Genomic DNA, 56,022 nt, shown 5'->3' on the forward strand with positions numbered 1-56,022 from the left:
CTGAAAGAACGAACGATAATCGGATACGCTCGATTACAAAGACTGAATCAATAAAGACGCAATACAGAATTTAAGTTCTCGATTGGCATCGATCTACAACTTTTTTGCTTGACGACAATAGCGTGTAGGAACCACCTGACTCCTTTCCGAACTCAGAAGTGAAACTGCTCAGCGCCGATGGTAGTGTGGGGTCTCCCCATGTGAGAGTAGGACATCGTCAAGCGCTTATTCTAAAAGCCCGTCTCTTCGAGACGGGCTTTTTTTATGCCTGGGATTTAGGTCGGCCTGATGTTAGGTCTGTTTAAGTAGGGCTATATGCCAAACCTTCAAATCCGTTATAGTGGTCATTTATGAATGGCTAGCTAGGAGATGTTGTGGATAATACAGCTTTGATTAACATGTTTTCTGATGGCGAGTGGCATAGTGGTGTTGATGCTGCTGCATTACTTGGCGTTAGCCGTGCGGCGGTTTGGAAACGACTGCAGAAGCTTGAAGGCATGGGGCTGCAGATCCAGAGAGAGCAAAGCAAAGGCTATCGCTTACCCTACAGTTTTAAGCCATTGACCGATGACGGCCTAGAAGATCTGCCTTTTGATATATCCATCCGCTCTATTACTGAGAGCACAAACACAGATGCACAGCTACGGGTTAAAGATAAGGCTCTTCCGTGGCCTGAAAGCTTTTCAGTTGTTCTTGCTGAGCAGCAGACCGCAGGCCGTGGACGCAGAGGGAAGCAGTGGATTAGTCCCTATGGCGCTAACCTATATCTTTCCTGTGCTGCATCCCTACCCGTTGGTGCCTCCTCTCTTGAAACATTGAGCCTGCATGTTGGTATTATTTTAGCGGCTGCCTTACAAGATGCAGGTTTACCTGATGTGAAAGTTAAGTGGCCAAATGATGTTTATGTCCAAGGTAAAAAAATAGCAGGCATTTTGATTGAGGTGGATGGCGACTTATCTAGCCATTGCAATGTTGTTATTGGGATAGGCGTGAATTTTACCCATGGAAGCCTAAGTGAAGACCAGGTGCAGCAGCCTTACAGTGCGGTTGATCTTTTTTGTGAGACGCGACGTGAATATATTGCGGCTGGTGTTATTTTGCAGATTCAGCAGCGTCTGGATCGAATCGTAAATGGTCTTATTGAAGCAGAGATAGCGGAATGGCCTGAGTATGATTTCTTACGTAATAAAAAAGTCACATTGCATTTAGGTGCGCAGCAAATAGAAGGTATTGCTCGGGGTATTGACGGGAGTGGTAACCTAAAGATAGAGCTGAGCGATGGTAGTGAACGGCTGTTTTCTGGTGGAGAAGTGAGTGTTAGAGCCCAATAAAATCCTATTGGTGGATGTCGGTAATACACGGGTTAAATATGCCATTGATGATGGACAGAGGCTTTCAACGATAATGGTGGTCTCGAGGCTGTCAGAGCTACCTCTGGGTGGCTTCTCGGAAATACGTGTAGCGACGGTTTCTCGTCACGATGAGATTGATCATTGGAAATCTGAGATTGCTGTAAACGTAAGGCAAGCTAAAGTCATTAAACAGCACCATAATTTGACCGTTGCTTATAATGAAGTAGAAAGGTTGGGTGTTGATCGTTGGTTGGCTATGCTTGCTGTTTGGTGTGAGAAAAAGACACCGACCTGTGTAGTTGATTTGGGAACGGCCATTACAGCAGATTATGTTTCTAGTGAGGGCGTACATTTAGGTGGTTACATTATTCCGGGATTTTCGCTTATGAAACAAAGTCTTGGGAATAATACTGCCTGTGTTGGCTTTGGCTCAAATGGCAAAGGTGTTGATCCTGGGAGTGTGACCGAGGCTTGTGTTGATCATGGTATTAATCGGCTTGTACGTGGTTTCTTGAAAGACTTGCTACAGGCTGAGCCAGCTTGTCATTCACTAGTGGTTACTGGTGGCGATAGTTCAAGGTTAGATTATCATGGATTTGAAGCTGATATATCTGTTGATGAAGCTCTTGTATTACGTGGTTTGCGATATGCCTTTGAGTAAAAAAACAAAGAAAGTTTAAAAAAAGATTTGCCAAGCAATATTCAGGTTGGTATAGTACGCCCCGTTGCCGCAAGAGGCACAAGCTAGCAACTTGTAGTGCTTATATTTTTATTAGCCAGTTAAGTTGATAAGCTCGGAGGGGTTCCCGAGTGGCCAAAGGGAGCAGACTGTAAATCTGCCGGTTCGCCTTCGAAGGTTCGAATCCTTCCCCCTCCACCATTTTTCTTGCGGGCATAGTTTAGTGGTAGAACCTCAGCCTTCCAAGCTGATGATGCGGGTTCGATTCCCGCTGCCCGCTCCAGGGCTCATGTAGCTCAGTCGGTAGAGCACTTCCTTGGTAAGGAAGAGGTCACCGGTTCAATTCCGGTCATGAGCTCCAGTATTTTAAAAGCAGACGGTTTATCCGTCTGTTTTTTTCTGTGTAGCTTTTAGCTTTTTTGGCTTGCAAGTCAATAAGCTCAAGAGTAGAATGCTCGGGCTGTTTTTTAGGCTCAGCGAGCAAGTGTTAGGCCAGTAGTTCAATTGGTAGAGCACCGGTTTCCAAAACCGGCTGTTGGGGGTTCGAGTCCCTCCTGGCCTGCCAGTATCTCCCCGTCTGGTATATCCTTCTCGGCAATCGCCGAAATCTAAGGAGTTCATAATGAAAAGCAATGCAGAAGAAGCCCAGCTATCAAATGATGCGGCTAAAGCCAAGTCATCAAATGATGCAGTTAAATGGGTTTTGGTTATTCTGCTTGTCTCTGCTGCTGTGGCGGGAAATCTCTACTATAACGAGTACTCGCCGTTATACCGTGCCCTTGCAATTATTGTTATGGCCGCTATAGCTGGATTTATTGCTCTGAAGACAGAGAAAGGCAGTCGCTTCTTAGTTAAGGCGGCTGAGTCGCGTGCAGAGATACGTAAAGTTGTTTGGCCATCAAGACAAGAGACGACACAAACGACCTTGATTGTTTTGGCTGCTGTTTTATTTATGGGATTGGTTCTCTGGGGTATTGATACTCTACTGGGTTGGCTGATTTCATTAATCGTGAATTAATCGAGGAATAGACATGTCGAAGCGTTGGTATGTTGTACATGCCTATTCGGGTTATGAGAAGCATGTGATGCGCTCGCTTCAAGAGCGTGTAAAGCTTCGTGGTGTTGAAGACCTGTTTGGCGAGATTCTTGTGCCAACAGAGGAAGTCGTTGAAATGCGTGACGGCAAAAAGCGCAAGAGCGAGCGTAAGTTTTATCCAGGGTACGTGTTAGTGCAGATGGAAATGAATGATTCTGCATGGCATTTAGTAAAAGAAACCCCTCGTGTACTTGGCTTTATCGGTGGCACAGCAGAAAAACCTGCTGCGATTACTGAACGTGAAGCAGATGCTATTTTACAGCGTGTGGCTGACCGTACCGACAAACCGCGTCCGAAGACATTATTTGAACCCGGTGAAGTGGTTCGTGTCACAGATGGTCCTTTTGCGGACTTTAACGGTGTTGTTGAAGAAGTGAATTATGAGAAGAGTAGGCTGCAGGTTTCTGTGCTTATCTTCGGTCGCTCTACCCCTGTTGAGCTAGAGTTTGGACAGGTAGAGAAAGACTAAGCTTTAAAGAATTTTTTCAGGTGCAAGGCACTTTAACGGGAAGCCGTAAGGCGTTATACCCAAATAGGAGAGAATCATGGCTAAGAAAGTACAAGCCTATATCAAGCTACAAGTAGCTGCTGGTAAAGCGAATCCAAGTCCACCAGTTGGTCCTGCTCTGGGTCAACACGGTGTGAATATCATGGAATTCTGTAAAGCATTCAATGCTGCAACACAAGATGTTGAAGCGGGTCTGCCGATTCCTGTTGTTATTACTGTTTATGCTGATCGTAGCTTTACTTTTGTAACTAAGACGCCTCCAGCGGCAGTTCTGCTTTTGAAAGCAGCTGGCCTGAAAAGCGGTAGCGCACGTCCGAACACTGTAAAAGTGGGTTCTGTGACGCGTGCACAGCTTGAAGAGATCGCAACCACTAAACAGCCTGATCTGACTGCATCTGATATGGATGCTGCAGTTCGTACAATCGCTGGTACTGCCCGTAGTATGGGTCTGAACGTGGAGGGTCTGTAAGATGGCTAAGCTAACTAAGCGCGCAAAACTGATTCGTGAAAAAGTAGAAGCTGAAAAAGCATACTCAGTAGCAGATGCTGTTGCACTACTATCTGAACTATCTACTGTTAAGTTCAAAGAGTCTGTAGAAGTTGCTGTTAACCTAGGTGTAGATCCTCGTAAATCTGACCAAGTTGTACGTAGCGCAACTGTTATGCCTAACGGTACTGGTAAAGATGTTCGTGTTGCTGTGTTTACACAGGGCGCAAATGTTGACGCCGCTAAAGAAGCTGGTGCAGACGTTGTGGGTATGGACGAGCTAGCGGCTCAAATGAAAGGCGGTGACCTGAACTATGACGTTGTTATCGCATCTCCTGATGCAATGCGCGTTGTTGGTCAATTAGGTCAGCTTTTAGGCCCCCGTGGTCTAATGCCTAACCCGAAAGTTGGTACTGTAACTCCTGATGTTGCTACTGCTGTTAAAAATGCAAAAGCTGGCCAGGTTCGCTACCGTACAGACAAGAACGGTATTATTCATGCTGGTATTGGTAAAGTAGATTTCTCTGCTGATGCTATCAAAGGTAACCTTGAAGCACTTGTTGCTGATCTGAAGAAGCTAAAACCATCTGCTTCTAAAGGTATTTACCTGAAGAAAATTACTCTGTCTTCAACAATGGGTCCAGGTCTATTAATCGACCTGTCTGATCTAGACGCTTAAGACAGAAAATAAACTTTGCGGGGCTCTTAGTGAACATTGCTGAGAGTTTCGTCAAAGACCGCAGGAGCTTAGGCTTAATCTCAGACTTTTGTTCTCGGTCCTGCGCAGATGGAATGGCCCGCCAGAATTTCTGGTGCCGAACCATCGTTACTTCCCTGAAAAGGGGTGGTGGTAAGAAGAAGGCGAAAGCCTTCATAGCTTAGGAGCAAATAAAGTGGCACTACGTCTCGAAGACAAAAAAGCAATTGTTGCTGAAGTCAACGAAGCTGCCAGTTCTGCTCTTTCTGTTGTAGTTGCCGACTCACGTGGCGTTACTGTAGGTGCAATGACTGCTCTACGTAAAAGTGCTCGTGAAGCCGGTGTTCAGCTACGTGTTGTTCGTAACACGTTAGCTCGCCTAGCTGTTGAAGGTACCTCTTTTGAGTGCCTGAAAGAAAGCTTCGTAGGCCCTACTCTGATTGCTTTCTCTATGGAGCATCCTGGTGCGGCAGCGCGTCTTCTTAAAGATTTTGCAAAAGAAGAAGAAGCGTTCGAAGTAAAAGCTCTGGCGTACGAAGGAGAGTTGATCGCAGCGGCAGATATTGACCGTTTGGCAAAACTGCCAACATACGACGAAGCTATTGCAAGCTTGATGATGACTATGAAAGAAGCATCTGCAGGCAAGCTGGCTCGCACTCTGGCAGCTATTCGCGATCAGAAGGAAGCAGAAGCCGCTTAATAGCGTTTCTCTTTCTATCGATAAAGAATTTTGGTTTTAACGAGCGACAATTGCTCTACAACGTTGGGAAGCTAAGATAATGGCTCTGACTAAAGAAGATATCATCAATGCAGTTGCAGAAATGTCCGTTATGGATGTTGTTGAACTGATTGAAGCAATGGAAGAAAAATTCGGTGTATCTGCTGCTGCTGTTGCAGTTGGTGCTGCTGCTGGTGGCGAAGCTGCTGCCGTTGAGCAAACTGAATTTGACGTTGTTCTTACCGCTGTTGGCGATAAGAAAGTAAACGTAATTAAAGCAGTTCGTGCAATCACTGGTCTTGGCTTGAAAGAAGCTAAAGCAATGGTTGACGGTGCTCCAGCTTCAGTTAAAGAAGGCGTTTCTAAGGATGACGCTGAAGCTGCAAAAGCACAGCTGGAAGAAGCTGGTGCAAGCGCAGAGCTTAAGTAATTAGCTTTGCGTTACAGCAGACGCTGCTGAAATTGCAGTGGGCTGGTGGCGATTCGCCACCGGCCTTTTTCTGTTCATAATATCCTTGACTGCTTTAAAACACGTAACTGCCTTTTCGGCGGTGTGAAGACTTATCGGCTGCAATCGTTAGATTAGATCGTGCCGAAGCCTGAGATCAGATGAACAAGCTGGGGAATACTGATGGCTTACTCATATACTGAGAAAAAACGTATCCGCAAGGATTTCGGTAAACTACCCCAAGTCATGGATGTGCCGTATTTGCTGGCCATCCAGCTGGACTCCTATCGATCCTTCCTGCAAGAAGATAAAACTATAGAACAGCGGGAGGATCTAGGCCTTCACGCTGCGTTTAAATCGGTATTCCCTATCGAGAGCTATTCCGGTAACGCATCTCTGGAATATGTTAGCTATCGTCTAGGCAGCCCGGTTTTTGATGTAAAAGAGTGCCAGTTGCGTGGTATTACCTACGCGGCTCCTCTGCGCGTAAAAGTTCGCCTTGTGATTTATGACCGTGAGTCATCAAATAAGGCAATCAAGGATATTAAAGAACAAGAAGTCTACATGGGCGAGATGCCTCTGATGACTGGGAACGGTACCTTTGTTATTAACGGTACTGAGCGTGTTATCGTATCCCAGCTTCACCGTTCTCCTGGTGTATTCTTTGATCATGATAAAGGTAAGACACACTCTTCAGGCAAGTTGCTGTATTCAGCACGTGTGATTCCTTATCGTGGTTCTTGGTTGGACTTTGAGTTCGACCCTAAAGATAGCGTTTTCGTCCGTATTGACCGTCGACGTAAGCTGCCTGCCTCTGTACTGCTTCGTGCACTGAACTACACATCTGAACAGATGCTGGGTATGTTCTTTGACACTAACAAGTTTTATTTTGAGCGTGATGGCTTGCGCATGGAACTAGTTCCTTCGCGTCTACGTGGTGAAACGGCATCTTTTGATATTTGCGATAACGATGGCAATGTCATCGTTGAAAAAGATCGCCGTATCACGCCGCGACATATCCGTCAGATTGAAAAGGCGGGTATTGATAAGCTTAAAGTTCCTCTTGATTATCTGTTTGGCCGTGTTCTTGCCAAAGATATGGTCAATGAGAAGACCGGTGAGCTGATCTGTGAGTGTAACTCAGAGATTAATGCTGAAATCCTTGAGAATTTAGCCGCTGCCGGTTGTAAAGTTATTGAAACGCTTTACACCAATGACTTAGATTGTGGCCCGTTTATTTCGGACACGCTTCGCATTGATAGTACGCGCAATCAACTGGAAGCATTGGTAGAAATCTACCGGATGATGCGTCCTGGTGAGCCGCCAACTAAAGAATCAGCAGAGTCTCTATTCGAGAACCTGTTCTTTAGTGAAGACCGTTACGATCTTTCTGCGGTTGGCCGCATGAAGTTCAACCGTCGTATTAATCGTGAAGGTGATACCGGATCCGGCGTTCTAAGCCACGAAGATATTATCGACGTACTGCGCGAGTTGATCAATATTCGTAACGGTAAAGGTGAAGTTGATGATATCGATCACCTTGGTAACCGTCGTATTCGTTCTGTTGGTGAAATGGCTGAAAACCAGTTCCGTGTAGGTCTGGTTCGTGTTGAGCGTGCTGTTAAAGAGCGTTTGTCTCTTGCAGAAAGCGAAGGTCTGATGCCTCAAGACCTGATCAATGCCAAGCCCGTTGCTGCTGCAATCAAAGAATTCTTTGGTTCTTCGCAGTTATCTCAGTTTATGGATCAGAATAACCCGCTATCTGAGGTGACTCACAAGCGTCGTGTTTCTGCGTTAGGCCCTGGTGGTTTAACCCGTGAACGTGCGGGCTTTGAAGTACGTGACGTACACCCAACGCATTACGGTCGTGTTTGCCCTATTGAGACACCTGAAGGGCCAAACATTGGTCTGATTAACTCATTGGCGACTTATGCGCGCACTAACGATTACGGTTTCCTTGAAACACCTTACCGTAAAGTTAATGACGGCCAAGTAACCGACGAGTTGGTTTATCTATCTGCGATTGAAGAAAGTCAGTACGTTATCGCTCAGGCTTCCGCAACGATTAAAGATGGCATGCTGGTTGATGAGCTGGTTCAGGTACGTAATAAGGGTGAAACAACCTTTATGACGCCTAGCCAAGTAACACTGATGGATGTATCTCCTCGTCAGGTTGTGTCCGTTGCCGCGGCTTTGATTCCGTTCCTAGAGCACGATGATGCTAACCGAGCCTTGATGGGTTCGAACATGCAACGTCAGGCTGTACCAACACTGCGTGCTGACAAGCCGCTAGTGGGTACGGGTATGGAGCGCTTCGTTGCTCGTGACTCTGGTGTTTGTGCGATAGCGACCCGTGGCGGTGTCATTGACTCTGTTGATGCAAGCCGTGTTGTTATTCGTGTTAATGACGAAGAAACAGAAGTGGGTGAAGCAGGTGTAGATATTTACAACCTGACTAAGTACACCCGTTCTAACCAGAACACCTGTATTAATCAGCGTGCCATTGTGCGCTCTGGTGATGTTGTTGCAAAAGGCGATATCCTAGCGGATGGCCCTTCTGTTGACTTAGGTGATCTGGCTCTTGGTCAGAACATGCGTATCGCCTTTATGCCTTGGAACGGTTACAACTTCGAGGATTCCATTTTGGTTTCCGAACGAGTTGTACAAGAAGATCGTTTCACCACGATCCATATTCAAGAGCTAACCTGTGTATCCCGTGATACCAAGTTAGGCCCTGAAGAGATTACCTCTGATATTCCGAATGTGGGTGAAAGCGCACTAGGCAAGCTGGACGAGTCCGGTATTGTTTACATCGGTGCAGAAGTAGGTGCTGGCGATATTCTAGTGGGTAAGGTGACACCTAAAGGTGAAACCCAGCTGACGCCTGAAGAGAAGCTACTGCGTGCGATCTTCGGTGAAAAAGCTTCTGATGTTAAAGATACCTCTCTGCGTGTTGCTACTGGTGTGAAAGGTACGGTTATTGACGTACAGGTCTTTACCCGTGACGGTGTTGAGAAAGATACTCGTGCCCGCGCTATTGAGCAGTCACAGTTAGATGAAGTTCGTAAAGATCTTCAAGAAGAATACCGTATCGCAGAAGAAGCAACGTTCGAACGTCTTGGTCGTCAGATTGAAGGTCAAGATGTACTGAGTGGTCCTAAGCTAGTGAAAGGCGATAGCCTGACGAGCGACTACTTGGCAGAGCTGCCACGTAAAGAATGGTTCAAAATCACTCTATCCGATGATGCTCTAAACGAAGTACTGCTACAGGCTGATGAACAGCTGCAGCAACGTCGTAAAGAGATGGATGAGAAGTTTGAAGACAAGAAGAAGAAACTGCAGCAAGGTGATGACCTGGCTCCGGGTGTTCTTAAGATTGTTAAGGTTTACGTTGCTATTAAACGCCGGATCCAGCCGGGTGATAAAATGGCGGGTCGTCACGGTAACAAAGGTGTAATCTCAGCGATTATGCCGATTGAAGATATGCCGTACGATGCGAAAGGCGAGCCGGTTGATATCGTTCTGAACCCTCTGGGCGTACCATCGCGTATGAACGTAGGTCAGATTCTGGAAACACACTTGGGCATGGCAGCAAAAGGTCTTGGCGACAAGATCAATGAAATGTTGCTAGAGCAGCGTGATAACCAAGTTCAAGAAATCCGTGATTTCTTGGATAAGGTTTATAACCAAGTGGGTAGTCATAAAGAAGATATTGATAGCCTTACTGACGAAGAAGTGATTTCACTGGCACAGAACCTGCGTAAAGGTGTTCCTATTGCAACGCCTGTATTCGATGGTGCTCCTGAGCCAGAGATTAAAGCGCTTCTACGCCTTGCTGATATCCCTGATAGTGGTCAGGTATGGTTGCGTGATGGCCGTACCGGTGAACAGTTTGACCGTCCTGTGACCGTTGGTTACATGTACATGCTGAAACTGAACCACTTGGTCGATGATAAGATGCATGCCCGTTCTACAGGTTCATACAGCCTTGTAACGCAGCAGCCATTGGGCGGTAAAGCTCAGTTTGGTGGTCAGCGTTTCGGTGAGATGGAAGTGTGGGCACTGGAAGCATACGGCGCGGCTTATACCCTTCAGGAGATGCTGACTGTTAAGTCGGATGATGTGAACGGTCGTACTAAGATGTATAAAAACATCGTAGATGGCGATCACCGCATGGAACCGGGTATGCCAGAATCCTTCAACGTACTGGTGAAGGAAATCCGTTCTCTGGGTATCGACATTGACCTTGAAAGCCAGTGAGCTCTATAGGTTTTAACAGATGAATTCCGTTGCGGGCTACGGCCCGCATCAGTAACTCCATTTGGAGCAGTGGCCGATGAAAGATCTAGTTAATGTGCTGAAAGCACAGGGACAAAGCGACGAATTCGATTCGATTAAGATCACGCTGGCATCGCCAGACATGATCCGCGCTTGGTCCTTTGGCGAAGTTAAAAAGCCAGAGACAATCAACTATCGTACCTTTAAGCCAGAACGTGATGGTCTGTTCTGTGCCAAAATCTTTGGTCCGGTAAAAGACTACGAGTGCCTGTGCGGTAAATATAAGCGCATGAAGCACCGTGGTATTATTTGTGAAAAATGTGGTGTAGAGGTTACTCAGGCTAAAGTACGCCGTGATCGTATGGGTCACATTGAACTGGCGTCACCTGTTGCACACATTTGGTTCCTGAAATCTCTGCCGTCACGTATCGGTCTGTTGCTTGACATGACTCTGCGCGATATCGAGCGTGTTCTATACTTTGAGTCTTTCGTAGTGATCGATCCGGGTATGACCACACTTGAGCGTGGCCAGCTGCTGAACGATGAGCAGTACTACGAAGCGCTGGAAGAGTTCGGTGACGACTTTGACGCCCGCATGGGTGCTGAAGCGATTCAGGGTCTGATGAAGGATATTGAACTCGAAGACGAGATCAATCATCTGCGTGAAGAGATTCCACAGACCAACAGTGAAACCAAGATCAAGAAGCTGTCTAAGCGTCTTAAATTGCTGGAAGCCTTCTTCAAGTCAGGCAACAAGCCTGAATGGATGATCATGGAGGTGCTGCCGGTACTGCCACCGGGTCTGCGTCCTCTGGTACCTCTGGATGGTGGTCGTTTCGCGACATCAGACCTGAACGATCTGTACCGCCGGGTGATCAACCGTAACAACCGTCTGAAGCGCCTGCTTGACCTGAACGCTCCGGACATCATCGTACGCAACGAAAAACGTATGCTGCAGGAGTCTGTTGACGCCCTGTTGGATAACGGTCGTCGTGGCCGTGCGATTACGGGCTCTAACAAGCGTCCTCTGAAATCTTTGGCTGACATGATCAAAGGTAAGCAGGGTCGTTTCCGTCAGAACCTTCTGGGTAAGCGGGTTGACTACTCGGGTCGTTCGGTAATTACCGTAGGTCCACAGTTGAAACTGCACCAGTGTGGTCTGCCGAAGAAAATGGCGCTTGAGCTATTTAAGCCGTTTATCTTTGCTCGTTTAGAAGCTAAAGGTATGGCGACAACCATCAAAGCGGCGAAGAAGATGGTTGAGCGCGAACTGCCAGAAGTATGGGATATCCTTGCTGAGGTTATTCGTGAGCACCCAGTAATGCTTAACCGTGCACCAACATTGCACCGTTTAGGTATTCAAGCATTTGAGCCTTTACTGATTGAAGGTAAAGCGATCCAGCTGCATCCGCTGGTTTGTGCGGCGTATAACGCCGACTTCGATGGTGATCAGATTGCTGTTCACTTGCCGCTGACCACCGAAGCACAGCTTGAAGCTCGCGCTTTGATGATGTCGACCAACAACGTACTGTCTCCAGCGAACGGTGAACCAATCATCGTACCGTCTCAAGATGTTGTGTTGGGTCTGTACTATATGACTCGTGACCGCATTAACGCGAAAGGTGAAGGCATGATCTTCAGCGGCGTTGATGAAGCGGAGCGTGCATTAGGTGCTGGCCACGTTAATCTTCAAGCCCGCGTAAAAATTCGTGTTATTGAAAATGTGCTAAGCGAAGATGGTGTGATGGAGCAACGTAGCTCTATCCAAGACACCACGGTTGGTCGCAGTATGTTATATCGCGTGTTGCCAAAAGGTCTTCCGTTTGAGCTGGTTAATCAGCCAATGACCAAAAAAGCAATTTCACGCTTGATCAACAACTCGTACCGTCGCGTAGGTCTGAAAGATACGGTTATCTTTGCAGATCAGCTGATGTACACGGGCTTCCGTCAAGCCACGCTTTCTGGCGCATCAATTGGTGTTAACGATTTCGTTATCCCTGATGCAAAAGCTGCGATCGTTGCAGCCTCAGAAGCAGAAGTAAAAGAAATTGAACAGCAGTTCTCTTCCGGTCTGGTAACCCAGGGTGAGAAGTACAACAAAGTTATCGATATCTGGTCTAAGGCAAACGATAAAGTTGCTAAGGCAATGATGGAAGGTATCTCAAAAGAAACAGTAATCAACCGTGATGGCGTAGAAGAAGAGCAAGACTCTTTTAACTCCGTCTTTATCATGGCTGATTCTGGTGCTCGGGGTAGTGCTGCTCAGATTCGTCAGTTGGCGGGTATGCGTGGTCTGATGGCTAAGCCGGATGGCTCGATCATCGAAACGCCAATTGTGGCGAACTTCCGTGAAGGTTTGAACGTACTTCAGTACTTCATCTCTACTCACGGTGCTCGTAAAGGTTTGGCGGATACTGCACTAAAAACAGCGAACTCGGGTTACCTAACCCGTCGTCTTGTTGATGTTGCGCAAGATTTGGTTGTTACTGAGCGTGACTGTGGCACTCAAAATGGTCTAACGATGACGCCTCTCATTGAGGGTGGTGACATTGTAGTACCTCTGGGCCATCGTGTACTGGGTCGTGTTGTTGCGCAAGATGTTGTTAAGCATGATACTGGCGAAATTCTAATTGCTGCCGGTACGCTGCTTGATGAAGCTTGGTGTGATTCACTGGATACCATGGGTATTGATGAGATCATTGTGCGCTCTGCGATCTCCTGCGATACGCGTTACGGTGTTTGCTCAAGCTGTTATGGTCGTGACCTTGCCCGTGGCCACATCGTTAACGTTGGCGAAGCGGTTGGTGTTATCGCGGCTCAGTCGATCGGTGAACCCGGTACTCAGCTGACGATGCGTACGTTCCACATTGGTGGTGCGGCATCTCGTGCATCGGCTATTGATAACGTACAAGTTAAACATGGCGGTAAAGTACGCTTCCACAATATCAAAGTAGTGGAACGTAAAGATGGTAAGTTAGTTGCTGTATCTCGCTCTGGTGCACTGGCCGTGGCTGATGAGACTGGTCGTGAGCGTGAGTACTACAAACTGCCATACGGTGCTGAGATCAGTGTCCGTGAAGGCGATATGGTTGAATCAGGTCAGATTCTTGCTAAATGGGATCCGCACACTCACCCAATCGTTGTTGAAATGGGCGGTCGTACTCGCTTTAACGGTATGGAAGACGGCATCAGCATCACCCGTACACAGGATGAGCTGACAGGCCTGTCTCACATCGAAGTGATGGATGCCTCGGCCCGACCTGCAGCAGGCAAGGACATGCGTCCTATGATCATGCTGTTGGATGAAGCTGGCAACGAACTGTCTATGCCTAACTCACAGACACCTGTACAGTACCTGCTTCCTGGTAATGCAGTTATTACCGTCGAAGATGGTAAAGAAGTCGGTGTTGGTGAGATTATCGCCCGTATTCCACAGGAATCTAGCGGTAACAAAGATATTACCGGTGGTTTGCCACGAGTGGCCGACCTATTCGAAGCTCGTCGCCCTAAAGAGCCAGCTTTGCTTGCTGAAATCTCTGGTGTCGTAACCTTCGGTAAAGAAACAAAAGGTAAGCGTCGTATTCAGATTACTCCTGAAAATGGTGATACCTATGAAGTACTGATCCCTAAATGGCGCGTGATGAACGTGTTTGAAGGTGAGAAGGTTGAGCGTGGTGAGGTGATCTCTGATGGTCCATCTAACCCGCACGATATTCTGCGTCTTCTGGGTGTTAGCCGATTGGCTGAATATATCACTAGCGAAGTGCAAGAAGTTTATCGTCTACAAGGTGTAGGCATTAACGATAAGCACATTGAGGTGATTGCTCGTCAGATGCTACGTAAAGCTGAAATTACTGAAACAGGTGATTCAAGCTTTATTCATGGTGATCAGGTAGAAGTTTCTCAGGTACTGGAAGAAAACGAAATCCTTAGCAAGGCTGATAAATTCCCTGCTAAATATGATCGTGTGCTACAGGGTATTACTAAAGCGTCTCTGGCAACTGAGTCCTTTATCTCTGCTGCATCTTTCCAGGAAACTACGCGAGTGCTGACTGAGGCTGCCGTAACAGGTAAGCGAGATCAGCTACGTGGCCTGAAAGAAAACGTGGTTGTGGGTCGTCTAATACCGGCTGGTACGGGTTTGACTTACCACAAAAACCGCAAGAAGAAACGTCAAGATGTTGAAGCAGCGCAAGCTGGCCCTACGGCTAGTGAAGTTGAAGCAGCATTGAGCGAAATGCTTAACAGCGAAGAATAAAACTCTTTTGTTGTAAAGTGAGTGAAGACCGGACGATGTCCGGTCTTGACTGTCTGCGGGAGGCAACATACAATGCGCCTCCTTAATTAGTATGGCGGTGGTTTAGCCACTGTCTTTTTTTGTGTACAACGTGGAGTCTGCTTGCATGGCAACCATCAATCAGTTGGTACGCAAACCTCGTAAGCGTAAAGTTGAGAAGAGCGACGTTCCTGCCCTTCAAAGCTGCCCGCAAAAGCGCGGTGTATGTACTCGTGTATACACAACTACCCCTAAGAAGCCTAACTCGGCTCTTCGTAAGGTATGTCGTGTACGTTTGACTAACGGTTTTGAAGTTTCCTCATACATCGGCGGTGAAGGTCACAACCTTCAGGAGCACTCTGTTGTTCTAATCCGTGGTGGTCGTGTGAAGGATTTGCCTGGTGTTCGTTATCACACAGTTCGTGGTAGCTTGGATACTTCTGGCGTACAAGATCGTAAACAGGGCCGTTCCAAATATGGAACAAAACGTCCTAAGTCATAATAATTTAATTTCTGTCTGATAAGAGTAAGGCCAGAGTAATTTCTGGATTTACCTGAAGACCTTAAAGAGGGCTTATCAATGCCTAGACGTCGCGTCGCCGCAAAGCGTGATATTATTCCGGATCCTAAGTTCGGTAATGAGCGCCTGGCTAAGTTTATGAACCATGTAATGGTTAGCGGTAAGAAGTCTGTTGCTGAAAAAATCGTTTACGGTGCTCTTGAGAAAGTTGAAGAGCGCAGCAAAGAGCAGCCGCTGGATATGTTTGAAAAAGCACTTGAGTCAATCCAGCCTTTGGTGGAAGTAAAATCCCGCCGTGTGGGTGGTGCTACATATCAAGTACCCGTTGAAGTGCGTCCTTCCCGTCGTATGGCTCTAGCTATGCGTTGGTTGGTTGATGCGGCACGTAGTCGTGGTGAAAAATCCATGAATCTACGTCTTGCTGGTGAAATTCTTGATGCAGCCGAAGGTAAAGGCGCTGCAGTTAAGAAACGTGAAGACGTTCACCGCATGGCTGAAGCGAACAAGGCGTTCTCGCACTACCGCTTCTAGTAAAACGGGAGATATGTCGTGGCACGTAAGACCCCAATTGACCGCTACCGTAACATCGGAATCTGCGCGCACGTTGATGCTGGTAAAACTACCACGACAGAACGTGTGCTTTTCTACACTGGTCTTTCTCATAAGATTGGTGAAGTGCATGATGGCGCGGCGACCATGGATTGGATGGAGCAAGAGCAGGAGCGTGGTATTACCATTACTTCTGCTGCTACCACCTGTTTCTGGTCAGGTATGGATCAACAGTTTGATCAGCATAGAATTAACATTATTGACACACCAGGGCACGTAGACTTCACCATTGAAGTTGAGCGCTCGCTGCGGGTGTTGGATGGTGCTGTGGTGGTTTTCTGTGGTTCCTCTGGTGTTGAGCCACAGTCTGAAACGGTATGGCGACAAGCGAACAAATATGAGGTTCCCCGAATCGTATTTGTAAACAAGATGGATCGAACAGGTGCAGATTTTCTGCGCGTTGTTGACCAGATTGAAAGCCGCTTGAGTGCAACAGCCGTTCCGATTCAGCTGAATATCGGCAAAGAAGAAGAGTTTGCAGGCGTTGTCGATTTGATGCGCATGAAAGCTGTCTACTGGAATGAAGCCGATAACGGTATGACTTATGAGCTGCAAGAGATTCCTGCTGAATTGCAGGCTCAAGCAGAAGAGTACCGTGAAAAAATGGTTGAGGCAGCTGCCGAAGCCAATGATCAGCTGATGGACAAATATCTCGAAGGCGAAGAGCTGACTCTCGAAGAGATTAAGTCAGGTCTTCGTGCCCGTGTATTGAATAACGAAATCGTACTGGCGCTTTGTGGTTCTGCATTTAAGAACAAAGGCGTTCAGGCGATGTTGGATGCGGTGGTGGAATACCTGCCGGCTCCAACTGAGGTTAAAGCAATTGAAGGTACGCTTGATGGCAGTGATGCTGTTGTTGCGCGTGAAGCAGATGATTCTGCGCCTTTTTCTGCTTTGGCTTTTAAAATTGCTACCGACCCCTTTGTGGGCGCATTGACCTTTGTTCGTGTGTATTCCGGTGTCTTGCAGACTGGTGACAGTGTTTATAACTCTGTTAAAGGCAAGAAAGAGCGTGTGGGCCGCATGGTTCAAATGCACGCCAACGACCGTGAAGAGATCAAAGAAGTTCGTGCGGGTGATATCGCAGCCTTAATCGGCATGAAAGATGTGACTACCGGTGACACCTTATGTGATGGGAAGGACAAAATCATACTTGAGCGTATGGAGTTCCCAGAGCCTGTTATTTCTGTTGCGGTTGAGCCAAGATCTCAAGCGGATCAAGAAAAAATGGGAATTGCTCTAGGTAAGCTTGCTCAAGAAGATCCGTCATTCCGAGTTAAAACTGACGAAGAAACCGGTCAAACCCTTATCTCAGGTATGGGTGAGCTACATCTTGATATTATCGTTGATCGTATGCGTCGCGAGTTCAAGGTAGAGGCTAATATCGGCAAGCCGCAGGTTGCGTATCGCGAAACCATTCGCTCATCCGTTGAGCAGGAAGGTAAGTTTATACGTCAGTCTGGTGGTCGCGGTCAGTTTGGTCACGTTTGGTTGCGTATAGAGCCCTTGACGGACAAGGGTGAAGACGAAGAAAAAATCTACGAATTCAAAAATGAAGTTGTAGGTGGAGTGGTGCCCAAGGAATACATTTCTGCTGTAGACAAGGGCTGCTCAGAGCAGCTGCAGAATGGCATTCTGGCCGGTTACCCAATGATCGACGTAAAGGTTACATTGTTTGATGGCTCGTACCATGATGTGGATTCCAATGAAATGGCGTTCAGAATCGCGGCATCGATGGCTGTCAGGCAAGGTTGTACTAAAGCAGATCCAGTACTGTTAGAGCCTCTAATGAAGGTCGAGGTGGTGACACCTGAAGAGTACATGGGTGATGTGATGGGCGACTTGAACCGTCGTCGTGGTTTGGTTCAAGGTATGGATGATACCGTTTCGGGGAAAGTCATCCGTGCCCTGGTACCGCTAGGTGAAATGTTCGGTTATGCAACCGACCTGCGCTCTGCAACTCAAGGCCGTGCCAGCTACAGCATGGAGTTTGATAAATATGCAGAAGCACCTTCAAACATTGTTGAAGCAGTTATTAATCATAAATAACCGCTAAATATGAAAAGAGGTTTTAGCTGTGTCTAAAGAAAAATTTGAACGTTCCAAACCGCACGTAAACGTTGGTACTATCGGCCACGTTGACCACGGTAAAACAACTCTTACTGCTGCTCTGACTCGTGTTTGTGCAGAAGTATTTGGTGGTACTGCTGTTGCATTTGACGGTATCGATAATGCTCCTGAAGAACGTGAGCGCGGTATTACTATCGCAACTTCTCACGTTGAGTATGATTCAACTATCCGTCACTACGCGCACGTAGACTGCCCTGGACACGCCGATTATGTTAAAAACATGATCACTGGTGCTGCTCAGATGGATGGTGCTATCCTAGTTTGTGGCGCGACTGATGGCCCTATGCCTCAGACTCGTGAGCACATCCTGCTGTCTCGTCAGGTTGGTGTACCTTACGTTGTAGTATTCCTGAACAAAGCTGATCTTCTTGCAGAAGATTGTGGCGGTGTTGGTACTGAAGAGTACGAAGAAATGCTAGAGCTAGTAGAAATGGAGATCCGTGATCTTCTATCTACTTACGACTTCCCTGGTGATGACACGCCAATCATTGCAGGTTCTGCATTGATGGCTCTTAACGGTGAAGACGCAGACGAGCTGGGTACTACTGCTGTTAAGAAATTGGTTGAAGCTCTGGATACTTATATCCCTGAGCCAGAGCGTGCTATTGACGGTGCGTTCCTGATGCCAATCGAAGACGTATTCTCTATCTCTGGCCGTGGTACTGTTGTAACGGGTCGTGTAGAGCGCGGTATCGTTAATACTGGTAGCGAAGTTGAAATCGTTGGTATTAAAGACACTGTTAAGACTACCTGTACTGGTGTTGAAATGTTCCGTAAGCTGCTTGACGAAGGTCGTGCAGGTGAGAACATTGGTGCGCTTCTACGTGGTACTAAGCGTGATGACGTTGAGCGTGGCCAAGTTCTTTGTGCGCCAGGTTCTATCTCTCCTCACACTGAATTTGAAGCAGAAGTGTACATCTTGTCTAAAGAAGAAGGCGGTCGTCATACTCCTTTCTTCAAAGGCTATCGTCCACAGTTCTACTTCCGTACTACTGACGTAACTGGTGCTTGTGAGCTTCCAGAAGGCGTTGAAATGGTTATGCCTGGTGATAACGTGCAACTGCGTGCTACGCTGATTGCTCCGATCGCTATGGAAGAAGGTCTGCGTTTCGCTATTCGTGAAGGCGGCCGTACTGTAGGTGCTGGTGTTGTTGCAAAAATCATTGCGTAATATTACGTATTGATTGAGCTGAGAAGGGATCCCGGTTATTTCGGCGATCCCTTTTCGTCTATGCTTGACATCTGATTTCCCTCCTCTTACAATGCGCTTCCTTTTTATCAAGGGTGAGCTCATTACGCTCGTTTCCAACTGGGGTTTTTGGAATGCAAAACCAGAAAATTCGTATTCGTCTGAAAGCATTCGATCATCGTCTGATCGATCAGTCCGCGCAGGAGATTGTTGATACTGCAAAGCGTACTGGTGCTCAGGTGCATGGTCCAATCCCGCTGCCGACCCGCAAAGAGCGTTTCACTGTGTTGATCTCTCCGCATGTGAACAAGGACGCGCGTGACCAGTACGAAATTCGTACGCACAAACGTGTTCTTGACATCGTAGAGCCAACTGAAAAAACAGTTGATGCGTTGATGAAGCTGGATCTGGCTGCTGGTGTTGATGTGCAGATCAGTCTTGGCTAATTGCCAAATCTAAATTAGGCGCTCGTCGCGAGACGACACACAATTTATAAGTGGAATGCAATGAAAAGTGCAGCCATAGCGGGTGACAGCCCCGTACACTAAGGAGTCGAAATATGACTATCGGTCTTGTCGGTAAGAAAAGCGGTATGACCCGCGTATTTACCGAAGATGGTGTATCCGTACCTGTAACTGTTATTGAGGTTTCTCCAAACCGTGTAACACAGGTTCGTACACTTGAAAAAGACGGCTATGCCGCTATCCAGGTAACTACTGGTGAGCGTAAGGCAAAGCATCTGACCAAAGCAGAGGCAGGTCACTTCGCGAAAGCGGGTGTTGCAGCTGGTAAAGGTCTTGTTGAGTTTCGTCTAGCGGAAGGTGATGAATCACCAGAAGTTGGCGGCGAACTGAACGTATCCCTCTTTGAAGCTGGTCAATTGATTGACGTGACTGGTTCTTCCAAGGGTAAAGGTTTCCAAGGTGCTGTTAAGCGTTGGAACTTCCGTACCCAAGATGCTACGCACGGTAACTCTCTTTCCCATCGTGCTCCAGGTTCCATTGGACAGTGTCAGACCCCAGGTCGCGTTTTCAAAGGTAAGAAAATGGCCGGACATATGGGTGCTGAGCGTAAAACTGTTCAGAGTCTGGAAGTTGTTCGTGTTGACGCAGAACGTAATTTGCTGCTGGTTAAAGGCGGTATTCCTGGTGCTCCAGGTAGTCAAGTTATCGTTCGTCCAGCAGTTAAAGCTCGCGGCTAAGGGGTAAGAGAATGAATCTGAATCTTGCAGGCGGAGCAGCGGGTACCGTAGAAGTATCTGAAGCAACTTTTGGTAAAGAGTATAATGAAGCTCTTGTTCACCAAGTTGTTACTGCGTATCTGGCAGCAGCCCGTCAAGGCACTCGTGCACAGAAGACCCGCTCAGAAGTGAGTGGTGGTGGCGCTAAACCATGGCGTCAGAAAGGTACTGGTCGCGCACGTGCGGGTACTATTCGTAGCCCTATCTGGCGTTCCGGTGGTACAACTTTCGCAGCGAAGCCTCAGAACTTTGAGCAGAAAGTAAACAAAAAGATGTATCGTGCAGCAATGCGCAGCATCCTATCTGAACTAGTACGTCAAGACCGTCTAGTTACAGTAGAAGCGTTTACTGTTGATGCGCCAAAGACTAAAATTCTGGTGAACAAACTGAAAGAGATGGAACTTGGTAAAGTTCTTATCGTAACTTCAGACGTTGATACTAACTTGTTCCTGGCAGCGCGTAACATCCCTAACGTAGAAGTTGTTGATGTTGCAGCAGCGAGCCCGGTAAGTTTAGTGGCTTATGAAAAAGTGCTGGTAACTGTACCTGCTCTGCGTCAGTTCGAGGAGAAGCTGGGATGAACCAAGAGCGCATTTTCAAGGTTCTACTAGGACCTCATGTTTCTGAGAAAGCGGCTATCGTTGCTGATGTAAATAATCAGTACGTATTTAAAGTAGCTGCCGACGCGACTAAACCAGAAATTAAAAAAGCAGTTGAGCAATTGTTTGAAGTTAGCGTTACCGGTGTTTGCACCGTAAACGTTAAAGGTAAAACTAAGCGCACTGCCCGTGGTATTGGTCGTCGTAAAGGTTTCCGCAAGGCGTATGTGTCTGTAGCGGAAGGTCAAGAAATCGACTTTGCTGGCGCTGAATAAGCGAGGAGTTGGGACAATGGCTATTGTTAAATCTAAACCCACATCAGCAGGTCGTCGCCACGTTGTTAAAGTAGTTAACAGTGATCTGCACAAAGGTGCTCCTTATGCACCGCTGCTGACTAAGAAACAAAAGACTGGCGGTCGTAACAATAACGGTCGTATTACCACTCGCCATATTGGTGGTGGTCATCGTCAACACTATCGTCTGGTTGATTTCCGTCGTAATAAAGATGGTATTCCAGCGACTGTTGAACGTATTGAATACGATCCGAACCGTACGGCGCATATTGCACTGCTGAAGTATGCTGACGGTGAACGTCGTTACATTATTGCACCTAAAGGTGTGAAAGCGGGCGATGCTGTACAGTCAGGTGCTGGTGCTCCGATTAAAGCGGGTAACACTCTACCACTGCGTAATATCCCAGTTGGTAGTGTTATTCACTGTATCGAACTGAAACCAGGCAAAGGTGCACAGATTGCACGTTCTGCTGGTGCTGGAGTTCAGCTAGTCGCTCGCGAAGGTACTTATGCTACACTTCGTCTGCGTTCTGGTGAAATGCGCAAAGTACTGGTTGAATGTCGTGCAACTCTGGGTGAAGTTGGTAACTCTGAGCACAGCTTGCGTCGCCTGGGTAAAGCAGGTGCTAAACGCTGGCGTGGTGTTCGTCCAACTGTTCGCGGTGTTGCAATGAACCCTGTTGATCACCCACACGGTGGTGGTGAGGGTCGTACCTCTGGTGGTCGTCATCCAGTAACCCCATGGGGTGTGCCGACTAAAGGTCATAAGACACGTAAGAACAAGCGTACTGATCGACTTATCGTCCGTCGTCGCGGTTCTAAGTAACAGTTATTAAGAGGATACAGCTGTGCCACGTTCACTGAAAAAAGGTCCATTTATAGACCTGCATCTGTTGAAGAAGGTTGAAGCTGCACTGGAAAAAAACGAGCGTCGTCCAATTAAGACTTGGTCTCGCCGTTCCATGATCCTACCTGAGATGGTAGGTCTGACCATTGCAGTTCATAACGGTCGCCAGCACGTGCCTGTACTTGTCTCTGAAGAGATGGTAGGTCACAAGCTGGGTGAATTCGCTGCTACTCGTACCTATCGCGGTCACGTAGCAGACAAGAAAGCCAAGCGTTAAGCCGAGGGGAATAAGAGATGGAAGTAGCCGCTAAATTACGGGGTGCTCGCTTATCCGCACAGAAGGCGCGTTTGGTAGCTGACCAGGTTCGCGGACTCCCAGTAGCAGAAGCACTGAATCTGCTAACCTTCAGCCCGAAAAAGGCTGCGGCACTGGTTAAGAAAGTTCTTGAATCAGCCATTGCCAATGCCGAGCACAATGAAGGTGCGGATATCGACGAGCTGCGCGTATCAACAGTTTTTGTTGATGAAGGTATGACCATGAAGCGCATCAGACCACGTGCCAAAGGCCGTGCTGATCGCATTCTTAAGCGCACTTGCCATATCACGGTTAAGGTAGCAGATAAGTAGGAGACGACCAGATGGGTCAGAAAGTACATCCAACTGGCATTCGACTGGGTATTGTTAAAGATCACAGTTCTACGTGGTTCGCAGAAGGTAGTGACTACGCAGATAATCTGAATAATGATCTTCAGGTACGTGCGTTCCTGCAGAAGCGTCTGAAACAGGCTTCCGTAAGCCGTATTCAGATTGAGCGCCCAGCTCAGAATGCTCGAATTACTATTCACACTGCCCGTCCAGGCATCGTGATTGGTAAAAAAGGCGAAGATGTTGAAAAACTACGCAACGAAGTCACTAAAATGATGGGCGTGCCAGTACATATCAACATTGAAGAAGTTCGTAAGCCTGAACTAGACGGCAAGCTTGTTGCAGAATCTGTATCAAGCCAGCTAGAGCGTCGTGTTATGTTCCGTCGTGCTATGAAGCGCGCAGTTCAAAATGCTATGCGTCTTGGTGCCAAGGGTATCAAGATCCAGGTTTCTGGACGTCTAGGTGGTGCTGAAATTGCACGCTCAGAATGGTATCGCGAAGGCCGTGTGCCTCTGCATACGCTGCGTGCTGACATTGACTACGCGGCTGCTGAAGCGCACACCACTTATGGTGTGATCGGTGTAAAAGTCTGGATCTTTAAAGGCGAGATCCTAGGCGGCATCGAAGAAGTTCGTGCGAAGCAGAACGCGCCTAAGAAAAAAGGCAAGTAGGAGATAGACAATGTTACAGCCAAAGCGTACCAAGTTCCGCAAGATGATGAAGGGCCGCAATCGCGGTCTGGCTCGCGGACATAATGTGAGCTTCGGTGAGTTCGGTCTGAAAGCAACAGGTCGCGGCCGTATTACCGCACGCCAAATTGAAGCGGCACGTCGTACAATGACGCGTCACATCAAGCGTGGTGGTAAAATTTGGATTCGTATTTTTCCAGATAAGCCGATCACTGGTAAGCCTCTAGAAGTGCGTCAAGGTAAAGGTAAGGGTAATGTTGAATACTGGGTTTGCCAGATTCAACCAGGCCGTGTCCTTTACGAGATGGAAGGGGTGACTGAACAGCTGGCTCGTGAAGCATTTGCACTGGCAGCTGCAAAGCTCCCTGTGTCAACCACCTTTGTTAAGCGGACGGTGATGTAATGAAAGCAGCAGAACTGCGTGAAAAGTCTGTTGAAGAGCTCAACGAGCAGCTGCAAAGCCTGCTTCGTGATCAATTCAACCTGCGTATGCAGAAAGGTACTGGTCAGTTGAACCAGACTCACTTGCTGCAACAGGTTCGTCGTGACATCGCTCGCGTTAAGACTTTGCTGAATGAAAAAGCAGGTAACTAAGATGGCTGAGACAGAAAATAATACCCGTACTGTTACCGGTAAAGTGGTAAGTAACAAGATGGATAAGTCCATCACTGTACTGGTTGAGCGTCGTGTAGCACACCCCATCTATGGTAAGTATGTCCGCCGTTCGACCAAATTACATGCACATGATGCAGATAACTCTGTAAACATGGGTGATGTAGTAACGATCCAGGAATGCCGTCCGATTTCTAAGACAAAGACCTGGACTTTGGTGAGCATCGATGAGCGTGCTGTAGAGCTTTAAGCTCCAGGCATAAATCGAAGTTTAGTTAGCGTATTTGGTTTGGAGAAGAACCGATGATTCAAACGCAAACCATGCTTGATGTGGCCGACAACAGCGGCGCTCGTCGTGTTATGTGTATTAAGGTGCTTGGTGGTTCTAAGCGTCGTTATGCACGAGTTGGTGACATCATCAAAGTTACCGTTAAGGAAGCAATTCCTCGCGGTAAGGTTAAAAAAGGTCAAGTCCTGAAGGCTGTGGTAGTTCGTACACGTCAGGGTATTCGTCGTCCAGACGGTTCAGTGATCCGTTTCGATGGTAATGCAGCAGTAATGCTGAATGCGAACGATGCCCCTATCGGGACCCGTATTTTCGGCCCGGTAACACGTGAACTGCGCGGCGAAAAGTTCATGAAGATTATTTCCTTGGCACCTGAAGTGCTATAGGGAGCGAGAGACCGGCTATGCGTAAGATTAAACGTGAAGACGAGGTAATCGTCATTGCGGGTAAGGATAAAGGCAAGCGTGGCACCATTAAGCGTGTTCTTAAAGATGGTCGCATTGTCATTTCTGGTGTGAATATGGTTAAACGTCACACCAAGCCAAACCCGATGTTAGGTACACAAGGTGGTATTGTTGAGCGCGAAGCGCCCATCCATTCCTCAAATGTTGCCATTTACAACAATGAAACCAATAAAGCTGATCGCGTTGGTTTCAAGGTCTTGGAAGATGGTTCCAAGGTTCGGATTTACAAGTCGACCCAGAAAGAGATCGACGCCTAAGCGAGTCAGGTAACATCATGGCGAGACTGAAAGAGTTATATAAGTCAGAAGTTGTAGCCAAGTTGCAAGAGCAGTTTGGCTACAAAAATGTGATGCAGGTTCCCCGCATCACTAAAGTGACTCTTAACATGGGTATCGGCGATGCAACTAGCGATAAAAAGCTAGTTGATAGTGCATTGGTAGACCTTGAGCAATTGAGCGGTCAAAAGCCGATCGTAACTTTGGCCCGCAAGTCTGTTGCTGGTTTTAAAGTACGTGAAGGTTGGCCGATCGGTTGTAAGGTGACTATGCGCGCTGATCGTATGTGGGAGTTTCTGGATCGTCTGGTAGACATTTCTATTCCGCGTGTTCGTGACTTTCGTGGTCTGAACCCGAAATCGTTCGACGGTCGTGGCAATTACAGTATGGGTGTTCGTGAACAGATCATCTTTCCTGAAATTGAATATGACAAAGTTGATCGTATCCGCGGTTTAGATATCACTATCACTACCACGGCCGGAACTAACGAGGAAGGTTTAGCGCTTTTAAGTGCTTTACAATTCCCGTTCAAGAAATAAGGGTAGGATCATGGCTAAAGTTAGTATGGTTCAGCGCGAAGCAAAGCGCGCTAAGCTGGTACAGAAGTACGCTGAAAAGCGTACTGAGTTAAAAGCTCTGATTGCTAACCCTGCGACTTCGGAAGAAGATCGCTGGGAAGCACAGCAACAGCTGCAGAAACTGCCACGTGACTCCAGCCCAGCACGTCAGCGTAATCGCTGTCGTGTGACTGGTCGTCCGCATGGCTTCTACAACAAGTTCGGCTTAAGCCGTATCAAGTTGCGTGAAGCTGCCATGCGTGGTGATGTTCCTGGCCTGCGTAAAGCAAGCTGGTAACCGCGTATATTTAGGAGCGCGAACCTAATGAGCATGCAAGACACACTGGCGGATATGTTTACTCGTATCCGTAACGCACAAATGGTAGCTAAAGAAACTGTTTCTATGCCTTCATCTAAAATGAAGGTTGAGCTAGCACGCGTGTTGAAGGAAGAAGGTTACATCACAGGTTATTCTGTTGATGGTGACGTGAAGCCTTCACTGAATGTTGAACTTAAGTACTTCGAAGGCAAGCCGGTTATTGAAAAAATCGTGCGTGTTAGTAAGCCAAGCTTACGTCAGTATAAAGGCGTTGGTGCTTTGCCGAAGATCGAAGGTGGTTTGGGTGTAGCGATTGTGTCCACCTCTAAAGGTGTTATGACTGATCGCGCAGCACGCCAAGCCGGTGTTGGTGGCGAAGTCATCTGCACCGTATTCTAGGAGATCGAAATGTCCAGGGTAGCAAAAAGTCCTGTTGAACTGCCGAGTGGTGTTGAGTTCGCTCTTAGCGGCCGTACTGTGTCTGTAAAGGGCAAGTTTGGTTTGCTAAGCATTGAACTGCATCAAGACGTAGCAGTTGAACAAAACGATAACGTGCTGACCTTTGCCCCGGCGTCTGATAAAGCATCATGGGCACAGGTGGGTACCGCTCGTGCCTTGATCAATAACATGGTTGTGGGTGCAAGTGAAGGTTTCACTAAGACACTGAACATCAATGGTGTTGGTTACCGTGCTCAGGCTAAGGGCAGTGAACTGAGTCTGTCTCTAGGTTTCTCTCACCCGGTAGATTATAAATTACCTGAAGGTGTGAGCGCTGAGACTCCAAGCAATACTGTAATCGTACTGAAAAGTGCTGATAAACAGTTACTTGGCCAGGTTGCTGCAGAGATTCGTGCTTACCGTCCACCTGAGCCATATAAAGGCAAAGGTATCCGCTATGCGGACGAGCAAGTACGTCGCAAAGAAGCTAAGAAGAAGTAAGGCAGGGTTATGAGCGCTAAAAAAGAGTCTCGTTTACGTCGCGCGCGTCGTGCACGTGCCAAAATGCGTGAGCTCGGCGTACACCGCCTGTGTGTGAACCGTACCCCGCGTCACATTTATGCTCAAATCATCAGCCCAGACGGCGGCCAGATTCTGGCTGCTGCATCTACTGTTGATGCATCTCTGCGTGATGGCGCAACGGGTAACGTTGAAGCGGCAGGCAAAGTAGGCAAGCTGATTGCTGAACGCGCAAAAGAAGCAGGTGTAACTAAGGTTGCATTTGATCGCTCCGGCTATAAGTATCACGGTCGTGTAAAAGCGCTGGCAGATGCTGCCCGTGAAGGCGGTCTGGAATTCTAAGGGTAAAAGCGATGGCGAATATTGAACAGAAAGGCGGTGAGCTACAGGAACGTTTAGTTCAGGTAAACCGTGTCGCCAAGGTAGTTAAGGGTGGTCGTATCTTCGGCTTCACAGCTCTAACTGTCGTAGGTGATGGCAATGGCCGTGTAGGCTTTGGCCGCGGTAAAGCTCGCGAAGTTCCTGTTGCTATTCAAAAAGCAATGGAACAAGCTCGCCGTAACATGGTGCAAGTTCAGCTAGATGGCAATACGTTGCAGTATCCTGTAAAAGCCCGTCACGGTGCTTCTAAGGTTTACATGCAGCCAGCATCTGAAGGTACCGGTGTAATTGCTGGTGGCGCGATGCGTGCTGTACTAGAGCTTGCTGGTGTACAAAACGTTCTAGCTAAGTGCTATGGCTCTACAAACCCAGTGAACGTTGTTCGTGCGACTGTTAAAGGTCTGGCGAACATGAACGCTCCTGAAGATGTAGCGGCTAAGCGTGGCAAGACTGTTGAGGAAATCCTGGGGTAGGAATCATGGCAAAAATTAAGGTAACTCTTACCCGTAGTCCGATCGGCATCCTGCCTAAGCACAAACTTTGTGTAAAAGGTCTAGGTCTGCGTCGTATCGGCCACACAGTTGAGCTGGAAGATACACCATCCGTTCGCGGCATGATCAACAAGGTTAATTACCTTGTACGCGTTGAGGGAGAGTAATCATGAATCTGAATACTCTAAGCCCAGCTCCGGGTTCCAAACCAGCAAAAAAACGTGTTGGTCGTGGTATCGGTAGCGGTCTAGGTAAGACTGGTGGCCGTGGTCACAAAGGTCAAAAATCCCGTTCCGGCGGTTCTGTAAAGCCTGGTTTTGAAGGCGGTCAAATGCCTTTGCAGCGTCGTCTGCCTAAATTTGGTTTTACTTCTCGTCAAGCTGCATTTAAAGCTGAAGTTCGTTTACACGAACTGGCTAAAGTTGATGCCGCTGTGATTGATATTGCTGCGCTTAAGCAAGCGGATATCATCAAAGATAATATCGAACGTGTTCGCGTTATCTTATCTGGCGAGATTGACAAGGCAGTTACTGTAAGTGGCCTAGAAGTAACTAAAGGCGCACGTGCAGCAATTGAAGCCGCAGGCGGAAAGGTCGAAGAGTAATGGCTAAATCAGGATCAGTACCAGCAGGAGCACAAAAAGGACTCGCGGAACTTTGGTCTCGCTTGCGATTCGTGTTTATCGCTATTGTGGTTTACCGCATAGGCGCTCATATCCCTGTTCCTGGTATCAATCCTGACAGACTGGCTGCTTTGTTTCAGCAGAGTGAAGGCACTATCCTGAGCTTGTTTAACATGTTCTCAGGTGGTGCTCTCGAACGTATGAGTATCTTGGCTCTAGGCATTATGCCTTATATCTCTGCCTCGATTATCATGCAGCTGCTTACGGTTGTTTCCCCTTCTCTTGAACAACTCAAGAAAGAAGGGGAGTCTGGCCGTCGTAAAATCAATCAATATACCCGTTATGGCACAGTCGTGTTGGCAACGGTGCAATCGATTGGTATGGCAGTTGGTCTTGCTAGCCAAGGCGTCGCATTTGCGGCGGATTTCAGCTTCTACTTCGTGGCAGTTGTAACCTTGGTCTCAGGTGCGATATTCCTGATGTGGCTCGGTGAGCAAGTAACAGAGCGCGGTATCGGTAATGGTATTTCCATTCTGATTTTCGCCGGTATTGTTGCAGGTTTGCCAGGTGCCATTGGCCAGTCATTCGAACAGGCGCGTCAGGATAATATCAATATCCTGGCTCTGCTAGCGATTGCTGTTTTGGCAGTGCTTACTGTAGCTTTTGTTGTATTTATGGAGCGTGGTCAACGCCGCATTACTGTAAATTATGCAAAGCGTCAGCAAGGCCGTAAGGTTTTTGCTGCACAGTCGAGTCATTTGCCGCTGAAAGTGAATATGGCTGGTGTTATCCCGCCTATCTTTGCTTCTAGCATCTTGTTGTTCCCTGCCTCGATCGGTCAGTGGTTCGGACAAAGTGAAAGTATGGCATGGCTTCAAGAGGCTTCTTTAGCTTTAGCGCCAGGTCAACCGTTGTATATCTTGCTTTTTGCGCTCAGTGTTGTATTCTTCTGCTACTTTTATACAGCGCTGGTATTCAACCCCAAAGATGTCGCTGACAACCTGAAAAAATCAGGTGCGTTTATTCCTGGCATTCGACCTGGGGAGCACTCAGCTCGCTATATTGATGGTGTGATGTCTCGCCTAACATTGTTTGGCGCGTTGTACATCACCGCTGTGTCTTTGATGCCACAGTTCTTGGTAGTTGCTTGGAGTGTACCGTTTTACTTTGGCGGCACGTCCCTGCTGATTGTTGTAGTCGTGGTCATGGACTTTATGGCGCAGGTGCAGTCGCATCTTATGAGCCATCAGTACGAGTCCTTGATGAAAAAATCGAACTTGAAAGGTTATGGTAGCGGCGGCATGCTGCGCTAAAACCTGAAACTGGAGTTGGTGATGAAAGTTCGCGCATCCGTAAAAAAGATCTGCCGTAACTGCAAGATCATTCGTCGCCGCGGCGCTGTACGTGTGATCTGTACAGAGCCTAAGCACAAACAACGTCAGGGTTAACCTGGCCTTGGGTTACGAAAGGCGATACTCCTTGATATTTCTGATATCAAGGAGTATTCTTTTGCGCCCTTCGTGGATAATAAACTGAAAGAGCGATTGCTCGTATATCGGAGATAGCTGAATGGCCCGTATTGCAGGTGTCAATATTCCCGACAATAAGCATGCGGTGATCTCGCTGACCTATATCTATGGTATTGGTGGAACCACTGCTAAAAGCATTCTTGCTGCAGTAGGTGTTGAGCCTACCATTAAGATTGCTGAACTGTCTGAAGATGTTTTGGATCTAGTTCGTAACGAGGTAGGCAAGTACACTGTTGAAGGTGACCTGCGCCGCGAAATTAGCATGAATATCAAGCGTCTTATGGACCTTGGTTGCTATCGTGGTTTGCGTCATCGTCGTAGCCTTCCCGTTCGCGGTCAGCGCACCAAGACTAACGCGCGTACTCGTAAAGGGCCGCGTAAACCGATTCGCAAGTAATCTTGTGAAGCTTTTTACAGGAAACATACATTATGGCTAACCCAGCACGTAACCGTAAAAAAGTTAAAAAGACTGTAGTGGACGGTGTTGCACACATCCACGCATCTTTTAACAATACGATTGTTACGATTACTGACCGCCAGGGCAATACCCTATCTTGGGCAACTGCCGGTGGTTCGGGTTTTCGTGGTTCTCGTAAGAGTACCCCGTTCGCAGCTCAAGTAGCTAGTGAACGTGCTGCAACGGCAGCAGCCGAATATGGTGTTAAAAACGTTGATGTTCTAGTTAAAGGCCCAGGACCAGGTCGTGAATCTGCTGTCCGTGCACTTAACGCTGCTGGCTTCAAAGTTGGCAACATTACTGACGTGACACCTATTCCGCACAACGGTTGTCGCCCACCCAAGAAACGTCGTGTGTAAGGAGGCGGATTAGATGGCTCGTTATATTGGCCCTAAGTGTAAGCTTTCACGTCGTGAGGGCGTAGACTTATTTTTGAAAAGCGGCGTAACTGCTTTTGATAATAAGTGTAAATCAGAAACGGCTCCTGGCCAGCATGGTCAGCGTCGTGGACGTTTGTCTGAGTACGGTCTGCAGCTTCGTGAAAAGCAGAAAGTTCGTCGTATGTATGGCGTTCTAGAAAAACAGTTCCGTAACTACTATAAAGAAGCTGCTCGCCTTAAAGGCGCTACAGGTGAAAACCTGCTTCAGCTTCTGGAAAGTCGTCTGGACAACGTTATTTATCGTATGGGCTTTGGCTCCACTCGCGCTGAAGCACGTCAGCTTGTTAGCCATAAGGCTATCCAGGTAAATGGCCGCACGGTGAACATCGCTTCTTACCAAGTTAAAGCAGGTGATGTTGTTGCAGTTCGTGAGAAAGCTAAGAACCAGTTGCGTATCCAGAACGCACTGCAACTTGCATCTCAGCGTACTGACGTACAGTGGGTTGATGTTGACAGCAAGAAGATGGAAGGCACGTTCAAGTCTAAACCTGAGCGTATTGAAATCTCCGCTGATATCAACGAGAGCCTGATTGTTGAACTGTACTCCAAGTAATCTCTGAGTATTCATCTGGCAGCTAAGTAAAGGTAGTTCTATGCAGCGTTCAGTGACAGAATTTCTACGTCCACGCGAAATCAAGGTCGAAGAAGTAAGCGCTACTCGTGCGAAAGTAATTCTCGAACCATTTGAGCGTGGCTATGGTCACACTCTAGGTAATGCGCTACGTCGTATTCTTTTATCTTCTATGCCGGGTTGTGCTGTAGTAGAAGTAGAGATCGAAGGCGTTCTGCATGAGTACAGTGCGGTTGAAGGTGTTCAAGAGGATGTCATTGAGATCCTTCTTAACCTTAAAGATGTTGCAATTCTTTTGCACGGCCGCGATGAAGCTGTACTGACGCTGAATAAGAAAGGTCCTGGTGCAGTGACGGCTGGAGATATCCAGCTGGATCATGATGTTGAAATCGTTAATCCTGAGCACGTAATCGCTCACTTGAATGACGCAGCTGAGATTAAAATGCAGCTTCGTATTCAACGTGGTCGTGGTTATGAGCCGGCAGATGCACGCCAATCTCCTGAAGATGAAAGCCGTTCTATTGGCCGTCTACAGCTGGATGCGACCTTCAGCCCGGTACGTCGTGTGTCTTACGTTGTAGAAAGCGCTCGCGTTGAGCAACGTACAGACCTTGATAAACTGATTATCGATCTTGAAACTGATGGCACTTTAGATCCTGAAGAAGCGATTCGTCGTTCTGCGACTATCCTTCAGGAGCAGTTGGCTGCCTTTGTTGATCTTGAGACTGACAAAGAGCAAGAACCTGAGGAAGAGGAAGATCAAATTGATCCAATTCTTCTGCGTCCGGTTGATGATCTAGAATTGACTGTTCGCTCAGCAAACTGTCTGAAAGCCGAGAACATTTACTACATTGGTGACCTGATCCAGCGCACTGAAGTAGAGCTACTGAAGACTCCGAACCTTGGTAAAAAGTCTCTGACTGAAATCAAAGATGTTCTAGCTTCACGTGGCCTGTCTCTAGGCATGCGGTTGGAAAACTGGCCGCCAGCAAGTTTGAAGGGTGACGATAAGGCTTCCGCCTAATTCGATCATCACGGTTTGGTAAGGAACTGAAAAATGCGTCATCGTAAGAGTGGTCGTAAATTTAATCGTAATAGTTCACACCGTAAAGCCATGTTCAAAAACATGGTTATATCGCTGGTTGAACATGAACTGATTAAAACTACACTGCCTAAAGCTAAAGAACTACGTGGCCATATTGAGCCGCTGATTACTTTGGCTAAGAACGACTCTGTAGCAAACCGCCGTTTGGCTTTTGCTCGTACTTGTTCTGATGCAGCTGTAGGTAAGCTGTTTACTGATCTTGGTCCTCGTTACCAGAATCGTCCTGGCGGTTATGTTCGCATTTTAAAATGTGGATTCCGTGCAGGTGACAACGCGCCAATGGCGTACGTTGAACTGGTAGATCGTCCAGTAGCAGCTGAAGAAGAGTAAACTATTACCTTCTTCCCAAAAACCGGCCTTATGGCCGGTTTTTTTTTGCTTTTATTTTTCTATTTTATTAATCATTTTCATTTTGATATGGCGAAAAAAAACCACACATTGAACTGTGTGGCTTTTATTCTTGAGCGAAGATCGGCAAATTTCTTGAGAGAATAGCGCCGTTAGCGCTTCTTCAGCAATGGTTCTAAGAATCGAGCGGTATGAGAGTGCTCTACCTTAGCCAGTTGCTCTGGCGTACCCTCTGCAATAATTTCTCCACCACCACTACCACCTTCTGGCCCTAGATCAATCAACCAGTCTGCGGTTTTGATCACATCAAGGTTATGTTCGATAACAACCAATGTGTTTCCATGATCTCTTAGCCGCTGTAGTACGGTTAGTAGCTGCTGAATATCGGCAAAATGAAGCCCTGTTGTTGGCTCATCCAGAATATAGATCGTTTTTCCGGTGTCTCGCTTAGATAATTCTTTAGCAAGCTTCACCCGTTGGGCTTCACCGCCTGAAAGTGTTGTCGCACTTTGCCCCAGTCGAATATAAGACAAGCCGACATCAATCAGGGTTTGTAGTTTTCGTGCTAGGGCGGGAACGGCACTAAAGAACTCTAAGGCATCTTCCATGGTCATATCGAGCACTTCATGGATGGTTTTACCCTTGTATCGGACTTCTAGAGTTTCTCGGTTGTAGCGTTTGCCTTTGCATACATCACAAGGAACATAGATATCCGGTAGGAAGTGCATCTCAACCTTAATAAGGCCATCCCCTTGGCAGGCTTCGCAGCGACCCCCTTTAACATTAAAACTAAAGCGCCCCGGCTTGTAGCCCCTAGAGCGAGCTTCCTGTGTGCCTGAAAACAGCTCCCGAATCGGTGTGAACAATCCGGTGTACGTGGCAGGGTTTGAGCGAGGCGTGCGGCCAATAGGGCTTTGGTCAATATCAATGACTTTATCGAAGAGATCTAAGCCTTCAATGGCATCATAGGCCGCAGGTGTTAGTGTGGTATTTCGGTTTAGCTCACGGGCGAGCAACGGATAAAGAGTGCCGTTGATTAATGTTGATTTTCCCGAGCCTGAAACGCCTGTGATACAGGTTAATAGCCCGGCTGAAATGGTCAGATCGACATTTTTTAAGTTGTTGCCGCTAGCCCCTTTCAGTTTAAGTTGTTGCTCTGGATGGGCTGGAATACGAAATTTAGGAATAGGGATCTCTTTGATGCCGCTGAGATATTGGCCAGTGATGGAATTAGGGTTTGCAATAACCTCTTCTGGCGTACCAGCGGCGATAATTTGACCGCCGTGTACTCCTGCGCCAGGGCCGATATCGAGCAAGTAATCCGCGCTTCGGATTGCATCTTCATCATGCTCAACAACAATAACCGTATTACCTAGATCCCTTAGGTGTGTCAGGGTTTGAATTAAGCGTTCGTTATCTCGCTGGTGTAAACCAATAGATGGTTCATCGAGAATATACATGACGCCAACAAGACCCGCGCCAATCTGGCTGGCTAGGCGAATACGCTGGGCCTCACCACCGGAGAGCGTTTCAGCGCTGCGCTCAAGGGTTAAATAATCCAGCCCTACGTTGACAAGAAATTGCAGTCGTTGGCGAATTTCTGACAATATTTTTTCAGCAATCTCACCTTTACGACCTTCAAGTTCTAGCTGACTGTAGTAGTTAAATGCATCGCCAATGGGCATACGGACAATATCTTGAATATGCTTATCGGCAATACTGACATGACGGGCTTCTTCTCGTAGGCGCGCGCCATGGCAACTCGGGCAGGGTTGTACGCTCAAATATTTTGACAGCTCTTCCCGTACCATCTGAGATTCAGTTTCCCGATAACGGCGCTCCATATTAGGGATAACACCCTCAAAAGAGTGAGAGCGTGTCACCTTGTCGCCTCGGTCGTTGATATAAACAAACTCAACGTTGGTACTGCCGCTACCCTGCAAAACTAATTGTTGATGCTCTGACGCCAGTTCCTGCCAAGGGGTTTCAAGTTTAAAACCGAACTGCTTAGCGACGGATGCCAGCATAGAGAAGTAATAAACACTACCTCGGTCCCAACCTCGAATAGCACCTTCGGCAAGGCTTAGGGTTGGGTTGGTGATTAGCTTGTCCTGATTAAAGAACTGGTGTGAGCCTAAGCCATCACAGGTTGGGCATGCACCGGCAGGGTTGTTGAACGAAAACAGGCGTGGCTCTAGATCCTGAATAGCGTAGCCGCATTCTGGGCAGGCAAATTTTGAGGAGAAGCTAATATCAGGCCGCTCTTCTTCCATAAAATGAACAATGGCTAAACCATCGGCGAGTTGCAGGGTCGTTTCAAAGGACTCGGCCAAACGCTGTTGCTGATCTTCTCTGACTTTGATGCGGTCGACGACGACATCTAAATTGTGTTTCTTGTTCTTATCTAAAGCGGGAACATCGTCTAGCTCATACACTTTGCCGTCGATACGGATGCGGACAAAACCTTGGCTACGTAGTTCGCCCAGTAGATTGAGGTGCTCGCCTTTACGCCCTCTAATCACGGGAGCCAACAGCATTAGCTTACTGCCCTCGGGCAGAGCTAAAACGTGATCAACCATTTGGCTGACCTCCTGCGCTTCCAAGGGAAGGCTGTGGGTTGGGCAATAAGGCGTTCCTGCCCGGGCAAAGAGCAACCGAAGATAATCGTAGATTTCGGTGATCGTGCCTACGGTCGAGCGTGGATTATGAGAGGTAGATTTCTGTTCTATAGAGATTGCCGGTGACAAACCTTCAATATGATCAACATCGGGCTTTTCCATCATCGATAGAAATTGACGGGCGTAGGTGGAAAGTGATTCTACATAACGTCGCTGCCCTTCTGCATAAAGGGTGTCGAACGCTAAGGAAGATTTGCCCGAACCGGACAAACCTGTAATTACCACTAACTTGTCACGAGGGATATCGATATCGATGTTTTTCAGGTTATGAGTACGTGCACCGCGAACCAGTATCTTATCCATGGACCTTCCGCTGTAACTTTAATCGTAAATGGCATTGATGAATGGAAGTGCACCAATGTTTGGGGCTAAGTATTATAGAGAGACACTGGATGCTATAACAGGGTTTGCTATCAGATCTCGTTGAAACAACGTCTTCTTATGCCTGGGGATATTGCATCTTAACCAAGGTGGTATTGTGTACCTTAACCGGAGTAAAATGTCCGGCTATTCTTGGCCGACCTATATACGCGGTGCATATAAGCAGCGCATAAGTGATGTCTTGGTCGTGTTTATTAGCTTCTGCGGGGTAAGAGGGCTGGATGAGTATTGAATCGATGACAAGCGGTGAGCGTCGAGCAGTATCCGGGCTGGCTGGGCTATATGTATTGCGCATGCTCGGCCTTTTTATGGTGCTGCCGGTATTATCTATTTATAGCGCTGATCTTGAGGGTGCAACACCGGCCCTAATCGGCATGGCCATTGGTGGTTACGGCTTAACTCAGGCTTTGTTACAAATCCCCTTTGGGTTTTTATCCGATAAAATAGGCCGAAAAACCGTTATCGTTTTTGGTTTGCTGCTTTTTATTGCGGGTAGTATTGTCGCGGCCATGTCGGAATCTATTTATGGCGTGATTATGGGACGCTGTTTGCAGGGAAGCGGTGCGATTGCCAGTAGCGTGATGGCACTGTTGTCAGATCTGACCCGTGAGCAGATGCGAATGCGGGCGATGGCCGTTGTGGGTATCAGTATCGGCTTGTCTTTCTCCGTTGCCTTAGTGCTTGGCCCGGTGATCTCTCAGCCCTATGGTTTGGAGGGATTATTCTGGTTCACTGCACTTTTAGCCAGTGTGGGCTTAGCCATTATCTGGAAGTGGGTACCCACGCCCCAGCGTTATGATAAGCACCGTGATACGGGCGTTCAGAAGGGGCAGTTAAAGAAAATACTACGACACCCTGAGTTGTTGCGCTTAGACTTCGGTATTTTTATTTTACATCTGATTATGACCGCAACCTTTGTGGTTATCCCATTGCGCATGATAGAGCTGGATCTGATGGTTCAGTATCATTGGATTGTCTATCTACCCGTTATGATTCTTTCTTTCCTTGCGATGATTCCTTTTATTATCGTGGCGGAGAAGAAACGCAAAATGAAGCCTATTTTCATTTTCGCTATCGCTTTGGTTGCCTTTGCCCAGCTTCTAATGGGCAGCTTAACGGCAGATAGCCGTATAGCGCTCTTTCTGCTGTTGTTCGTCTATTTTATGGCCTTTAATCTGTTGGAAGCGAGCTTACCCTCTCTGGTCAGCAAGCTATCTCCAGCCGGTCAGAAAGGTGCCGCGATGGGGGTTTATTCCAGTAGTCAGTTCTTTGGTGCCTTTGTGGGCGGTGCGGCTGGCGGCTGGCTTTATGGAGCTTGGGGTATTGATGCAGTTCTTACAACCTGTGGTGCTTTAGCCTTGCTTTGGGCCGTGGTGGTTCTACCGATGGCTCCTCCTAAACACTTAACGGGTAAAGCGGTGCCATTACCGGAGCATTGGCGACAGGATATTGATGGTTTTGTTACAAAGCTCTTAGCTTTACCGGGCGTTGAAGAGGTTGTTGTAATTGAAGAAGAACACGCAGCCTATATGAAAATTGATAAAGCATATTTTGATGATGAGGCCCTAGCGGGTGCTATTGCCTGATCCGACAGTGAATAAATACAGAATATTTGGAGTAAACTATGTCTCGCGGTATTAATAAAGTGATCTTGGTCGGCAATTTAGGCCAAGACCCAGAAGTTCGTTATCTGCCTAATGGCGGCGCAGTGGCTAATATTACGCTAGCGACGAGCGAAAGCTGGATGGACAAGAACAGTGGTCAGCGCCAAGAAAAAACAGAATGGCATCGGGTTGTCTTCTTCGGAAAGCTCGCGGACATCGTGAGCCAGTATGTTAAGAAAGGCTCTAAGCTGTATGTTGAAGGTAAGCTGCAAACCCGCAAATGGCAGGATCAAAGCGGTAATGATCGCTATACGACTGAAGTGGTTGTGGATAGCTTTAACGGTCAAATGCAGATGTTGGATGGTCGCGGTGGTGATAACGCTAACATGGGTGGCGGTTCGAACATGGGTGGCGGTAATCAAGGAGGCTACGGTAATAATCCAGTAGCGCAGCCGAATAATTTCCAACAGCAAGCCCCTCAGCAAGCGGCAAACCCGTATCAGCAGCCTGATTACGCTCAATCTGCGCCGCAGGCATCTCAGCAGCCGGCCCCTCAACAACAGGCCCCTCAACAACAGATGCCTCAGCAATCAGCTCCTCAGCAACAACCGCAGTATCAAGCCGCGCCACAGCAACCGTCTCAACAACAACCATCTCAGCAACAGACTCCACAACATCAAGCAGCGCCTCAACAGGCTGCGGCTCCTCAAGGCGGTACTGCCTTTGGTTCTCCTGCCAGTGCTCCAGCGCAAAGCTTTGATGACTTTGATGATGATATTCCGTTCTAGTCCATATTGCTGTTCTGGCCAAAACAACTGTTCTGGCCAACAGTACTGTACTGGTTAACAGTATCGCACTGGAATAGAGCAACGTGAAATGGTTCAGCGCCAGTCGGTTCTGCCGTGCTAGCGGTGTATTTTGATGGCGACCAGGGTATTACTGCTAGGGTGAATTATGCATATCTTTCTAACAGAAGATCGATCCAATTTAGCGAAGAGCCTGCTAGAGCATGCAGGGCAGATTCGAGGAATTCATTGTACGGCCTATCAAGGCGATGCCAGTGATTCGGTTGAATTGCAGCGTCAATTAACAGAGGCAACACCTGATTTTGTGGTTAATAGCCTAGAGTTTGATGACCTTGCACAAATTGACGCATCCCCAGATCGAGCTTGGCAGTTAAATGCTATTTTTCCTGACCATCTGGCTCATATCTGTCTGGATCAAAGTGTTGCTTTAATCCATATCTCTTCCGATGAAGTGATAGGCGAAGCCCGAAATAGCGCCTTTAATGAGAAAGATACGGTACACCCGATTAACACTTACGGTGAAACCAAATGGCAGGGTGAAGAAGCCGTTCGACAGCTGCTAAAGCGCCATGTCATCTTACGTTTAGGCCGTTTGTTTGATAGCTCTGAAGGTGGATGGCTAAGGCATTTGCTGGACCAAGCCAGCCAGCCGCAAGAGCTTCAAGAGGCTGCGGATATTACCTTGTCACCGACAGCGGTATCTGATGCGGGACGAGTGGTACTTGCCATGATCCAGCAACTTGATACTGGCGCTGAATGCTGGGGGACTTACCATTACGCCGGTGTAGAGCCTATTTCACGGGCTCAGTTTGCTGAACAGGTGATAGAGCTGGCCCAAGAGCGTGGCATTCTTGAGGGTATGGAAGAGGTTCGCGGTGTTTCTGCTGCGGTGCTCGGCTTGGCCGGTAAGCAGGCCTTGCACCGTGAGATGAATTGCCAAAGAATTATGGATCATTATGGCATTAAGCAACGTAGCTGGCGCCCTGCCTTAGTTGAGGCTATTGAGCGTATTGCCGATCAAAATGAAGCTCAAGAGCAAGCGGAAAAAGCTGCTCAAGTAGAAAAAGAGGAACCAACCGCATGATTACAGCCCTACGCAGTATTATTTTTTATCTGGGCTATCTCGTCGTTTTACTCTTAACGAGCTGTGTTTTTGTGCCAATTGGCTTTCTTTTGCCATACAAGGCACGAGCTTGGTTGATTACTCGCTTTAACTGGTTTGTTTTGATTTGGTTACGCTTAACCTGTGGTATTCGTACGGAAGTGGAGGGTATAGAAAACCTTCCTAAAAATCAGACAATGGTGATTTTAAGTAACCATCAGTCCGAATGGGAAACGATCTATCTACAGCTTGTAGCTCAACCGATGAGTACCGTACTTAAGCGTGAATTGCTGAAAATTCCGTTCTTCGGCTGGGGACTTGCAGCGTTAAAGCCGATTGCTGTTGATCGTGCAAAGCCCGCTGCGGCGATGAAGCAAGTATTAAGACAAGGTAAAGAGCGGTTAGAGGAAGGCTTATCTGTTCTGGTTTTTCCTGAGGGAACGCGCACCGAGCCAGGTTCTAGGGGCAGTCATAAAAAAGGCGGAGCGATGTTAGCGGCTAATGCTGGCGTGCCTATTTTACCTGTAGCCCATAATGGCGGTGAGCATTGGACTTCCCGTGCGCTGCAAAAGAAATCAGGGACGATCAAGGTTGTCTTTGGGCCTTTGATTCAGACCGAAGGTCGCCATGCTAATGAGATTCATGCGGAAGTAACCGCATGGCTAGAGTCTCAAGTTGACCGCATTTCTGAGTTACCTGCACCTACATCTCATGATGTTGATGCATCAACGACTAACGACTCAAAAGCGTCTTAAGAATAAGACGCTTTTGGAGGTAAGAGGCTATCGTTCTTTTTATAGCCCTAAATTCTTACAAATAGCACGGTTCGGTTCGGTCTGATTCATGCTGTAGAAGTGTAGGCTTGGTGCGCCACCGGCGATCAGCTGCTCGCACATTTGTAATCACCTCTTCACCAAACTTGCGAATGCTGGCGCTATCATCACCATAAGATTCAAGCTGCTTACGGATCCAGCGTGGAATTTCTGCACCGCAGGCATCACTAAAGCGAGCTAGGCTGCTGTAGTTTGTGATCGGCATAATACCCGGAATAATGGGGATCTCGATGCCCAGTTTTTGGCAACGTTCAACATAATAGAAGTAGCTGTCGGCGTTAAAGAAATACTGAGTAATAGCACTGTTAGCACCCGCATCTACTTTCTTTTTAAAGTTCAGCAAGTCAGCCTCAAAGTTAGCCGCCTGTGGATGGGTCTCAGGATACGCAGCAACTTCTAGATGGAAGTGATCGCCGGTCTCCTTACGAATAAACTCCACAAGTTCGTTGGCGTAGCGCAACTCGCCAGGAGAGCCCATACCTGAAGGTAAGTCACCACGCAGAGCAACGATACGGTCTATCCCATTCTCTATATAGAAATTCAGTAGATCACGCAGACTCTCGGTGCTGCTGCCAACACAGGACAGGTGCGGCGCGGTGTTGATACCAGCTTCGCGCATCTCCTGTACGGTTTTGATGGTACGTTCTTGAGTAGAACCTCCTGCCCCGTATGTGACGGAGAAAAATGCAGGGTTCATTGCCGCCAGTTCGTCCCGAACAACACGCAATTTCTCCTGACCTTGCGGGGTTTTAGGGGGGAAGAATTCAAAACTGATATCGATAGGCTGGCTCATGGCTATATTCCAAAAAAGTTTTACTGTGACGTTTCTTATTACTTTTTACAGGGTTTATAGCAGAGGGGCTAGTGAAAATTTTTTCTATCTTTATGAGTAAAACTCATAGAAAAGCAAGAATGCTCAAATTGGCTTGTTGTAAACCTGTTTGGCAGGCAAAAAAACAGCCCGACAAAACTGCCGAGCTGTGGGTGCTAATCAGGCTATGGCCGTGATTGGTATTTCAGACCGTGAGTGATTAGTACTTTTATTGCTTTTAGTACTTGTAGCTTTCTGGTTTGAACGGGCCTTCGACAGGTACGCCGATATAATCCGCTTGTTCTGTGGACAGTTGAGTAATCACACCGCAGAAGCCTTCAACCATATAACGAGCAACTTCTTCGTCCAGCTGCTTAGGCAGAACTTCAACGGTGATGTTTGCCGCTTTTTCTTCTGCAGGCAGACTAGCAAAACCGGCTTTGTAAAGGTGGATCTGAGCCAGTACTTGGTTAGCAAAAGAGCCATCCATAATGCGTGACGGGTGACCAGTGGCGTTACCTAGGTTAACCAGACGGCCTTCAGATAGCAGAATCAGATAATCATCGCTGTCTAAGTTGATGTCGCTACCTGGTTTTGCATCGCGGAAGACACGGTGTACTTGAGGTTTAACTTCATCCCAAGCCCAGTTTTCACGCATAAATGCGGTATCGATCTCGTTATCAAAGTGACCGATGTTACATACCACCGCGCCTTTTTTCAGGGCTTTTAGCATGTTGGCATTACAAACATTGTAGTTACCGGTGGTGGTAACGATCAAGTCTGTTTTCTGTAGCAGAGGTGCATTGATAGACGCATCTGTACCGTCGAACTGGCCGTTGATAAACGGAGAAACCACTTCGAAACCGTCCATGCAAGCCTGCATAGCGCAGATAGGATCAACTTCAGTCACGGATACGATCATGCCTTCCTGACGCAGAGACGCGGCAGAACCTTTACCAACATCGCCATAGCCAACAACCAAGGCTTTCTTGCCTGATAGTAGGTGATCGGTACCACGCTTGATAGCATCGTTCAAAGAGTGGCGACAGCCATACTTGTTGTCGTTTTTCGACTTAGTAACAGCATCGTTAACGTTGATTGCAGGTACTTTTAGGGTACCTTTGTTCATCATTTCGATCAGACGGTGTACACCTGTGGTGGTTTCTTCAGAAACACCGTGGATGTTATCCAGCATCGCTGGATATTTCTCATGGATCAGAGCGGTAAGATCACCACCATCATCCAGTAGGATGTTGGCATCCCAAGGGCTACCATCTTTGTTGATGGTTTGTTCCAGACACCAAACGTACTCGTCTTCAGTCTCACCTTTCCATGCGAATACAGGAATCTCTTGTGCGGCGATAGCAGAGGCCGCGTGATCCTGAGTTGAGAAGATGTTGCACGAAGACCAGCGAACTTCAGCACCCAGCGCGACCAGTGTTTCGATCAGAACCGCAGTCTGAATGGTCATGTGAATACAGCCGATAATTTTAGCGCCGGCAAGCGGTTGCTCTGCACGGTACTTTTCACGGATCGTCATTAGTGCAGGCATTTCAGATTCTGCAATACGGATCTCGTTACGGCCATAGTCAGCAAGAGTAATATCAGCGACTTTATAGTCAGTGAAGCTCATAGGTTTCTCCATTCGGATGAATGGGCGCCCTTGCAATTAAGTTGGCACGAGACTGAGCGTAGCGGAGGAAGCTCCGTTGCAGCGCCCCTCAGTGTCGTGTGAAATGCTCTAATGAGATAGAGCCATCTGTTTAAGCTGGTGGAATCCACTGACTCAAACAGACCAAAAATCAGATACAGCAAAGCAGGAGCAAGCTCCTGCTTTGGGGTGCGCCCAGTCTTAAAAGACTTGAGCACAAAGGCAAGCTGCTTTAAGCATCTGCCTTCAAGCGTCGGTCTTACAGGCCCGCAGCGGCTTTCAGGTCATCGGCTTTATCGGTTTTTTCCCACGGGAAGGCGGTAAAGGTGTCATTACCCACCGTCATCTCAAATGGGTTACGACCAAAGTGACCGTATGCGGCGGTTAGACGATACATAGGATGCAGTAGATCTAACATGCGAGTAATCGCAAAGGGGCGTAGGTCAAAGTGCTCACGAACCAGCTTAATAATCGCTTCGTCAGAAATCTCGCCCGTGCCAAAGGTGTTGATAGAAACCGATGTTGGCTCGGCAACACCAATTGCGTAAGACACCTGAATCTCACAACGATCCGCCAAACCCGCTGCCACGATATTTTTCGCCACATAACGGCCAGCATAAGCGGCAGAACGGTCAACTTTGGAAGGATCTTTACCTGAGAATGCCCCGCCACCGTGACGAGCCATACCACCGTAAGTATCGACAATAATCTTACGACCGGTTAGACCACAGTCACCCACAGGGCCGCCGATAACAAAGTTGCCGGTTGGGTTAATATGGAATTTAGTGTCTTTAGTCAGCAATTCAGCAGGAAGCTCCTGCTTGATGATCAGCTCCATAACCGCTTCACGCAGATCTTTCTGGCTTACTTCAGGGTTATGCTGAGTAGACAGAACAATCGCATCAATCGCAGATACTTTACCGTTTTCATAGCGACAAGTGACCTGAGATTTTGCATCAGGGCGCAACCAAGGCAGTTGACCGTTTTTACGGGCTTCGGCTTGGCGCTCAACTAAGCGGTGTGCAAAAGTGATTGGTGCAGGCATCAATACATCAGTTTCGTTTGATGCATAACCGAACATCAGACCCTGGTCGCCAGCGCCTTGGTCTTCAGCCTTTTGACGATCGACACCCTGTGCGATATCCACAGACTGCTTACCAATCAGATTAATGATGCCGCAAGTGCTGCCATCAAAGCCTACATCAGAAGAGGTGTAGCCAATGTCGTTAATAACGCCACGAACTAAATCTTCTAGGTCGATCCAAGCGGATGTAGAAATTTCACCAGAAACAATGGCAACACCAGTTTTCACCATGGTTTCACAGGCAACACGGGCGTATTTATCTTCAGCCAAAATCGCATCTAACACGGCATCAGAGATCTGGTCAGCAATTTTATCTGGATGGCCTTCAGAAACAGATTCAGACGTAAATAAAGAGTATTCGCTCATGATTCTCTTATTACCCTCAAAGGAGTTAAAAATAAGGAATTAGCCAAGCCTCAGAGAAGACCTGACCTCCTGTAACAGATCGGCGGAGACCGCCCACCTGTTGGTTTTTCGACCGACTGGATTGATTAACTTTAGGGGCTAAAAACCAGCCAAATCGAGCGTAAGACCTAAGAAGCCCATTTTTCAATACAAAAAATGAGTAAAACACAAAAATGAAAACCTTTAATTTAAACGGACTAAAAAAGGCAAATTTTTGCGACTCCGTTGGACGCGCTTAAGTTTGAGTACACAATTGTAGCAACTGTATTCACTTTATATACAGTGAAATTTATTAAAATGTACCTGCGGCGAATTCATTATTACGTAACAAGGGGGTAACTGGATGCCTTAACTGATTAAATCGTCAACCTTGCAGATAAATAACGGCAAAGGTTTGAAGCCTGACGCCAGATCAGCGACAATAAGCGCCTATTTTCCGGTGGTTTGCTTCGATTGTGTGTCTATCTGGGTAGGTCTGCTTTTCAGATACTGTTCTGTTTATCGGTTCAGATATCCCAGACTTAGCCAGATGGCCGTATAAATGTTGCAAGTCATGAAACCTATATTTTGTGGCCAAGCCACACACCTTGGAGTCTGGAAAGCATGCCTTCCCGTTCTGATTTAGCTAATGCCATCCGCGCCCTAAGCATGGACGCTGTCCAGAAAGCCAAGTCCGGTCACCCCGGCGCCCCGATGGGGATGGCTGATATTGCTGAAGTACTATGGAACGACTTCCTACAGCACAACCCGCAAAATCCTAACTGGGTTAACCGCGACCGTTTTGTTTTGTCTAACGGCCACGGATCCATGCTGCTTTATTCGTTGTTGCACCTAAGTGGTTATGATCTATCTATTGATGATCTGAAAAACTTCCGTCAGTTGCACGCTAAAACAGCAGGTCACCCAGAGCACGGTTACGCACCGGGTATTGAAACCACCACTGGCCCATTGGGTCAGGGTTTGGCTAATGCTGTTGGTATGGCGATTGCCGAAAAAGCCTTAGCCGGTCAGTTTAACCGTGAAGGTCATAAGGTCGTTGATCACAATACCTACACCTTCCTAGGTGATGGCTGCATGATGGAAGGTATCTCTCACGAGGTATGTTCACTGGCAGGTACTCTGGGTCTGGGTAAGCTGATCGCCTTTTATGATGACAATGGCATCTCCATCGATGGCGAAGTGGAAGGCTGGTTTACCGACAACACTGCCCAGCGTTTTGACGCTTACGGCTGGCATGTCGTTAAAGTAGACGGCCACAACCCTGATGAAATTAAAGCCGCTACAGAAGCTGCTAAAGCAGAATCTGACAAGCCAAGCCTGATCATCTGTAAAACCATTATCGGTTTTGGTTCGCCAAACAAAGAAGGCAAAGAAGATTGCCACGGCGCACCTCTGGGTGATGACGAGATCGCACTAACCCGCGAACGCCTAAACTGGCACCATGCACCGTTTGAAATTCCAGCAAATATTGCTGGCGCTTGGAACGCCCAGGAAAAAGGCGCAGCGCTGGAAAATGCATGGAATGATACTTTTGCAGCCTATAAAGCGGCCTACCCTGAGCTAGCCGCTGAGCTGGATCGTCGTATGAAAGGTGATCTACCTGCAGATTTCTCTGAAAAGGCGAATGCTTATATTAAAGCCAGCCAAGAGAAAGGCGAAACAGTCGCAACCCGTAAGGCATCCCTAAACAGCCTGAATGTCTTTGGCCCAGAACTGCCAGAACTTCTTGGTGGTTCAGCGGATCTGGCACCATCCAACCTGACTTTCTGGAATGGCGCAAAAGCGATCACCGCTGATGACGCATCCGGTAACTACATGCACTACGGTGTCCGTGAGTTCGGTATGGCTGCCATCATGAATGGTGTTGCCCTGCACGGTGGTTTTGTTCCTTACGGCGCAACCTTCCTGATCTTTATGGAATACGCCCGTAACGCCGTACGTATGGCGGCACTGATGAAACAGCGCGCTATCTACGTATTTACCCATGATTCTATCGGTCTGGGTGAAGATGGCCCAACGCACCAGCCGGTTGAACAGATCCCTAGCCTGCGTGGCACACCAAATATGAGCGTATGGCGTCCTTGCGATGCCGTAGAAACCGCTGTTGCTTGGAAATCTGCATTAGAGCGCGACAACGGCCCAACAGCTTTGATTTTGTCTCGTCAAAATTTAGCTCACCAGCCTCGTAACGATGAGCAACTGGCGAATATCGCCCGTGGCGCCTACGTACTAAAAGATTGCGAAGGCACCGCTGACGCCATTCTAATCGCCACCGGTTCAGAAGTTGCACTGGCCGTAGCCGCTGCGGAAGAACTGAGCGCAAAAGGTAAGAAAATTCGCGTTGTATCCATGCCATCAACGGATCTATTTGATGGGCAAGATGCAACCTATCGTGAATCTGTACTACCTGCCGACGTGATTACTCGTGTGGCTATTGAAGCCGCTCACAAAGACTTCTGGTACAAATATGTGGGCCTTGAAGGTGCCATCATCGGTATGGAAAGCTTCGGTGAATCCGCACCGGCTAACCAACTGTTTGAAGAGTTCGGCTTCACCACCGACAACATCGTCGGCACCGTTGACGAACTGCTGGAAGAGCTGGACGACTAATCTTTATAAGATAAGTCCTCCGCTTTAAAGCGCAAGAAAGGCAGCCCGATGTGGCTGCCTTTTTGGTTTCTGTATTTTTAGTACAAAAAAATGATCAATTTTTGAGGCAGAAGTTCTCTACAGCCTCGTTAACTGTTTTAAGGCAAATATGAACAAGGATCTATATTCAGGTGATATCGATTGGGAGAGAATTTACCGTACATTTCATGATCCCTTTCAAATTGCAAAACGCATCAAGAACGAACTTGGCGATACACGCATGCCTATCGTTTTTTCTGGCTTCCCGGAAAGCGCATCCTATTTGGCGCATGATATGCCTGTGACATTTGTCGATCACTCATCATCTATTACTGATAATGCCAAAAGGTGCTATCGACATATAAATGGATTTCAGGTTGGTGATATTACGCAGCTTATAGCCACACTTCCGGTTACCCGCATTGTCATCGCTTGTAGGGTTTCTGCTTATTGGGATTCTTCTGAGTATTTTGAGCGTCTAGCGACTTCATTGCTATCATTTCCCCGAGAGTTAGTCTTGATCGATTTCTTCGACAGAGATCTCGTGGAAATAGGGGGGCGTCTTAATTTTGAGTCCAGGGATGAGTTTGGGGAATGGAGCTATCTTGGCCTCGAAGAAGTAAATGAAACAGAACCTTCTCCCTCAAAGTTAAAAATCAAAGTATCGTACTCCCTTAATGATCACAGTTTTAGTTATGAGGGCTATCGTTCTTGTTTCAGAAAATCCGATATATTGAGATGGGCCCGTTCGAAACTCACGGACTATAACGTCATGTTGGGCGAGCCGTTACTAGACGATGATCCAAGCTTTTCGCTCAAACTAATACGAAAAATGAGCTAACAAGGCTATTTCATGACAGGGTTACGCTCTGCCTGTCTATTCGGTTAAGCTTTTTTTACCCCCATTCCTCCCGCTAAGTTTGCGCTGCAGCGTGATATGCGGGAAAATACCCCACCTTTTTTCGACGGTTTGCTCTGTTTTTTGGATCTTATAAACAGATTTCAGGATGTTGCAGTCAAGCTGTCGTGATTCTATTACGAATAGCGCAGGTGGGGCTTTGTCAAAGTTCAGGTTAGCTATTAATGGTTACGGTCGTATCGGCCAATGTGTGCTGCGTGCGTGCTATGAGCGTGAGGATTGCGCTGATATTCAGGTGGTGGCGCTTAATGAGTTGTCGGATCTTGCGACGATTACTTACCTGACACGTTATGATTCTACCCATGGTCGTTTTCCGGTGCCGGTGAGTTCTGATGCCGAGGGCCTGTTGATTAATGGCCAGCCTATCCGAGTGTTGAGCCAGTCGGAGCCTGAGGCATTACCTTGGGGTGAACTGGGTGTTGATCTCTTGCTAGAATGCTCTGGCTCTTTTAAAGATCGCGCTACTGCTCAACGGCATCTTAATAGCGGTGCGGCAAAGCTGTTATTCTCCCAGCCTGCGGAAGTGGATGTTGATACGACGATTGTTTATGGCCTGAACCAGCATGAACTGAATCAGCAGCAGACGATTGTATCCAGCGCTTCTTGTACCACCAACTGTGTTGTTCCGATTTTAAAGTTGATTGATGACCACTTTGGTATCGCTCATGGTGTGACGACGACGATTCACTCTGCGATGAATGATCAGCCGGTGATTGATGCTTACCATCAAACCGATCTACGTTTAACCCGTGCGGCGATGAGTTCTATTGTGCCGGTGGATACGGGCTTACCGAAGGGGATTGATCGGTTGTTACCTCACCTTTCGGGCAAGTTTGAATCTTTGCATCTTAGGGTGCCGACCATGAATGTCTCTGCGATGGATTTGACGCTGTGTGTGCAGACCGATACCAGCACTGAGGCGATTAACAAAGTGCTATCCGATGCGGCGAAAAATCAACTATTTGGCCTATTGGGCTATACCGAAGAGCCCCACGCCTCGGTAGACTTTAACCATGATCCGCGCTCTGGCATTGTCGATGGTACTCAAACCCGTGTATCGGGTAAGCGCATGGTAAAAATTCTCTGTTGGTTTGATAACGAGTGGGGTTACGCCAACCGTATGCTTGATGTTGCTTTAAGCTGGTTAAAAGCGCATTAGATAAGCTGAAAAAAATAATAAAATAAGCAATTCCCCGGACGAGCTTGCAGGCTAAGAGCCTGTAAGTAAATGACTTCTGAAACGACACTAAACGGCGGGAAAACTGATGACCGTATTAAAAATGACCGATCTGAAACTAACCGGAAAACGCGTCCTAATCCGCGAAGATCTGAATGTACCGATTAAAGATGGCAAGGTAGCCTCTGATGCTCGTCTTCGTGCATCGTTGCCCACAATGCAGCGCGCTTTAAAAGCTGGCGCTAAAGTGATGGTAATGTCGCATTTAGGCCGTCCGACTGAGGGCGAGTATGCTGAAGAGTTCTCTTTGGCTCCGGTTGCGGATTATCTGGCTGAAGCTTTGGGTTGTCCGGTACGTTTGGAGAAAGATTACCTGAATGGCGTTGAAACGGCTGAAGGTGAGCTGGTTGTTCTAGAAAACGTGCGTTTTAACAAGGGCGAGAAAAAAGACGAAGACGATCTGTCCCGTGCTTATGCCGCTTTGTGTGATATTTATGTGATGGATGCTTTTGGTACGGCCCACCGTGCCCAAGCATCGACCCACGGTGTTGCCCGTTTTGCCCCGTTAGCCTGCGCTGGCCCTTTGCTAGCGGCGGAGTTGGATGCGTTGGAAAAAGCCTTGGCTAATCCGGCTAAACCGATGGCCGCTATTGTGGGTGGTTCTAAAGTATCGACGAAGCTAGAAGTGCTTAACTCTCTAGCGAGCAAGTGCGATCAGCTGATCGTGGGTGGGGGTATCGCCAACACCTTTATTGCAGCCGCAGGCTATAATGTTGGTAAATCGTTATATGAAGCGGATCTGATTCATGTGGCGAAGGGGATTATGGCGAAAGGCTCTATTCCTATTCCCGTGGATGTTGTTGTGGCTAAAGCGTTTAGCGACACTGCCGAAGCAGTTGTGAAGAAAGTTGACCAAGTGGCTGATGATGAAATGATTCTGGATATCGGTCCAGAAACTGCGGCACAATTGGCGGCTCAACTAAAAGATGCTAAAACCATTCTTTGGAATGGCCCTGTGGGCGTTTTTGAGATCGAACAATTCAGCAACGGCACTAAAGCGTTGGCTCTTGCCATTGCGGAAAGTGAAGGCTTTTCGATTGCTGGCGGCGGTGATACTTTGGCGGCTATCGACAAATACGATATTGAAGATAAAGTATCCTATATCTCAACCGGTGGCGGTGCTTTTCTTGAATACGTAGAAGGTAAAAAACTACCTGCAGTTGCCGCGCTAGAATTGGCTGCTAAACTGCAAGCGGGTGATGTAGATACTTGCTGTGGTAATGGCTGCTGCGACTAATTTACATCGCTTAAAAATGATATAAAAAAAGCCGGGGGCTTGGATGCTGGTTTCTACCTGTAAAAGGGATAGGGCTGCAGAAACCGAGTCTGACCGGCTTTTTCGCGATACATACTTTTTCGCGATACACTAGCGCCATTGGGCGAACAGAGCCTTTAGCGAGGTATCGTTCTGCTATTATTTATTGATTCTTTGACGATTTTAAAAGGAAACACTCATGGCTTTAATTAGTATGCGCCAAATGCTGGATCACGCTGCCGAGCACGGTTACGGCGTACCAGCCTTTAACGTCAACAACCTAGAGCAGATGCGTGCCATTATGATCGCGGCAGACAAAACTGACTCTCCGGTTATTGTTCAAGCTTCTGCTGGCGCGCGTAAGTACGCGGGTGCTCCTTTCTTACGTCACCTGATATTGGCGGCGGTTGAAGAGTTTCCACATATTCCTGTCTGTATGCATCAGGATCACGGCACCAGCCCTGCGGTTTGCCAGCGTTCTATTCAGCTTGGCTTTAGCTCGGTTATGATGGACGGTTCTCTGATGGATGATGGCAAAACGCCCGCATCTTACGAGTACAATGTAGAAGTAACCCGTCGTACCGTTGAAATGGCTCATGCCTGTGGCGTTTCTGTGGAAGGTGAACTGGGTTGCTTAGGTTCTCTTGAAACCGGTCAGGCCGGTGAAGAAGATGGTGTTGGTGCAGAAGGCACTCTGGATATGGATCAGATGCTGACCGATCCTGAAGAAGCGGCTGACTTTGTGAAGAAAACCGGTGTAGATGCCTTGGCTATTGCCATTGGTACTTCTCATGGCGCGTACAAATTCACTAAGAAACCGACCGGTGATGTTCTGCGTATCGACCGTATCAAAGAGATTCATGCTCGTATTCCTGATACCCATCTGGTGATGCACGGTTCTTCTTCTGTGCCTCAAGAGTGGCTGGCGACTATTAATGAGTTTGGTGGCGAGATTCCAGAAACTTACGGTGTACCTGTGGAAGAGATCGTTGAAGGTATTAAACACGGTGTGCGTAAGGTGAATATTGATACTGATCTGCGCTTGGCCTCTACCGGTGCGATTCGTCGTTTCCTTGCGGAAAACCCTTCTGAATTTGACCCACGTAAATATCTGAAAGCGTCTATGGATGCCATGATTCAGGTTTGTGTGGATCGCTATGAAGCCTTTGGTACCGCAGGTAACGCCAGTAAGATTAATGCACTGTCTTTAGATGACATGTATGAGCGTTATTTGACCGGCGAGCTAGACCCTAAAGTAAAATAAGCAGGAGCCCTTACGAGGGTTAAAGCTGATTTTAAGGCTATAAGCTGAAAAACCCGTGTCGCTTATACAGTGCGTCACGGGTTTTTTGCTTAATAGGCGATCAATACAGCTCGGAGGCTTTAATGGAAGCATTTATCCACGACCATATGAGCGGCATCGTGATTGTACTGATGCTTTTGGTGCTGCCGTTTTATCTGCAAAAAATGCAGCAGTGGCACAAGAGCAGTCACAAACGTAAACAGGAGCGAAAGCGGCGCTTGAAGTAGCAGTTTGAATCTCTCGCAACTAGAACATCTCGCCATTGGAGATTACTTGCCCTGTGCCAGTTCTTCGCTACGGACGGCAGCCGCTGCCATCGCTTTTTTCATTAACTCCGGTAGTGCGTCATCGTTCATCATAATATTGAGGGCGGCTTCGGTGGTGCCTTTAGGGCTGGTGACTTCTTTTCGTAGCTCAGCCGGTGCGCGATTATCTTGCTCAAGTAGGGCGCTGGCACCGGTTACGGTATCCAAGGCTAACTGGATGGCAAGCTCTTTCGGCAGGCCTGTGCTGATCGCACCGGCAACCATCGCTTCCGCAAAATAGAACAGATAAGCAGGGCCACTGCCGCTAACGGCGGTTACCGCATGCATCTGCTCTTCATCGTCAACCCAGTAGAAGTTACCTAGCGGTGTAAACAAGGCTTCGCAGGCCTGTTTCTGTTTATCGCTGACCTGTGCATTAGGGCTGGCGACCATAACGCCACGGCCTATCAAGGCAGGCGTATTCGGCATAATACGGATAATGCTAATCGGCTGTTCAGCCAAGCGTGCTAGCGTTTCGCTGGTTGTGCCTGCGGCAACAGAGATCAATAGCGTTGATGCGTTAAACAGGTGCTTATAGGTTGGCAGTGTTTGCTCAATTACCTGCGGCTTAGTGGCCAGTAAAGCATAATCAAACTGAATATCGGCCGGAATACCGGACACATCAGCGACCGCATAAACCCCTTGATGAGCGGTAAATGACTTTAGCCCTTCTGCATTAGGATCAACAATGTAGATTGTTTTGTCACCAATACCCTGCTGTAGCCAACCATTGATGATCGCCCCACCCATACGACCAGCACCGATGACTAAAATATTTCCTGATGAAACTTCTGACATATTACTTTCCCCTGCGAATAAGTTATTGCACTTCTCAGCGGGTAAAAAGGCCGCTATAAAGGGTGCGATTAAGATAAATGGTGTCATTGAAACAGCGTCGTGCGGGGATTATAGCGTGAAGAAAAAGCCTATAGCTATGGTGATGCGAACATCCTCGGCTTTGAGGATGTTGCTTAAGATTAAGAGGTGAGTGGTTTAAAGCTCAACCTCTTCTTCCGCAATCACTTCAGTCTCTGCTTTAGCGGCCGATAGCCATTCCTGATAGGCTTCAAGCGCTAGAACCTGCTGGCAGTAGGCTTTTAACTCGCTGGGTAGCTCAATGTTGTAGGTCATAAAACGACTGGCTACCGGCGCATAAAAAGCGTCGGCAATGGAAAATTGACCCAGTAGCCAAGGGCCATTTGAGTGTGCCAAAAGTTGCTGCCAAAGCGATATAATACGATCACTATCTTTTTGAGCGGCGGCGCTTAGACTGACGCCATCGTAGCGTCTACGAACATTCATGGGTAGCTCATGACGCAAATCGGGGAAGCTCGAATGCATTTCCGCCACGGCTGAACGTCCTAGACTCATTAGGCGCGGGTCTTCTGGCCAGCCTTTACCTACCAAAAAATGCTGATTGATATATTCACAGATCGCCAGAGAGTCCCAAACTGCAAAGTCATCATCTTTTAGTACCGGCACCTTGTTACAGGGTGTGTGCTCTGCCATTAACTCAGGCATCTGCTCAGTGAACAGTGGAATACGCACCTCATCAAAGGCGATGCCAAACTGCTTGAGCAGCAACCAAGGGCGTAGCGACCATGACGAATAGTTTTTATTGCCAATAACGAGAACGGGCTTTGCCATCATCAATATCCTCAGAAATTATTAGGGGCTGTTTTAGCCGGTAGCCACAGTTTGCCCTTGGCGCTTCTTGCCAACAAACGAATAAAATTTAACTCTGCTATAACATGAGCTTATGGTTTCTGTTGATCTGCTTTCCTATCGTGAATCATTTTCTGTCATGATCAGGTTTTGCCCATCATTCAACGGTTGAGGTTGTTATGGATACAGAGTTATTGAGAACCTTTATGGCGATTGTTGATACGGGTAGCTTTACTCGGGCAGCCAAACAGATTTTTCGTACTCAGGCCGCCGTTAGTCAGCAGATGAAACGACTGGAGCAGGTATTAGGTAAAGCCTTGTTTGAGCGTGATGGACGGGCGCTTACACTGACGCCAGATGGTAAAGCTTTGGTCAGTTATGCCCGCCGTATTCTTAACCTACATGATGAAGCGTTACAAAAACTACAGCAGGAACCTGAGCGTTGCCCTCTGAGGATCGGTTGCCCCGATGATTACTTGGTGACGGTGATGCCTGCGCTTATTCAGCGGATTCACGATTACTTGCCAGATATTGAGATACAGGTGTTTGGTGGCTCTAGTAGCCGGTTGCGCCCTCAGCTGGATGCTGGGGAGCTTAATCTCTCGGTGATGACTCGAAGGGCTGACAGTGATGAAGGCTACCTGCTGTATCAGGATCGTGGGGTTTGGGTGCTACCTCCAGCAATGACTCCGGATGATTTCGATGTTTTACCGCTGGCGCTGGCCGAGCCCGATTGCAAATTCCATAGCACGGCTCTTGATGGCTTAGATAAAATAGGCAAACCTTATAAAGTGCTAACGGTCGCTAACAGTACATTGCTCCTATCGGAAATGGTCAGGCGTAATGGCATGGTCAGTGCCATGATTCGCTCTAGTGCGCCTGATGATTTAACGCTGATTGAAGCCGGTACCTTGTTACCTGAATTAACCTCGGTCTCTGTCGTTTTGGTGATGTCGGCCAGTCATCATCCAAAAATGCCCGCGGCATTGGTGCAGCAGATTAGCCAAGGGTTTGCGGCGGAGTGAACCTTGTCTCGGTACTGGATTGAGCTTAAGCTCTGCGCTCAGTACACTTACTGCTTTCTGTTTTCGTTTATTTTCTGCCTGTGGATAAAACAATGTCATTTGATCAGTTAAAAAGCCTTGTCTATTCAACCGAAACGGGCCGCTTATGCCCAGATTGCGAACAGCCAGTAGATAGTTGTAGCTGCAAGCAGGCGGATGATGTCGTGCCTGAAGGTGACGGTATTGTACGGTTGAAGCGTGAAACCAAAGGCCGAAAAGGTAAAGGCGTTACGTTGATTGAAGGTGTGCCGGTGACACCAGCCGAGCTGAAAAAACTGGCAAAAGAGCTAAAAACCCGTTGCGGTGTTGGTGGTGCGGTAAAAGAGCATGTGATTGAGATTCAAGGCGACCAGCGAGATCTGTTAATGACACTGCTAACGGATAAAGGCTTCAAGGTGAAAAAAGCTGGTGGCTGATTGGTTTTTGTATGTGATCGAAACAGATGGCGAAAAACTCTATACCGGCATTACTACCGATGTTGAGCGCCGCTTTGATGAGCATAAATCCGGTAAAGGCGCGCGTTTTATGCGGGGGCGGAAACATTTCCAGCTGCGACATCAGCAGGTTATCGGTAGCCGCAGTTTGGCTCTAAAAGCGGAATATGCCTTCAAACAGTTAAAACGAGCCCAAAAATTACAATGGCTTGAAAAGGGGAGTATCCCTTTTGATGCAGACAGTGGCAAAATAGTATATTCATAGAAATGAATATTAAGCTATGGATTCAATAAGGACAGGTCAGGCTATGAGTGATACGCAAAATAAACGAGCTTACGGTGATGGTGACGCCTCCTTTCAAACCGCGGGTGGCGAAGCGGGCATTAAAACATTAGTGGATGCCTTTTATCATGCTATGGCAACTTTGCCACAGGCCCAGCATATTCGACAGATGCACGATGATGATTTGACCGAATCTAATGACAAGCTCTTTCGTTTTTTGTGCGGCTGGTTGGGTGGGCCAAAACTTTACCGCGAGAAATACGGCTCTATTGCTATTCCTCGTGCCCATGCTCATTTGGATATCGGTCTTGAAGAGCGAGATGCTTGGCTGGCCTGTATGGCCGAGGCTCTAAAGACGCAGGATTATCCCGAAGACTTTAAAGCCTATTTAATGGAAGCTTTGATGTTCCCTGCGGATCGTTGTCGTAACCGCTAGTATTGTTTCTGGCAGATAAAACTTGTGTAGAATTAAATCGGAATGTCACCCTCACGAATACGAAACCAAACCGCGACGCTGTAACGGGTGTCATGGGTGGGGAGTACCTCGTGGGGGAACTCTTCACTGAGAAACGCCACCACCGTACCCGCCTTAGGTAACAGTGTCGTAATCGGTGTATCTCCCTCTTCTGGATACAGGACTAACTCTCCGCCCTGTTCTGCGCTCCAATTTGGATTGAGATAAAACACCAACGTCATAATACGGTTACGCTGGCCTTTAAAGCTGTCCATATGTTTACGATAGAACTGGCCGGGTTCGTAGATAGCATACATGGCTTCAAAGTGGTTCATACCGAGAAACAGCCTACGATTTACCGCGGTCATCAACTGATCTAACATCTGCATAAAGAGATGCTGGG

General features: G+C 47.7%; 62 protein-coding genes, 4 tRNA genes, 1 rRNA gene, 1 pseudogene and 1 riboswitch (1 of these 69 only partly in view). Of the genes and pseudogenes, 61 read left to right on the plus strand and 7 right to left on the minus strand.

The features are described from left to right. Positions 1-107: 107 nt before the first annotated feature. The 47 genes from rrf (at position 108) to rplQ (ending at position 32,699) form a co-directional block, all read left to right on the plus strand. A 5S ribosomal RNA gene (gene rrf, locus G517_RS0109315) occupies positions 108-223 on the plus strand. A 151-nt stretch (positions 224-374) separates the two neighbouring features. After that, entirely contained in the window at positions 375-1,331 is a 957-nt protein-coding gene (locus G517_RS0109320; RefSeq protein ID WP_028304186.1) for a biotin--[acetyl-CoA-carboxylase] ligase, read from the plus strand. Then, positions 1,315-2,013, plus strand: coding sequence for a type III pantothenate kinase (locus G517_RS20120; protein ID WP_051206265.1), 699 nt, complete (start codon positions 1,315-1,317; stop codon positions 2,011-2,013). Before G517_RS0109320 ends, G517_RS20120 begins: the two co-directional genes overlap by 17 nt. A gap of 135 nt (positions 2,014-2,148) precedes the next feature. Next, a tRNA-Tyr gene (locus G517_RS0109330) sits at positions 2,149-2,232 on the plus strand. Between the two features lie 8 nt (positions 2,233-2,240). Further along, positions 2,241-2,314: transfer RNA gene (locus G517_RS0109335), tRNA-Gly, on the plus strand. Positions 2,315-2,316: 2 nt separating this feature from the next. Next, positions 2,317-2,392: transfer RNA gene (locus G517_RS0109340), tRNA-Thr, on the plus strand. A 128-nt stretch (positions 2,393-2,520) separates the two neighbouring features. Continuing rightward, positions 2,521-2,596 (plus strand) — tRNA-Trp (locus G517_RS0109345). A gap of 57 nt (positions 2,597-2,653) precedes the next feature. After that, positions 2,654-3,049, plus strand: coding sequence for a preprotein translocase subunit SecE (gene secE, locus G517_RS0109350; protein ID WP_036591050.1), 396 nt, complete (start codon positions 2,654-2,656; stop codon positions 3,047-3,049). A 13-nt stretch (positions 3,050-3,062) separates the two neighbouring features. Beyond that, a complete protein-coding gene (nusG, locus tag G517_RS0109355) occupies positions 3,063-3,596 on the plus strand; it encodes a transcription termination/antitermination protein NusG (RefSeq protein WP_028304188.1) in 534 nt (177 codons plus the stop codon). A gap of 76 nt (positions 3,597-3,672) precedes the next feature. Further along, complete coding sequence (rplK, locus tag G517_RS0109360; RefSeq protein ID WP_028304189.1) at positions 3,673-4,104, plus strand: 50S ribosomal protein L11; 432 nt, start codon at positions 3,673-3,675, stop codon at positions 4,102-4,104. A gap of 1 nt (position 4,105) precedes the next feature. Further along, complete coding sequence (gene rplA / locus G517_RS0109365; protein WP_028304190.1) at positions 4,106-4,801, plus strand: 50S ribosomal protein L1; 696 nt, start codon at positions 4,106-4,108, stop codon at positions 4,799-4,801. A gap of 214 nt (positions 4,802-5,015) precedes the next feature. Continuing rightward, the gene (rplJ, locus tag G517_RS0109370; protein WP_028304191.1) at positions 5,016-5,519 is read left to right on the plus strand and encodes a 50S ribosomal protein L10; all 504 of its coding nucleotides are present in this window, start codon (positions 5,016-5,018) and stop codon (positions 5,517-5,519) included. Between the two features lie 79 nt (positions 5,520-5,598). Next, entirely contained in the window at positions 5,599-5,967 is a 369-nt protein-coding gene (rplL, locus tag G517_RS0109375) for a 50S ribosomal protein L7/L12 (protein ID WP_028304192.1), read from the plus strand. Between the two features lie 201 nt (positions 5,968-6,168). After that, positions 6,169-10,245: a DNA-directed RNA polymerase subunit beta gene (gene rpoB / locus G517_RS0109380; RefSeq protein WP_028304193.1), complete on the plus strand. Its 4,077-nt coding sequence runs from the start codon at positions 6,169-6,171 to the stop codon at positions 10,243-10,245. A gap of 76 nt (positions 10,246-10,321) precedes the next feature. After that, complete coding sequence (gene rpoC, locus G517_RS0109385; RefSeq protein WP_028304194.1) at positions 10,322-14,521, plus strand: DNA-directed RNA polymerase subunit beta'; 4,200 nt, start codon at positions 10,322-10,324, stop codon at positions 14,519-14,521. Positions 14,522-14,666: 145 nt separating this feature from the next. Continuing rightward, on the plus strand, positions 14,667-15,041 hold the full coding sequence (gene rpsL / locus G517_RS0109390) for a 30S ribosomal protein S12 (RefSeq protein WP_028304195.1): 375 nt from the start codon (positions 14,667-14,669) through the stop codon (positions 15,039-15,041). A 78-nt stretch (positions 15,042-15,119) separates the two neighbouring features. Beyond that, complete coding sequence (gene rpsG, locus G517_RS0109395) at positions 15,120-15,590, plus strand: 30S ribosomal protein S7 (protein ID WP_028304196.1); 471 nt, start codon at positions 15,120-15,122, stop codon at positions 15,588-15,590. Between the two features lie 18 nt (positions 15,591-15,608). Continuing rightward, the gene (gene fusA / locus G517_RS0109400) at positions 15,609-17,717 is read left to right on the plus strand and encodes an elongation factor G (protein WP_028304197.1); all 2,109 of its coding nucleotides are present in this window, start codon (positions 15,609-15,611) and stop codon (positions 17,715-17,717) included. 28 nt (positions 17,718-17,745) lie between these two features. Further along, positions 17,746-18,969: an elongation factor Tu gene (gene tuf, locus G517_RS0109405; RefSeq protein WP_028304198.1), complete on the plus strand. Its 1,224-nt coding sequence runs from the start codon at positions 17,746-17,748 to the stop codon at positions 18,967-18,969. A 152-nt stretch (positions 18,970-19,121) separates the two neighbouring features. Continuing rightward, positions 19,122-19,433, plus strand: coding sequence for a 30S ribosomal protein S10 (rpsJ, locus tag G517_RS0109410; RefSeq protein ID WP_028304199.1), 312 nt, complete (start codon positions 19,122-19,124; stop codon positions 19,431-19,433). 113 nt (positions 19,434-19,546) lie between these two features. After that, positions 19,547-20,188, plus strand: coding sequence for a 50S ribosomal protein L3 (rplC, locus tag G517_RS0109415; protein WP_028304200.1), 642 nt, complete (start codon positions 19,547-19,549; stop codon positions 20,186-20,188). Between the two features lie 11 nt (positions 20,189-20,199). Beyond that, complete coding sequence (rplD, locus tag G517_RS0109420; RefSeq protein ID WP_028304201.1) at positions 20,200-20,808, plus strand: 50S ribosomal protein L4; 609 nt, start codon at positions 20,200-20,202, stop codon at positions 20,806-20,808. Then, positions 20,805-21,101: a 50S ribosomal protein L23 gene (gene rplW / locus G517_RS0109425; RefSeq protein WP_028304202.1), complete on the plus strand. Its 297-nt coding sequence runs from the start codon at positions 20,805-20,807 to the stop codon at positions 21,099-21,101. Before rplD ends, rplW begins: the two co-directional genes overlap by 4 nt. 16 nt (positions 21,102-21,117) lie before the next feature. Continuing rightward, positions 21,118-21,945: a 50S ribosomal protein L2 gene (gene rplB / locus G517_RS0109430; RefSeq protein WP_028304203.1), complete on the plus strand. Its 828-nt coding sequence runs from the start codon at positions 21,118-21,120 to the stop codon at positions 21,943-21,945. A gap of 22 nt (positions 21,946-21,967) precedes the next feature. Continuing rightward, a complete protein-coding gene (gene rpsS, locus G517_RS0109435; protein WP_028304204.1) occupies positions 21,968-22,243 on the plus strand; it encodes a 30S ribosomal protein S19 in 276 nt (91 codons plus the stop codon). A gap of 17 nt (positions 22,244-22,260) precedes the next feature. Further along, positions 22,261-22,593, plus strand: coding sequence for a 50S ribosomal protein L22 (rplV, locus tag G517_RS0109440; protein ID WP_028304205.1), 333 nt, complete (start codon positions 22,261-22,263; stop codon positions 22,591-22,593). A gap of 11 nt (positions 22,594-22,604) precedes the next feature. Continuing rightward, on the plus strand, positions 22,605-23,285 hold the full coding sequence (gene rpsC, locus G517_RS0109445) for a 30S ribosomal protein S3 (protein ID WP_028304206.1): 681 nt from the start codon (positions 22,605-22,607) through the stop codon (positions 23,283-23,285). 10 nt (positions 23,286-23,295) lie between these two features. Further along, a complete protein-coding gene (gene rplP, locus G517_RS0109450) occupies positions 23,296-23,706 on the plus strand; it encodes a 50S ribosomal protein L16 (protein WP_028304207.1) in 411 nt (136 codons plus the stop codon). Beyond that, entirely contained in the window at positions 23,706-23,897 is a 192-nt protein-coding gene (gene rpmC / locus G517_RS0109455; protein ID WP_028304208.1) for a 50S ribosomal protein L29, read from the plus strand. The genes rplP and rpmC overlap by 1 nt, the downstream gene beginning before the upstream one ends. 1 nt (position 23,898) lies before the next feature. After that, the gene (gene rpsQ, locus G517_RS0109460) at positions 23,899-24,165 is read left to right on the plus strand and encodes a 30S ribosomal protein S17 (protein ID WP_028304209.1); all 267 of its coding nucleotides are present in this window, start codon (positions 23,899-23,901) and stop codon (positions 24,163-24,165) included. A gap of 53 nt (positions 24,166-24,218) precedes the next feature. After that, positions 24,219-24,587, plus strand: a complete 369-nt coding sequence (rplN, locus tag G517_RS0109465; RefSeq protein ID WP_028304210.1) for a 50S ribosomal protein L14 — start codon at positions 24,219-24,221, stop codon at positions 24,585-24,587. A 17-nt stretch (positions 24,588-24,604) separates the two neighbouring features. Beyond that, complete coding sequence (gene rplX / locus G517_RS0109470) at positions 24,605-24,922, plus strand: 50S ribosomal protein L24 (RefSeq protein ID WP_028304211.1); 318 nt, start codon at positions 24,605-24,607, stop codon at positions 24,920-24,922. Between the two features lie 17 nt (positions 24,923-24,939). Next, positions 24,940-25,479 (plus strand): 50S ribosomal protein L5, encoded by a 540-nt coding sequence (gene rplE / locus G517_RS0109475; protein WP_028304212.1) that lies wholly within the window; start codon positions 24,940-24,942, stop codon positions 25,477-25,479. Positions 25,480-25,489: 10 nt separating this feature from the next. Continuing rightward, on the plus strand, positions 25,490-25,795 hold the full coding sequence (gene rpsN / locus G517_RS0109480) for a 30S ribosomal protein S14 (RefSeq protein WP_028304213.1): 306 nt from the start codon (positions 25,490-25,492) through the stop codon (positions 25,793-25,795). 27 nt (positions 25,796-25,822) lie between these two features. Then, entirely contained in the window at positions 25,823-26,215 is a 393-nt protein-coding gene (rpsH, locus tag G517_RS0109485) for a 30S ribosomal protein S8 (RefSeq protein WP_028304214.1), read from the plus strand. Between the two features lie 9 nt (positions 26,216-26,224). Then, positions 26,225-26,755 (plus strand): 50S ribosomal protein L6, encoded by a 531-nt coding sequence (rplF, locus tag G517_RS0109490; protein ID WP_028304215.1) that lies wholly within the window; start codon positions 26,225-26,227, stop codon positions 26,753-26,755. Positions 26,756-26,764: 9 nt separating this feature from the next. Beyond that, entirely contained in the window at positions 26,765-27,115 is a 351-nt protein-coding gene (rplR, locus tag G517_RS0109495) for a 50S ribosomal protein L18 (RefSeq protein WP_028304216.1), read from the plus strand. A gap of 11 nt (positions 27,116-27,126) precedes the next feature. After that, on the plus strand, positions 27,127-27,627 hold the full coding sequence (gene rpsE, locus G517_RS0109500; protein ID WP_028304217.1) for a 30S ribosomal protein S5: 501 nt from the start codon (positions 27,127-27,129) through the stop codon (positions 27,625-27,627). A 2-nt stretch (positions 27,628-27,629) separates the two neighbouring features. Further along, complete coding sequence (gene rpmD / locus G517_RS0109505; RefSeq protein ID WP_036591057.1) at positions 27,630-27,812, plus strand: 50S ribosomal protein L30; 183 nt, start codon at positions 27,630-27,632, stop codon at positions 27,810-27,812. Between the two features lie 2 nt (positions 27,813-27,814). Further along, positions 27,815-28,249 carry a 50S ribosomal protein L15 gene (gene rplO, locus G517_RS0109510; protein WP_028304219.1) on the plus strand — a complete coding sequence of 145 codons (435 nt, stop codon included), beginning with the start codon at positions 27,815-27,817 and terminating at the stop codon, positions 28,247-28,249. Beyond that, complete coding sequence (secY, locus tag G517_RS0109515; RefSeq protein WP_028304220.1) at positions 28,249-29,580, plus strand: preprotein translocase subunit SecY; 1,332 nt, start codon at positions 28,249-28,251, stop codon at positions 29,578-29,580. Before rplO ends, secY begins: the two co-directional genes overlap by 1 nt. A gap of 21 nt (positions 29,581-29,601) precedes the next feature. After that, entirely contained in the window at positions 29,602-29,715 is a 114-nt protein-coding gene (rpmJ, locus tag G517_RS0109520; protein WP_028304221.1) for a 50S ribosomal protein L36, read from the plus strand. 121 nt (positions 29,716-29,836) lie between these two features. Next, positions 29,837-30,193, plus strand: coding sequence for a 30S ribosomal protein S13 (rpsM, locus tag G517_RS0109525; RefSeq protein WP_028304222.1), 357 nt, complete (start codon positions 29,837-29,839; stop codon positions 30,191-30,193). 32 nt (positions 30,194-30,225) lie between these two features. After that, the gene (gene rpsK / locus G517_RS0109530; protein ID WP_028301439.1) at positions 30,226-30,612 is read left to right on the plus strand and encodes a 30S ribosomal protein S11; all 387 of its coding nucleotides are present in this window, start codon (positions 30,226-30,228) and stop codon (positions 30,610-30,612) included. A 13-nt stretch (positions 30,613-30,625) separates the two neighbouring features. Continuing rightward, positions 30,626-31,246, plus strand: a complete 621-nt coding sequence (gene rpsD, locus G517_RS0109535) for a 30S ribosomal protein S4 (protein WP_028304223.1) — start codon at positions 30,626-30,628, stop codon at positions 31,244-31,246. A 40-nt stretch (positions 31,247-31,286) separates the two neighbouring features. Then, a complete protein-coding gene (locus tag G517_RS0109540; RefSeq protein WP_028304224.1) occupies positions 31,287-32,288 on the plus strand; it encodes a DNA-directed RNA polymerase subunit alpha in 1,002 nt (333 codons plus the stop codon). A 33-nt stretch (positions 32,289-32,321) separates the two neighbouring features. Further along, on the plus strand, positions 32,322-32,699 hold the full coding sequence (gene rplQ, locus G517_RS0109545) for a 50S ribosomal protein L17 (protein ID WP_028304225.1): 378 nt from the start codon (positions 32,322-32,324) through the stop codon (positions 32,697-32,699). Positions 32,700-32,869: 170 nt separating this feature from the next. On the opposite strand, the gene uvrA is transcribed toward rplQ, so the two are convergent. Then, a complete protein-coding gene (gene uvrA / locus G517_RS0109550) occupies positions 32,870-35,698 on the minus strand; it encodes an excinuclease ABC subunit UvrA (RefSeq protein WP_028304226.1) in 2,829 nt (942 codons plus the stop codon). Between the two features lie 299 nt (positions 35,699-35,997). Between uvrA and G517_RS0109555 the strand changes: the two genes are divergently transcribed. The 4 genes from G517_RS0109555 (at position 35,998) to G517_RS18540 (ending at position 40,043) form a co-directional block, all read left to right on the plus strand. Further along, positions 35,998-37,362: an MFS transporter gene (locus G517_RS0109555; protein WP_028304227.1), complete on the plus strand. Its 1,365-nt coding sequence runs from the start codon at positions 35,998-36,000 to the stop codon at positions 37,360-37,362. 38 nt (positions 37,363-37,400) lie between these two features. Next, positions 37,401-38,168 carry a single-stranded DNA-binding protein gene (gene ssb / locus G517_RS0109560; protein ID WP_028304228.1) on the plus strand — a complete coding sequence of 256 codons (768 nt, stop codon included), beginning with the start codon at positions 37,401-37,403 and terminating at the stop codon, positions 38,166-38,168. A gap of 166 nt (positions 38,169-38,334) precedes the next feature. Next, positions 38,335-39,270 (plus strand): sugar nucleotide-binding protein, encoded by a 936-nt coding sequence (locus G517_RS0109565; RefSeq protein ID WP_028304229.1) that lies wholly within the window; start codon positions 38,335-38,337, stop codon positions 39,268-39,270. Further along, positions 39,267-40,043 (plus strand): lysophospholipid acyltransferase family protein, encoded by a 777-nt coding sequence (locus G517_RS18540; protein ID WP_036591062.1) that lies wholly within the window; start codon positions 39,267-39,269, stop codon positions 40,041-40,043. The genes G517_RS0109565 and G517_RS18540 overlap by 4 nt, the downstream gene beginning before the upstream one ends. A gap of 39 nt (positions 40,044-40,082) precedes the next feature. On the opposite strand, the pseudogene metF reads toward G517_RS18540, so the two are convergent. From metF to metK, 3 genes and pseudogenes are all read right to left on the minus strand, one after another. Next, positions 40,083-40,914, minus strand: a pseudogene (metF, locus tag G517_RS18545) (methylenetetrahydrofolate reductase [NAD(P)H]). 256 nt (positions 40,915-41,170) lie between these two features. Further along, positions 41,171-42,565, minus strand: coding sequence for an adenosylhomocysteinase (gene ahcY, locus G517_RS0109580; RefSeq protein ID WP_245543228.1), 1,395 nt, complete (start codon positions 42,563-42,565; stop codon positions 41,171-41,173). A 15-nt stretch (positions 42,566-42,580) separates the two neighbouring features. Beyond that, positions 42,581-42,661, minus strand: a riboswitch (S-adenosyl-L-homocysteine riboswitch). Positions 42,662-42,842: 181 nt separating this feature from the next. Further along, positions 42,843-44,033 (minus strand): methionine adenosyltransferase, encoded by a 1,191-nt coding sequence (gene metK, locus G517_RS0109585; protein WP_028304231.1) that lies wholly within the window; start codon positions 44,031-44,033, stop codon positions 42,843-42,845. A 642-nt stretch (positions 44,034-44,675) separates the two neighbouring features. Between metK and tkt the strand changes: the two genes are divergently transcribed. The 6 genes from tkt (at position 44,676) to G517_RS20750 (ending at position 51,641) form a co-directional block, all read left to right on the plus strand. After that, a complete protein-coding gene (tkt, locus tag G517_RS0109590) occupies positions 44,676-46,682 on the plus strand; it encodes a transketolase (RefSeq protein ID WP_028304232.1) in 2,007 nt (668 codons plus the stop codon). Positions 46,683-46,830: 148 nt separating this feature from the next. Further along, positions 46,831-47,541, plus strand: coding sequence for a hypothetical protein (locus tag G517_RS0109595; protein WP_028304233.1), 711 nt, complete (start codon positions 46,831-46,833; stop codon positions 47,539-47,541). Between the two features lie 166 nt (positions 47,542-47,707). Then, complete coding sequence (locus tag G517_RS0109600) at positions 47,708-48,778, plus strand: type I glyceraldehyde-3-phosphate dehydrogenase (protein ID WP_051206266.1); 1,071 nt, start codon at positions 47,708-47,710, stop codon at positions 48,776-48,778. Between the two features lie 106 nt (positions 48,779-48,884). Further along, positions 48,885-50,093, plus strand: coding sequence for a phosphoglycerate kinase (locus tag G517_RS18550; protein WP_051206267.1), 1,209 nt, complete (start codon positions 48,885-48,887; stop codon positions 50,091-50,093). A 217-nt stretch (positions 50,094-50,310) separates the two neighbouring features. After that, positions 50,311-51,375 carry a class II fructose-bisphosphate aldolase gene (gene fba, locus G517_RS0109610; protein ID WP_028304235.1) on the plus strand — a complete coding sequence of 355 codons (1,065 nt, stop codon included), beginning with the start codon at positions 50,311-50,313 and terminating at the stop codon, positions 51,373-51,375. Positions 51,376-51,497: 122 nt separating this feature from the next. Next, positions 51,498-51,641 (plus strand): hypothetical protein, encoded by a 144-nt coding sequence (locus G517_RS20750; protein WP_157833179.1) that lies wholly within the window; start codon positions 51,498-51,500, stop codon positions 51,639-51,641. Between the two features lie 42 nt (positions 51,642-51,683). On the opposite strand, the gene proC is transcribed toward G517_RS20750, so the two are convergent. Further along, positions 51,684-52,517, minus strand: coding sequence for a pyrroline-5-carboxylate reductase (gene proC / locus G517_RS0109620; protein ID WP_028304236.1), 834 nt, complete (start codon positions 52,515-52,517; stop codon positions 51,684-51,686). Between the two features lie 195 nt (positions 52,518-52,712). Further along, a complete protein-coding gene (locus G517_RS0109625; protein WP_028304237.1) occupies positions 52,713-53,366 on the minus strand; it encodes a glutathione S-transferase family protein in 654 nt (217 codons plus the stop codon). A gap of 197 nt (positions 53,367-53,563) precedes the next feature. Between G517_RS0109625 and G517_RS0109630 the strand changes: the two genes are divergently transcribed. The 4 genes from G517_RS0109630 to G517_RS0109645 all read left to right on the plus strand — a co-directional run bounded on the left by G517_RS0109630 (position 53,564) and on the right by G517_RS0109645 (position 55,601). Then, positions 53,564-54,409, plus strand: a complete 846-nt coding sequence (locus tag G517_RS0109630) for a LysR family transcriptional regulator (RefSeq protein ID WP_028304238.1) — start codon at positions 53,564-53,566, stop codon at positions 54,407-54,409. A gap of 92 nt (positions 54,410-54,501) precedes the next feature. Further along, complete coding sequence (locus tag G517_RS0109635; protein ID WP_028304239.1) at positions 54,502-54,864, plus strand: translation initiation factor Sui1; 363 nt, start codon at positions 54,502-54,504, stop codon at positions 54,862-54,864. Beyond that, positions 54,857-55,147, plus strand: coding sequence for a GIY-YIG nuclease family protein (locus G517_RS0109640; RefSeq protein WP_028304240.1), 291 nt, complete (start codon positions 54,857-54,859; stop codon positions 55,145-55,147). The genes G517_RS0109635 and G517_RS0109640 overlap by 8 nt, the downstream gene beginning before the upstream one ends. Before the next feature lie 43 nt (positions 55,148-55,190). Then, positions 55,191-55,601 (plus strand): group II truncated hemoglobin, encoded by a 411-nt coding sequence (locus tag G517_RS0109645; RefSeq protein WP_028304241.1) that lies wholly within the window; start codon positions 55,191-55,193, stop codon positions 55,599-55,601. Between the two features lie 32 nt (positions 55,602-55,633). Here G517_RS0109645 and G517_RS0109650 read toward each other — a convergent pair whose 3' ends face one another. Next, a protein-coding gene (locus G517_RS0109650) for a 2OG-Fe(II) oxygenase (protein WP_051206269.1) crosses the window boundary here: on the minus strand, positions 55,634-56,022 show its 3' portion. 283 nt of this gene lie beyond the right edge of the window; only the last 389 of its 672 coding nucleotides appear in the window; its start codon lies beyond the right edge, outside the window; it ends in the stop codon at positions 55,634-55,636.

The sequence above is a fragment of the Oceanospirillum maris DSM 6286 genome (genome assembly GCF_000422865.1).
In the GTDB taxonomy this organism is placed as follows: Bacteria; Pseudomonadota; Gammaproteobacteria; order Pseudomonadales; family Halomonadaceae; genus Oceanospirillum; species Oceanospirillum maris.

Bases quoted from the DNA above. Each gene is read 5' to 3' on its own strand.
- secE (WP_036591050.1), top strand. From the start codon at position 2,654: ATGAAAAGCAATGCAGAAGAAGCCCAGCTATCAAATGATGCGGCTAAA.
- nusG (WP_028304188.1), top strand. From the start codon at position 3,063: ATGTCGAAGCGTTGGTATGTTGTACATGCCTATTCGGGTTATGAGAAG.
- rplK (WP_028304189.1), top strand. From the start codon at position 3,673: ATGGCTAAGAAAGTACAAGCCTATATCAAGCTACAAGTAGCTGCTGGT.
- rplA (WP_028304190.1), top strand. From the start codon at position 4,106: ATGGCTAAGCTAACTAAGCGCGCAAAACTGATTCGTGAAAAAGTAGAA.
- rplL (WP_028304192.1), top strand. From the start codon at position 5,599: ATGGCTCTGACTAAAGAAGATATCATCAATGCAGTTGCAGAAATGTCC.
- rpoB (WP_028304193.1), top strand. From the start codon at position 6,169: ATGGCTTACTCATATACTGAGAAAAAACGTATCCGCAAGGATTTCGGT.
- rpoC (WP_028304194.1), top strand. From the start codon at position 10,322: ATGAAAGATCTAGTTAATGTGCTGAAAGCACAGGGACAAAGCGACGAA.
- rpsL (WP_028304195.1), top strand. From the start codon at position 14,667: ATGGCAACCATCAATCAGTTGGTACGCAAACCTCGTAAGCGTAAAGTT.
- rpsG (WP_028304196.1), top strand. From the start codon at position 15,120: ATGCCTAGACGTCGCGTCGCCGCAAAGCGTGATATTATTCCGGATCCT.
- rpsJ (WP_028304199.1), top strand. From the start codon at position 19,122: ATGCAAAACCAGAAAATTCGTATTCGTCTGAAAGCATTCGATCATCGT.
- rplC (WP_028304200.1), top strand. From the start codon at position 19,547: ATGACTATCGGTCTTGTCGGTAAGAAAAGCGGTATGACCCGCGTATTT.
- rplD (WP_028304201.1), top strand. From the start codon at position 20,200: ATGAATCTGAATCTTGCAGGCGGAGCAGCGGGTACCGTAGAAGTATCT.
- rplW (WP_028304202.1), top strand. From the start codon at position 20,805: ATGAACCAAGAGCGCATTTTCAAGGTTCTACTAGGACCTCATGTTTCT.
- rplB (WP_028304203.1), top strand. From the start codon at position 21,118: ATGGCTATTGTTAAATCTAAACCCACATCAGCAGGTCGTCGCCACGTT.
- rplV (WP_028304205.1), top strand. From the start codon at position 22,261: ATGGAAGTAGCCGCTAAATTACGGGGTGCTCGCTTATCCGCACAGAAG.
- rpsC (WP_028304206.1), top strand. From the start codon at position 22,605: ATGGGTCAGAAAGTACATCCAACTGGCATTCGACTGGGTATTGTTAAA.
- rplP (WP_028304207.1), top strand. From the start codon at position 23,296: ATGTTACAGCCAAAGCGTACCAAGTTCCGCAAGATGATGAAGGGCCGC.
- rpmC (WP_028304208.1), top strand. From the start codon at position 23,706: ATGAAAGCAGCAGAACTGCGTGAAAAGTCTGTTGAAGAGCTCAACGAG.
- rpsQ (WP_028304209.1), top strand. From the start codon at position 23,899: ATGGCTGAGACAGAAAATAATACCCGTACTGTTACCGGTAAAGTGGTA.
- rplN (WP_028304210.1), top strand. From the start codon at position 24,219: ATGATTCAAACGCAAACCATGCTTGATGTGGCCGACAACAGCGGCGCT.
- rplX (WP_028304211.1), top strand. From the start codon at position 24,605: ATGCGTAAGATTAAACGTGAAGACGAGGTAATCGTCATTGCGGGTAAG.
- rplE (WP_028304212.1), top strand. From the start codon at position 24,940: ATGGCGAGACTGAAAGAGTTATATAAGTCAGAAGTTGTAGCCAAGTTG.
- rpsN (WP_028304213.1), top strand. From the start codon at position 25,490: ATGGCTAAAGTTAGTATGGTTCAGCGCGAAGCAAAGCGCGCTAAGCTG.
- rpsH (WP_028304214.1), top strand. From the start codon at position 25,823: ATGAGCATGCAAGACACACTGGCGGATATGTTTACTCGTATCCGTAAC.
- rplF (WP_028304215.1), top strand. From the start codon at position 26,225: ATGTCCAGGGTAGCAAAAAGTCCTGTTGAACTGCCGAGTGGTGTTGAG.
- rplR (WP_028304216.1), top strand. From the start codon at position 26,765: ATGAGCGCTAAAAAAGAGTCTCGTTTACGTCGCGCGCGTCGTGCACGT.
- rpsE (WP_028304217.1), top strand. From the start codon at position 27,127: ATGGCGAATATTGAACAGAAAGGCGGTGAGCTACAGGAACGTTTAGTT.
- rplO (WP_028304219.1), top strand. From the start codon at position 27,815: ATGAATCTGAATACTCTAAGCCCAGCTCCGGGTTCCAAACCAGCAAAA.
- secY (WP_028304220.1), top strand. From the start codon at position 28,249: ATGGCTAAATCAGGATCAGTACCAGCAGGAGCACAAAAAGGACTCGCG.
- rpmJ (WP_028304221.1), top strand. From the start codon at position 29,602: ATGAAAGTTCGCGCATCCGTAAAAAAGATCTGCCGTAACTGCAAGATC.
- rpsM (WP_028304222.1), top strand. From the start codon at position 29,837: ATGGCCCGTATTGCAGGTGTCAATATTCCCGACAATAAGCATGCGGTG.
- rpsK (WP_028301439.1), top strand. From the start codon at position 30,226: ATGGCTAACCCAGCACGTAACCGTAAAAAAGTTAAAAAGACTGTAGTG.
- rpsD (WP_028304223.1), top strand. From the start codon at position 30,626: ATGGCTCGTTATATTGGCCCTAAGTGTAAGCTTTCACGTCGTGAGGGC.
- G517_RS0109540 (WP_028304224.1), top strand. From the start codon at position 31,287: ATGCAGCGTTCAGTGACAGAATTTCTACGTCCACGCGAAATCAAGGTC.
- rplQ (WP_028304225.1), top strand. From the start codon at position 32,322: ATGCGTCATCGTAAGAGTGGTCGTAAATTTAATCGTAATAGTTCACAC.
- uvrA (WP_028304226.1), bottom strand. From the start codon at position 35,698: ATGGATAAGATACTGGTTCGCGGTGCACGTACTCATAACCTGAAAAAC.
- G517_RS0109555 (WP_028304227.1), top strand. From the start codon at position 35,998: ATGAGTATTGAATCGATGACAAGCGGTGAGCGTCGAGCAGTATCCGGG.
- ssb (WP_028304228.1), top strand. From the start codon at position 37,401: ATGTCTCGCGGTATTAATAAAGTGATCTTGGTCGGCAATTTAGGCCAA.
- G517_RS0109565 (WP_028304229.1), top strand. From the start codon at position 38,335: ATGCATATCTTTCTAACAGAAGATCGATCCAATTTAGCGAAGAGCCTG.
- G517_RS18540 (WP_036591062.1), top strand. From the start codon at position 39,267: ATGATTACAGCCCTACGCAGTATTATTTTTTATCTGGGCTATCTCGTC.
- ahcY (WP_245543228.1), bottom strand. From the start codon at position 42,565: ATGAGCTTCACTGACTATAAAGTCGCTGATATTACTCTTGCTGACTAT.
- metK (WP_028304231.1), bottom strand. From the start codon at position 44,033: ATGAGCGAATACTCTTTATTTACGTCTGAATCTGTTTCTGAAGGCCAT.
- tkt (WP_028304232.1), top strand. From the start codon at position 44,676: ATGCCTTCCCGTTCTGATTTAGCTAATGCCATCCGCGCCCTAAGCATG.
- G517_RS0109595 (WP_028304233.1), top strand. From the start codon at position 46,831: ATGAACAAGGATCTATATTCAGGTGATATCGATTGGGAGAGAATTTAC.
- G517_RS0109600 (WP_051206266.1), top strand. From the start codon at position 47,708: ATGTTGCAGTCAAGCTGTCGTGATTCTATTACGAATAGCGCAGGTGGG.
- G517_RS18550 (WP_051206267.1), top strand. From the start codon at position 48,885: ATGACCGTATTAAAAATGACCGATCTGAAACTAACCGGAAAACGCGTC.
- fba (WP_028304235.1), top strand. From the start codon at position 50,311: ATGGCTTTAATTAGTATGCGCCAAATGCTGGATCACGCTGCCGAGCAC.
- G517_RS20750 (WP_157833179.1), top strand. From the start codon at position 51,498: ATGGAAGCATTTATCCACGACCATATGAGCGGCATCGTGATTGTACTG.
- proC (WP_028304236.1), bottom strand. From the start codon at position 52,517: ATGTCAGAAGTTTCATCAGGAAATATTTTAGTCATCGGTGCTGGTCGT.
- G517_RS0109625 (WP_028304237.1), bottom strand. From the start codon at position 53,366: ATGGCAAAGCCCGTTCTCGTTATTGGCAATAAAAACTATTCGTCATGG.
- G517_RS0109630 (WP_028304238.1), top strand. From the start codon at position 53,564: ATGGATACAGAGTTATTGAGAACCTTTATGGCGATTGTTGATACGGGT.
- G517_RS0109635 (WP_028304239.1), top strand. From the start codon at position 54,502: ATGTCATTTGATCAGTTAAAAAGCCTTGTCTATTCAACCGAAACGGGC.
- G517_RS0109645 (WP_028304241.1), top strand. From the start codon at position 55,191: ATGAGTGATACGCAAAATAAACGAGCTTACGGTGATGGTGACGCCTCC.